The 55,393-nt window shown below is 74.4% G+C and carries 54 protein-coding genes and 1 pseudogene (1 of these 55 cut by a window edge); 21 read left to right on the top strand and 34 right to left on the bottom strand.

Annotation, left to right across the window (positions count from 1 at the left end):
- The 14 genes from AB0H57_RS15835 to AB0H57_RS15770 all read right to left on the bottom strand — a co-directional run.
- On the bottom strand, positions 1–662 hold the 5' end (the start) of the coding sequence (locus tag AB0H57_RS15835) for a transketolase (RefSeq protein WP_357506964.1). The gene continues 1,192 nt to the left of window position 1, outside the view; the window shows 662 of its 1,854 coding nt (coding positions 1–662); the start codon lies at positions 660–662; the stop codon falls past the left edge of the window.
- Between the two features lie 247 nt (positions 663–909).
- Positions 910–2,199 (bottom strand): MFS transporter, encoded by a 1,290-nt coding sequence (locus AB0H57_RS15830; protein ID WP_357506883.1) that lies wholly within the window; start codon positions 2,197–2,199, stop codon positions 910–912.
- Positions 2,200–2,431: 232 nt separating this feature from the next.
- Positions 2,432–3,412, bottom strand: a complete 981-nt coding sequence (locus AB0H57_RS15825) for a hypothetical protein (RefSeq protein ID WP_357506882.1) — start codon at positions 3,410–3,412, stop codon at positions 2,432–2,434.
- A gap of 86 nt (positions 3,413–3,498) precedes the next feature.
- On the bottom strand, positions 3,499–4,008 hold the full coding sequence (locus AB0H57_RS15820; RefSeq protein ID WP_357506880.1) for a hypothetical protein: 510 nt from the start codon (positions 4,006–4,008) through the stop codon (positions 3,499–3,501).
- Positions 4,009–4,022: 14 nt separating this feature from the next.
- A complete protein-coding gene (locus tag AB0H57_RS15815) occupies positions 4,023–4,973 on the bottom strand; it encodes a hypothetical protein (protein ID WP_357506878.1) in 951 nt (316 codons plus the stop codon).
- A gap of 23 nt (positions 4,974–4,996) precedes the next feature.
- Positions 4,997–6,244, bottom strand: a complete 1,248-nt coding sequence (locus AB0H57_RS15810) for an MCE family protein (RefSeq protein WP_357506876.1) — start codon at positions 6,242–6,244, stop codon at positions 4,997–4,999.
- Positions 6,241–7,686: an MCE family protein gene (locus AB0H57_RS15805; protein ID WP_357506874.1), complete on the bottom strand. Its 1,446-nt coding sequence runs from the start codon at positions 7,684–7,686 to the stop codon at positions 6,241–6,243. The genes AB0H57_RS15810 and AB0H57_RS15805 overlap by 4 nt, the downstream gene beginning before the upstream one ends.
- Positions 7,683–8,930, bottom strand: a complete 1,248-nt coding sequence (locus AB0H57_RS15800; RefSeq protein WP_357506872.1) for an MCE family protein — start codon at positions 8,928–8,930, stop codon at positions 7,683–7,685. Before AB0H57_RS15800 ends, AB0H57_RS15805 begins: the two co-directional genes overlap by 4 nt.
- On the bottom strand, positions 8,930–9,913 hold the full coding sequence (locus tag AB0H57_RS15795; RefSeq protein ID WP_357506870.1) for an MlaD family protein: 984 nt from the start codon (positions 9,911–9,913) through the stop codon (positions 8,930–8,932). The genes AB0H57_RS15800 and AB0H57_RS15795 overlap by 1 nt, the downstream gene beginning before the upstream one ends.
- Positions 9,910–10,944, bottom strand: coding sequence for an MlaD family protein (locus tag AB0H57_RS15790; RefSeq protein WP_357506868.1), 1,035 nt, complete (start codon positions 10,942–10,944; stop codon positions 9,910–9,912). Before AB0H57_RS15790 ends, AB0H57_RS15795 begins: the two co-directional genes overlap by 4 nt.
- Positions 10,941–12,242, bottom strand: coding sequence for an MCE family protein (locus tag AB0H57_RS15785; protein ID WP_357506866.1), 1,302 nt, complete (start codon positions 12,240–12,242; stop codon positions 10,941–10,943). Before AB0H57_RS15785 ends, AB0H57_RS15790 begins: the two co-directional genes overlap by 4 nt.
- Positions 12,243–12,244: 2 nt before the next feature.
- Positions 12,245–13,048 (bottom strand): ABC transporter permease, encoded by an 804-nt coding sequence (locus tag AB0H57_RS15780; protein WP_357506864.1) that lies wholly within the window; start codon positions 13,046–13,048, stop codon positions 12,245–12,247.
- Between the two features lies 1 nt (position 13,049).
- Positions 13,050–13,820: an ABC transporter permease gene (locus AB0H57_RS15775; protein ID WP_357506862.1), complete on the bottom strand. Its 771-nt coding sequence runs from the start codon at positions 13,818–13,820 to the stop codon at positions 13,050–13,052.
- Positions 13,817–14,830, bottom strand: coding sequence for an ABC transporter ATP-binding protein (locus AB0H57_RS15770; protein WP_357506860.1), 1,014 nt, complete (start codon positions 14,828–14,830; stop codon positions 13,817–13,819). The genes AB0H57_RS15775 and AB0H57_RS15770 overlap by 4 nt, the downstream gene beginning before the upstream one ends.
- A 164-nt stretch (positions 14,831–14,994) precedes the next feature.
- On the opposite strand from AB0H57_RS15770, the gene shbA reads away from it, so the two are divergent.
- Together shbA and AB0H57_RS15760 are read left to right on the top strand one after the other, a co-directional pair.
- A complete protein-coding gene (shbA, locus tag AB0H57_RS15765) occupies positions 14,995–15,573 on the top strand; it encodes an RNA polymerase sigma factor ShbA (RefSeq protein WP_357506858.1) in 579 nt (192 codons plus the stop codon).
- A complete protein-coding gene (locus tag AB0H57_RS15760; RefSeq protein WP_357506856.1) occupies positions 15,570–16,478 on the top strand; it encodes an anti-sigma-D factor RsdA in 909 nt (302 codons plus the stop codon). Before shbA ends, AB0H57_RS15760 begins: the two co-directional genes overlap by 4 nt.
- A gap of 72 nt (positions 16,479–16,550) precedes the next feature.
- Here AB0H57_RS15760 and AB0H57_RS15755 read toward each other — a convergent pair whose 3' ends face one another.
- Genes AB0H57_RS15755 through AB0H57_RS15745 form a run of 3 tightly spaced genes read right to left on the bottom strand, consistent with a single transcriptional unit; the run spans position 16,551 to position 18,909 of the window.
- A complete protein-coding gene (locus AB0H57_RS15755) occupies positions 16,551–17,624 on the bottom strand; it encodes a hypothetical protein (RefSeq protein ID WP_357506854.1) in 1,074 nt (357 codons plus the stop codon).
- Positions 17,621–17,968: a PadR family transcriptional regulator gene (locus AB0H57_RS15750; protein WP_357506852.1), complete on the bottom strand. Its 348-nt coding sequence runs from the start codon at positions 17,966–17,968 to the stop codon at positions 17,621–17,623. Before AB0H57_RS15750 ends, AB0H57_RS15755 begins: the two co-directional genes overlap by 4 nt.
- Positions 17,969–18,009: 41 nt before the next feature.
- Complete coding sequence (locus AB0H57_RS15745; protein ID WP_357506850.1) at positions 18,010–18,909, bottom strand: SPFH domain-containing protein; 900 nt, start codon at positions 18,907–18,909, stop codon at positions 18,010–18,012.
- Positions 18,910–19,137: 228 nt separating this feature from the next.
- Here AB0H57_RS15745 and AB0H57_RS15740 point away from each other — a divergent pair, with 228 nt between their 5' ends.
- Together AB0H57_RS15740 and AB0H57_RS15735 are read left to right on the top strand one after the other, a co-directional pair.
- A complete protein-coding gene (locus AB0H57_RS15740; protein ID WP_357506848.1) occupies positions 19,138–20,271 on the top strand; it encodes an N-acetylmuramoyl-L-alanine amidase in 1,134 nt (377 codons plus the stop codon).
- Positions 20,272–20,443: 172 nt separating this feature from the next.
- Positions 20,444–20,941 carry a DUF2231 domain-containing protein gene (locus tag AB0H57_RS15735; protein ID WP_357506846.1) on the top strand — a complete coding sequence of 166 codons (498 nt, stop codon included), beginning with the start codon at positions 20,444–20,446 and terminating at the stop codon, positions 20,939–20,941.
- Between the two features lie 90 nt (positions 20,942–21,031).
- On the opposite strand, the gene AB0H57_RS15730 is transcribed toward AB0H57_RS15735, so the two are convergent.
- The 3 genes from AB0H57_RS15730 to AB0H57_RS15720 form a co-directional block, all read right to left on the bottom strand.
- Complete coding sequence (locus AB0H57_RS15730; protein ID WP_357506844.1) at positions 21,032–21,241, bottom strand: hypothetical protein; 210 nt, start codon at positions 21,239–21,241, stop codon at positions 21,032–21,034.
- 246 nt (positions 21,242–21,487) lie between these two features.
- Positions 21,488–21,997, bottom strand: coding sequence for a hypothetical protein (locus AB0H57_RS15725; protein WP_357506842.1), 510 nt, complete (start codon positions 21,995–21,997; stop codon positions 21,488–21,490).
- Between the two features lie 792 nt (positions 21,998–22,789).
- Positions 22,790–23,728, bottom strand: coding sequence for a diacylglycerol kinase family protein (locus AB0H57_RS15720; protein WP_357506840.1), 939 nt, complete (start codon positions 23,726–23,728; stop codon positions 22,790–22,792).
- Between the two features lie 88 nt (positions 23,729–23,816).
- Between AB0H57_RS15720 and AB0H57_RS15715 the strand changes: the two genes are divergently transcribed.
- The 3 genes from AB0H57_RS15715 to AB0H57_RS15705 all read left to right on the top strand — a co-directional run bounded on the left by AB0H57_RS15715 (position 23,817) and on the right by AB0H57_RS15705 (position 28,271).
- Positions 23,817–25,391: an FMN-binding glutamate synthase family protein gene (locus AB0H57_RS15715; RefSeq protein WP_357506838.1), complete on the top strand. Its 1,575-nt coding sequence runs from the start codon at positions 23,817–23,819 to the stop codon at positions 25,389–25,391.
- Between the two features lie 12 nt (positions 25,392–25,403).
- The gene (locus AB0H57_RS15710; RefSeq protein WP_357506836.1) at positions 25,404–26,240 is read left to right on the top strand and encodes an alpha/beta fold hydrolase; all 837 of its coding nucleotides are present in this window, start codon (positions 25,404–25,406) and stop codon (positions 26,238–26,240) included.
- A gap of 261 nt (positions 26,241–26,501) precedes the next feature.
- Positions 26,502–28,271, top strand: a complete 1,770-nt coding sequence (locus AB0H57_RS15705; protein ID WP_357506834.1) for a hypothetical protein — start codon at positions 26,502–26,504, stop codon at positions 28,269–28,271.
- A gap of 76 nt (positions 28,272–28,347) precedes the next feature.
- Here the strand turns inward: AB0H57_RS15705 and AB0H57_RS15700 are convergent, their stop codons facing one another.
- From AB0H57_RS15700 to AB0H57_RS15685, 4 genes are all read right to left on the bottom strand, one after another.
- The gene (locus AB0H57_RS15700) at positions 28,348–29,022 is read right to left on the bottom strand and encodes a DUF305 domain-containing protein (RefSeq protein ID WP_357506832.1); all 675 of its coding nucleotides are present in this window, start codon (positions 29,020–29,022) and stop codon (positions 28,348–28,350) included.
- 169 nt (positions 29,023–29,191) lie between these two features.
- Positions 29,192–30,241 carry an aldo/keto reductase gene (locus AB0H57_RS15695; RefSeq protein ID WP_357506830.1) on the bottom strand — a complete coding sequence of 350 codons (1,050 nt, stop codon included), beginning with the start codon at positions 30,239–30,241 and terminating at the stop codon, positions 29,192–29,194.
- Between the two features lie 111 nt (positions 30,242–30,352).
- On the bottom strand, positions 30,353–30,697 hold the full coding sequence (locus tag AB0H57_RS15690) for a hypothetical protein (RefSeq protein WP_357506828.1): 345 nt from the start codon (positions 30,695–30,697) through the stop codon (positions 30,353–30,355).
- 51 nt (positions 30,698–30,748) lie between these two features.
- Positions 30,749–31,810 (bottom strand): NYN domain-containing protein, encoded by a 1,062-nt coding sequence (locus tag AB0H57_RS15685; RefSeq protein WP_357506826.1) that lies wholly within the window; start codon positions 31,808–31,810, stop codon positions 30,749–30,751.
- A 156-nt stretch (positions 31,811–31,966) separates the two neighbouring features.
- On the opposite strand from AB0H57_RS15685, the gene AB0H57_RS15680 reads away from it, so the two are divergent.
- Both AB0H57_RS15680 and AB0H57_RS15675 read left to right on the top strand, forming a co-directional pair.
- Positions 31,967–32,662: a response regulator transcription factor gene (locus AB0H57_RS15680; protein WP_357506824.1), complete on the top strand. Its 696-nt coding sequence runs from the start codon at positions 31,967–31,969 to the stop codon at positions 32,660–32,662.
- Positions 32,655–33,680, top strand: a complete 1,026-nt coding sequence (locus AB0H57_RS15675) for an ATP-binding protein (protein WP_357506822.1) — start codon at positions 32,655–32,657, stop codon at positions 33,678–33,680. Before AB0H57_RS15680 ends, AB0H57_RS15675 begins: the two co-directional genes overlap by 8 nt.
- 29 nt (positions 33,681–33,709) lie before the next feature.
- Here AB0H57_RS15675 and AB0H57_RS15670 read toward each other — a convergent pair whose 3' ends face one another.
- Genes AB0H57_RS15670 through AB0H57_RS15660 form a run of 3 tightly spaced genes read right to left on the bottom strand, consistent with a single transcriptional unit; the run spans position 33,710 to position 35,705 of the window.
- Positions 33,710–34,339, bottom strand: a complete 630-nt coding sequence (locus tag AB0H57_RS15670) for a methyltransferase domain-containing protein (protein WP_357506819.1) — start codon at positions 34,337–34,339, stop codon at positions 33,710–33,712.
- Complete coding sequence (locus AB0H57_RS15665) at positions 34,336–35,034, bottom strand: DUF2064 domain-containing protein (protein ID WP_357506817.1); 699 nt, start codon at positions 35,032–35,034, stop codon at positions 34,336–34,338. Before AB0H57_RS15665 ends, AB0H57_RS15670 begins: the two co-directional genes overlap by 4 nt.
- Positions 35,031–35,705 (bottom strand): glycosyltransferase family 2 protein, encoded by a 675-nt coding sequence (locus tag AB0H57_RS15660; protein WP_357506815.1) that lies wholly within the window; start codon positions 35,703–35,705, stop codon positions 35,031–35,033. The genes AB0H57_RS15665 and AB0H57_RS15660 overlap by 4 nt, the downstream gene beginning before the upstream one ends.
- A gap of 145 nt (positions 35,706–35,850) precedes the next feature.
- On the opposite strand from AB0H57_RS15660, the gene AB0H57_RS15655 reads away from it, so the two are divergent.
- A complete protein-coding gene (locus AB0H57_RS15655) occupies positions 35,851–37,275 on the top strand; it encodes a hypothetical protein (RefSeq protein ID WP_357506813.1) in 1,425 nt (474 codons plus the stop codon).
- A gap of 56 nt (positions 37,276–37,331) precedes the next feature.
- Here AB0H57_RS15655 and AB0H57_RS15650 read toward each other — a convergent pair whose 3' ends face one another.
- Positions 37,332–38,393 (bottom strand): NAD-dependent epimerase/dehydratase family protein, encoded by a 1,062-nt coding sequence (locus AB0H57_RS15650; RefSeq protein WP_357506812.1) that lies wholly within the window; start codon positions 38,391–38,393, stop codon positions 37,332–37,334.
- A 260-nt stretch (positions 38,394–38,653) separates the two neighbouring features.
- Here AB0H57_RS15650 and AB0H57_RS15645 point away from each other — a divergent pair, with 260 nt between their 5' ends.
- A complete protein-coding gene (locus AB0H57_RS15645) occupies positions 38,654–39,931 on the top strand; it encodes a molybdopterin-dependent oxidoreductase (RefSeq protein ID WP_357506962.1) in 1,278 nt (425 codons plus the stop codon).
- Positions 39,921–40,367, top strand: a complete 447-nt coding sequence (locus tag AB0H57_RS15640) for a hypothetical protein (protein WP_357506810.1) — start codon at positions 39,921–39,923, stop codon at positions 40,365–40,367. Before AB0H57_RS15645 ends, AB0H57_RS15640 begins: the two co-directional genes overlap by 11 nt.
- A gap of 43 nt (positions 40,368–40,410) precedes the next feature.
- Here the strand turns inward: AB0H57_RS15640 and AB0H57_RS15635 are convergent, their stop codons facing one another.
- A complete protein-coding gene (locus tag AB0H57_RS15635; RefSeq protein ID WP_357506808.1) occupies positions 40,411–41,994 on the bottom strand; it encodes a DHA2 family efflux MFS transporter permease subunit in 1,584 nt (527 codons plus the stop codon).
- Positions 41,995–42,202: 208 nt separating this feature from the next.
- Between AB0H57_RS15635 and AB0H57_RS15630 the strand changes: the two genes are divergently transcribed.
- The 4 genes from AB0H57_RS15630 (at position 42,203) to AB0H57_RS15615 (ending at position 44,808) form a co-directional block, all read left to right on the top strand.
- Positions 42,203–42,583: a YccF domain-containing protein gene (locus AB0H57_RS15630; RefSeq protein WP_357506806.1), complete on the top strand. Its 381-nt coding sequence runs from the start codon at positions 42,203–42,205 to the stop codon at positions 42,581–42,583.
- Positions 42,584–42,778: 195 nt separating this feature from the next.
- Positions 42,779–43,051 (top strand): GlsB/YeaQ/YmgE family stress response membrane protein, encoded by a 273-nt coding sequence (locus tag AB0H57_RS15625; protein ID WP_357506804.1) that lies wholly within the window; start codon positions 42,779–42,781, stop codon positions 43,049–43,051.
- Positions 43,052–43,089: 38 nt separating this feature from the next.
- On the top strand, positions 43,090–43,380 hold the full coding sequence (locus tag AB0H57_RS15620; protein ID WP_357506960.1) for a BON domain-containing protein: 291 nt from the start codon (positions 43,090–43,092) through the stop codon (positions 43,378–43,380).
- An 81-nt stretch (positions 43,381–43,461) separates the two neighbouring features.
- Positions 43,462–44,808, top strand: coding sequence for an MFS transporter (locus AB0H57_RS15615; protein WP_357506802.1), 1,347 nt, complete (start codon positions 43,462–43,464; stop codon positions 44,806–44,808).
- A gap of 15 nt (positions 44,809–44,823) precedes the next feature.
- Here the strand turns inward: AB0H57_RS15615 and AB0H57_RS15610 are convergent, their stop codons facing one another.
- Together AB0H57_RS15610 and AB0H57_RS15605 are read right to left on the bottom strand one after the other, a co-directional pair.
- Complete coding sequence (locus AB0H57_RS15610; RefSeq protein ID WP_357506800.1) at positions 44,824–45,450, bottom strand: hypothetical protein; 627 nt, start codon at positions 45,448–45,450, stop codon at positions 44,824–44,826.
- A 142-nt stretch (positions 45,451–45,592) separates the two neighbouring features.
- Positions 45,593–47,170 carry a Na+/H+ antiporter gene (locus AB0H57_RS15605; RefSeq protein WP_357506798.1) on the bottom strand — a complete coding sequence of 526 codons (1,578 nt, stop codon included), beginning with the start codon at positions 47,168–47,170 and terminating at the stop codon, positions 45,593–45,595.
- 263 nt (positions 47,171–47,433) lie between these two features.
- Between AB0H57_RS15605 and AB0H57_RS15600 the strand changes: the two genes are divergently transcribed.
- From AB0H57_RS15600 to AB0H57_RS15590, 3 genes are all read left to right on the top strand, one after another.
- Positions 47,434–47,853, top strand: coding sequence for a hypothetical protein (locus AB0H57_RS15600; protein WP_357506796.1), 420 nt, complete (start codon positions 47,434–47,436; stop codon positions 47,851–47,853).
- Between the two features lie 125 nt (positions 47,854–47,978).
- On the top strand, positions 47,979–48,677 hold the full coding sequence (locus AB0H57_RS15595; RefSeq protein ID WP_357506794.1) for a hypothetical protein: 699 nt from the start codon (positions 47,979–47,981) through the stop codon (positions 48,675–48,677).
- Positions 48,678–48,855: 178 nt separating this feature from the next.
- Positions 48,856–49,872, top strand: a complete 1,017-nt coding sequence (locus AB0H57_RS15590; RefSeq protein WP_357506792.1) for an alpha/beta hydrolase family protein — start codon at positions 48,856–48,858, stop codon at positions 49,870–49,872.
- 87 nt (positions 49,873–49,959) lie between these two features.
- On the opposite strand, the gene AB0H57_RS15585 is transcribed toward AB0H57_RS15590, so the two are convergent.
- From AB0H57_RS15585 to AB0H57_RS15575, 3 genes are read right to left on the bottom strand one after another with little or no spacing between them, the layout of a single operon-like run.
- Positions 49,960–51,072 (bottom strand): MAB_1171c family putative transporter, encoded by a 1,113-nt coding sequence (locus AB0H57_RS15585; RefSeq protein ID WP_357506790.1) that lies wholly within the window; start codon positions 51,070–51,072, stop codon positions 49,960–49,962.
- Positions 51,069–51,590, bottom strand: coding sequence for a hypothetical protein (locus tag AB0H57_RS15580; RefSeq protein ID WP_357506788.1), 522 nt, complete (start codon positions 51,588–51,590; stop codon positions 51,069–51,071). Before AB0H57_RS15580 ends, AB0H57_RS15585 begins: the two co-directional genes overlap by 4 nt.
- The gene (locus AB0H57_RS15575; protein WP_357506786.1) at positions 51,583–52,017 is read right to left on the bottom strand and encodes an XRE family transcriptional regulator; all 435 of its coding nucleotides are present in this window, start codon (positions 52,015–52,017) and stop codon (positions 51,583–51,585) included. Before AB0H57_RS15575 ends, AB0H57_RS15580 begins: the two co-directional genes overlap by 8 nt.
- A gap of 177 nt (positions 52,018–52,194) precedes the next feature.
- Between AB0H57_RS15575 and AB0H57_RS15570 the strand changes: the two genes are divergently transcribed.
- Positions 52,195–54,462, top strand: a complete 2,268-nt coding sequence (locus AB0H57_RS15570) for a BTAD domain-containing putative transcriptional regulator (RefSeq protein ID WP_357506784.1) — start codon at positions 52,195–52,197, stop codon at positions 54,460–54,462.
- A gap of 204 nt (positions 54,463–54,666) precedes the next feature.
- Positions 54,667–55,393 (top strand): annotated as a pseudogene (locus AB0H57_RS15565) (hypothetical protein); the annotation flags it as partial.

Below are 55,393 nucleotides of genomic sequence, written 5' to 3'. Positions count from 1 at the left end.
TCGTGGCCGTCGACGACGATCCCCTGGCAGCCGAACGCCTCGACCCGCCGCCGGTAGGTGTCCAGGTCCCATTCCAGCTCGGTCGGCCCGCGCTGCCCCAGCCGGTTGACGTCGACGATGGCGGTGAGGTTGCCCAGCCCGTAGTGGCCGGCCTTGTCCAGCGCCTCCCAGACGGAGCCCTCGGCCATCTCGCTGTCGCCGCACAGCGCCCAGACGTGGAACGGCAGGCGGTCGAGGTACCGGCCGGCGAGCGCGATCCCGACGCCGACGGGCAGTCCCTGGCCGAGCGAGCCGGTGGCGACGTCCACCCAGGGCAGCACCGGGGTGGGGTGGCCCTGCAGACGCGACCCCGACTGGCGGTAGGTCTCCATCAGCTCCTGCTCGCTGATCGCGCCCACGGCCCGGAAGACCGCGTACAGCAGGGGTGAGGCGTGGCCCTTGGAGAAGATCAGATGGTCGTTGGCCCGGTTGCCGGGGTGGCTCCAGTCGTAGCGCAGGTGCCGGGAGATCAGCACCGCGAGCAGGTCGGCAGCGGAGAGGCTGGAGGTCGGGTGACCAGACCCGGCCCGGGTGCTGCACCGGATCGCATCCACCCGCAGCTGGGCGGCGAGCTCGCTGATCCGGGCGAGTTCCTCCCGGGGCAGGGTTCGTTCCGCTTCCATCGTCACCGGCATCGCCTCCGTCGTCGGCTCCGCTCGGCCAGCTCTTCGGCAAGGCCCGGCGGGCCGCCTGGCCCGGACCGCTCCCGCTGACCGCCCTGCGCCCCACCGTAATGAGACACGGGCGGTTCTGTCCGGTAACTAGCGGTTTACGATCCGGGCCGAGCGGGTCAGCCGTGCCGGCCGGTGGATCTTGCGGCCTACGCCGGCGTGAAACTGGGCGGTCGCGCCGCCCGTCGAGGTCGGCGCGTCACTGCCTGCTGACCCGCCCGGTGGGGCCTCCCGGCCGCCCGGATCGCGCCCGGCCGAGCGGGTCGGCGCGGCGGCGCCGGACGGCGATCGGCACACCGGCCATCGCCAGGTACGGGATCGCGGCGACCACGAACGCCCAGCGGTGCCCGCCCGCCGTGGCGACCACGGCGTAGCCGCCGTAGACCGCCATGATGGTCAGGTCGGTGGCCATCCCGGCCAGCGAGGTGACGGTGGCCCGGCTCGGCCCGGTGATCCGCGCCTGCAGGCGCGCGTCGGCCAGCACGGTGGCCAACTGGAAGCCGCCGAGCGCCGCCGCGACCAGCACCAGCCCGGCCGGGTGGCCGGAGCCGGCGCCCAGCGCGAGGGCCACCGCCGAGGCGGCCAGCAGGCCGGCGTTTCCGGTGGCGCCGAGTCGCTCCCCCAGCGGGGCGAGCAGCCCGCCCACGGTGACCCCGGCCAGGACCAGCGCGACCAGGGCCGGCACCGCCGCCGCCGGGACGCCGGTCTCCCGGATCAGCAGCGGCGTGTACTCGTCGAGCGCGCCCCAGACCGCGGCGACCACGGCGACGAGCAGCACGGCCGCCCGTACGGAGCGGTCGGCGCGGGCCTCGGTGAGGCCGGCCCGCAGGCTGGCCACCCAGCCCAGTTCCGCCTCCTCCTCGGCCGGGTCGCCGCCTCCCGGGTCGCTGGCGGTCGGCGGCCGGCGGTGCTCCGGGAAACGCCCGGCGGCCAGGGCGGCGAGCAGGCAGACCAGCACGCTGGCCCCGCCGACGGCCGGGTAGCCGCCGACGGCCAGCACCGGCCCGGCCAGCGCCGCGGCGGCCAGCGCGCCGACCACCCCGGCCGTCCTCGCCCGGCCCATGGTGCGGGCGTAGCGGCCGGCCGCGCCGAGCCGGTCGAGTTCGGTGTAGACCAGTGCCTCCAGCGAGCCCGAGTTCAGCGCGCCGCCGATGCCCCAGAGCACGAAGCCGACGGCGAACGTCGGGTACGACGGCAGGACCACCCAGATGGCGAAGGCGGCCCCGGGCAGCAGCGGGGCGAGCCGGAGCAGCAACCGGCCGGAGACCGCGTCGGCCAACGCCCCGGAGGGCACCTCCATCGCGATGCTGGTGGCCGACCAGAGCACGAAGAGCGAGGAGATCTGCCCGACGGAGAGCCCGGTGTCGGTGAACAGCAGGGAATAGAGCGGGTAGAGCAGGACGACGTCGGTGAGGAACGTGTAGCCGTAGAGAGTGGTCGCCAGGCGGCGCACGCGGGTGTCGGGCACCCGCGCGGAGACGACGGTCATGAGGCCTTCCAGAGGACGGGAGCGGACGCCGACAGGGTGCGGCGACCGCGGCGGCCCGCGGTTACGGCCTCTGGCTACGGATCAACATCGCCAGGTCATGGTGGCGATGGTAGTCGCCGGACCCGGCCGGCGGGGCCCCGGCAAACACCGCCGGACCCGGCCGGCGGGGCCCCCGGAAACGTCGCTGGCGGGGAGGGGACCGTCCGGTCCCCTCCCCGCCGACGGCGGGTGGTCAGCGGCGGGACTCGTCGGTGTCCTGCCGCTGCGGGATGATCATCGTGGCCTCGGCGTCGTCGCCGGACGGCTGCCGCGGCGCCGTCGGCTGGGCCGGCTCGGTGGCCACGGTGGTGGGCTGGGTCCGGTCCGGGTCGTACGGGGCGACCGGCTGGGTCAGCTCCGCCTCGTCCGGGCGGGACACCACCTGGGTGCGCTCGGCGGCATCGTAGTCAGCCACCGGCTGGGTCGCCGCCGCCTCGTCAGTGGCCGGCGGGGCGGGCCGGGACGCGGCATCCCGCCGCCCGGCCTGGTACGCGCGGGCATGCGTGGCGATCGCCCGCGACTCCTGCTCGGCGCGGCCGAGCCAGGACTCCCAACGGCTCTGCATCGGCCGGACCAGCCCGCCGCCGACCCCGACGACGAGGATGCCGCCCACGGTGGCCAGCACCGCGATCAGCACCGGCGTGGTCACCGCGGTGGCGACCCCGATCTGGTTGAGGGCGGCGATGACGCCCAGACCGAGGATGAACACCGAGGCGATGGTGGCCAGCACCCGGCCGTACGACAGGCCGCCGAGGGCGCTGCCGATGATGTCCTTGACGGCCGTGGCGATCGCCGCGGCGACCACGACGATGACGATCGCGACGAAGGCGCGCGGCAGCCAGGCGATGACCCCCGCGATCAGGTCGGAGACCGGGTTGGGTCCCCAGATGCCGAAGGCGAGCTGCAGGGTGACCAGCAGCACCGCGTAGCAGGCGAGCTGGGCGACCAGGTCGCTGGCGTCGTACCGGGAGCGGGCCAGGGCGGCCTTGATCCCGCCGCGCTCCACCGCCCGGTCGAAGTGGACCCGCTCCAGGAGCTTGTCCACGATCTTCCGGATCGCCTTGGCGACGAACCAGCCGACCACCAGGATCGCCACGAAGGCGAGCGCCTTGGGCAGGAAGAGCATCACCGCACGGAACGCGTCACCCACCGCGTCGCCGAATCTGTCATTCATATGGGTCCTCCACAACAGCGTCGTCAGCGTGAACCGCCCCGAGCTACCCGGACGGGTCGAGCCGGAAACGCCGGACGGCCGGCGGCTCAGATGGCCGTGGCGCCGGCCACCTTCCAGTCCCCGCCGTCCGGCACCAGCACCAGCACCACCCGGTTCTGGTCGACCTTCTCCCCCGCCGTGCTGACGTTGCGCCGGTACTGGTTGAGGTACACCAGCAGTTCCACCCGGTCGGCGGCGGCGGTGACCACCCCGGTCGAGGAGACCTCCGCCAGCACCACGGCCTGCTGCTTCGTGGCGGTCTGCCGCAACGCCCCGGTGGTCTGCGCGTACTCGGCGGCGAAGTCGCCCGTGGTGAAGGTCCGCCCGTTGGCGACGCTGTCGTCGAAGGTGCGGTAGTCGTACGAGAAGATGGCCTTGGCCGCGGCGGGAGCGGTGGCCAGGGCCTGGCGTACGGCCCTGTCCCGCTGCGTGGCGCGGTGGTCGCCCCACCAGGCGAGACCGGCGACGGTCGCCGCGACAACGATCGCGATGACGAGGGACGGGACGAGCCCGGGCCGTGAAGGCCGCCGGCGGGCGAGTGCGGCGAGGGTACGCATCGATCCTCCTGGTGTCATCCGACGAACTGCAGCCGGGAGACGAGCCACTGGCCGGAGTCCTGGTCCCGCACCATGTCGACCTGGATCCGGTAGTGCGACGGCCGCCCCTCGGGCGCCTTGACGTTCTTCACGGTGGCGTCGACCGCCACCAGCACGACGGCCCGGTCCCGGTCACCCGAGACCAGGCCGGCCCGTAACACCGACCCCCGCGACTCGACCTTGTTCTCCACCACCGCCGTGCGGACCTGGGACCGGCCCCGGGTGAACTCCTCCTTGAAGTCGCCCGTGGCACCGGTGGAAATGCGCTGCAGGTCCCGGTCGACGCTGGCGGAGCTGACCGAGACGAAGTTGACGCTGGCCTGCTTGGCGGCGGCCACCGCCTGCTGACGGGCCTGCTCCACCGCCCGGTCGGTGTACCACCGGTGGCCGAGGACGCCGGCCGCGGCGAGGGCGGCGGCGAGCAGCGCCACGAGCAGCCCGACAAGGATCCGCCGCCGGCCCCGGGCCGCCGGCTCGGCCCCGTCCGCCAGCTCCGCCGGTAGCGCCGGCTCGGCGGTGCCCACCCGCTTGCCCGCCGACGAGCCGGCGGCCGCGTCCGGCCCGTTCACGGCCGGGTCGGCGGTGGTGCCCTCCGTCGGCCCGGGTTCGACGGCGTCGGTCGGGCCCTCCACCGCCGCCGGATCGTCGACGGGTGACGGCTCGTCGGCCGACACCGGCTCGTCCACCGGGTCGTCGGCCGCCCGGCGAAGGTCCGCCCAGCCACGCTGCGCGGTCCCGGTCGTGTCCCGGGCGACGGCCCCGTCCGGGTCGTGGGTGGGGTCGACGGCCGGTTCCTCGTCCAGCCGTTCCAGCAGGTTCTCGATGTCCCCGGGTGGGGCCGGCCGGGCCGCGTCCCGGCGCGGCGCTGGGATGCCGGCCTTGGCTCCCTTGATCACCCTCAACGCCCGGTCCTTGCGCGCCTGCACAGGTCCTCCCTCTCCGTCGCCGGTCACGGGGTCACCCCGGCCAGCAGCAGTTGCTTCCACGACTGCTCTCCCGCCATGGCGTACTGGCCGCCGGTGCCGCCGAACTGCAACGGCCGGCCGTCGGAGCCGACCACCAGGCCGGTCGCCGGGTCGTACCCGCCGTCGGCGGTCCCGGCGGGCGGCGCGGGGGCCGGGGGCGGGGCGGGGTCGCGACCGCCCGGCCGGGGCGCGTTGGCTTCGCCACGTACGCTGGCGCCGGCCGCCCGGTCCCCGGCACCGCACCGGGTGCTCCCGCCCTGGTAGACGCAGGACGGCGGGTCGTCGACGTTGACCACGAGGCCGAGGTGGGCGGTGCCGTCGCCCGGGGTGACGGTGAACCCGCCGGCCACCGCGATCGGGTAGACGACGAGGGCCTGCTCGATGCCGGGCAGCCGCCGGGCGGCGATGCCGTTGACCGTCACCAGGTTGCCCAGCAGGGTGCCGATCGTCGGTTCCAGCCCGCGCAGCAGCGCGACCAGTTCCCGCCCGGCCGGCGGGCCGGCGGCGAGCAGCCGGCGCAGGTCCGGGTCGGCCTCGCGCACGGTGGCGGCGAGCGCGGCCAGGCCGGCCGCCCATCGGCGCAGCGCCTGCGCCGACTCGGCCTGGGTGGTGAGCACGGTACGGCCGTCGCGGATCAGCGCGAGCGTCTCCGGCAGCCGGGCGTCGGCCTCGGTCAGCAGCGCGTCGCCCGAGTCCAGGATCCGGGCCAGGGCCGCCTCGTTGCCCTCGAACGCCGTGCCCAGCTCGGTGATCAGCACGTTGAGGTCGTCCGCGTCGAGGGAGCGGACCAACGCGTCGAGGTGGGTCAGCAACGCCTCCGGGGCGAGCGGGACGCCGGTGCGGTCGGCCGGGATCACCGCGCCGTCACCGAGGTACGGCCCACCGTCGCGCTCGGGACGCAGGTCCACGTACTGCTCGCCGACCGCGGACCGCTGGGCCACCACCGCCCGCAGGTCCCGCGGCACCGCCACGCCACGGCGCAGCCGCAGGTCGGCGCGGACCCCGGTCGCACGCAGGTGGACCGCGGTGACCCGGCCGATCGGCACACCCCGATAGGTGACCGGGGCGTTGGCGAAGATCCCGCCGGCGCGGACGAGATCGAGGTGCACCACGTAGACCCCGCCGAGCAGCCGTTCACCGAGGCCCACGTAGCGGATCCCGACGTAGCCGATGCCAAGGACGCTGACCAGCACGAACGCCAGCACCTGAAGTTTCACCACCCGACTGGTCACGGCTGGCCTCCCCCCAGCAGGTCGGTCAGGCCGCCGACCTGGCCGGTGACGGCGCCGGTCACCGGCAGGATGCACGGGGCGGTGAGGACCGTGTTGCGCGGCAGTTCGGTGCCGGCCGGGAACGCGGTGCCCGCCGGCACCACGCCGGTGGGCAGGATCAGCCCGCCGACGGGCACCGGGGAGCCGGGCTTGAGCAGCGCGCAGCCCTCCGGGAGCTGACACTCCTGCGGCGGGGTCCACGTCGCCGGTAGGTTCGCCGGGTCGGGCAGACAGTCCAGGCCGGGCAGGTCCGGCAGCTTCGGCAGTTGCGGCAGCGACGGCAGTCGCGGCGTGGGGCCCGCGCCCGGCTCGGAGGCCGGCCGGCCACTCGCCGGCGGCGAGGGACCGGGCGCCGTCGGGATGGTGGGGCCCTTCGGCGGGATCGCCGGCCGGGCCGGTGCGGGTGCCGCGGCGACCAGGTTGGCCAGGATGCGGGCCGCATCCAGGTCGGCGGTGACGGACAGATTGACGAAGTCGCCGACGATCGCGCCGGTCACGTTGGGCGGGAACGGGTACGACAGCATGAAGTCCAGCGACTTCGGCAGGTCGTCGCCGGCCCGGACCAGCTGGGTCAGGATCGGTTGCAGCGCCTTGACGCTGGCCAGGGTGTCGTCCCGGCTGCGCTCGACCACCCGGGTGCCGACCCGCCCCAGGTCGCCGAGGGCGGTCAGCGCGGCGGTGAGCTGCTCGCGCTGACCGGCGAGCACGGTCAGGCCCGGGGCGAGGGCGTCCACCGCGTCGCCGAGCACCTGCCGCTGCCGGGCCAGCCGCTCGGTGAGCCGGTCCAGCGCCTCGATCGCCCGGACCAGGTCGGCCTTCTGCCGGTCGAGACCGCCGATGAACGTGTCGAGCTGGCGCAGCGCGTCCCGGACACCGGCCTCCCGGCCCGCCAGCGCCGCGCCGAGTTCCCGGTTGATCGTCCGCAGCTGGGCCAGCCCGCCGCCGTTGAGCAGCAGCGCGAGCGCGGCCAGCACCTCCTCCACCTCGGCGCCCCGGTCGGTGCGCGACAGCGGGATGACGTCGCCGTCGGCGAGCCGGCCGGTCGCCCCGGCCGGGGGCGGTGCCACGGTCACGTACTTCTCGCCGAGCAGGCTGCTCTGCCGCACGGCGGCGGTCGCGTTGGCCGGCAGCCGCACGTCGCGGCCGAGGCGCAGGGTGACCCGGGCGGTCCAGCCGGCCAGGGAGATCCGCTGCACGCTGCCCACGGTCACGTCGTCGACCTTGACGGCGGCCTGCGGGACCAGGTCGAGCACGTCGGAGAACTCGACGGTCACCAGGTACCCGTCCCCCTTCGGCGCGCCGCCGGGCAGCGGCAGCTCGGCCAGGTCCGGCAGGCCGCAGCCGGCGGGCAACAGCGCCAGGACGACCGCGGCGGCCAACGCCCGCAGGCGTCCGGCGGTCACGAGACACCCCGCAGGATGCCACCCAGGGTGGGGTCGGGGTTGGTGGTGGGGCCGCCCGGCACCACGTCGGGGACCGGCCCACCGGGAGAGCTGATTGGAGGATTACCCGGTGGTGCCGTGCCGGTCGCCGGGGTGCCGGGCGGCAGCTTGAGCAGCTTGCGCAGCTGGTCGGTCAGGGGCAGGCCACGCTGACGCAGGGTCTGCGCCAGCGCGGTGCAGGTGGCGGGCACCTGGGCGGGCGCCTGGTCGACCAGCAGCGAGCAGACGAAGCTCGCCGGGTCGTACGGGCCCAGCGCGTTGTCCCGGGTGTCCAGGGTGCCGGAGCGTGGGTTGTAGGACAGGGCGAGGTTGTTCAGCGCCAGCGGCGCCACGTCCAGGATGTCGATGATCGCCTGCTGCTGCCGGACCAGGACGCCGGTGACGTCGGCCAGCGCGGCGACGTTCGAGGTCAGCGCCGCGCGGTTCTGCTTGACGAAGGTGGTGACGTCGGCCAGCGCGGTGGCGAGGTGGCGCAGCGCGGCGGCCAGCTCGTCGCGTTCGGCGGCGAGCTGCTCGGCGACGTCGGCGAGGCGCTGGTTGAAGGCGCGTACCTGCTGGTCGCTGCGGGCCAGCGCGGTGGTGAACTGCTGCAGGTTGGCGACCGAGCCGAACAGGTCCTGCCGGCCGTCGGCGAGGGTGGTGAGCGCCCGGGAGAGCCCGTCGAGGGTGTCGTGCAGGGCCTGCCCATTGCCCTCCAGGTTGGCCCGACCGGTGGCGACCAGGTCGGACAGGGCACCGTCGCGGTTGGCGCCCTCGGGGCCGAGCATCCGGTTGAACTCGTCGAGCGCCTGGTAGATGTCGTCGATCTCCATCGGCGTCGCGGTCCGCTCCACCGGGATCTCGGCGCCGTCGGTCAGGGTGGCGCCGCCGGCGTACGCGGGTGCGAGCTGCACGTACCGGTCGCTGACCACACTCGGCGGAATGATCAACGCCTGCGCGCCGGCGGGGATGTCGAGGCCGGGGTCGTAGCTCATGGCCACCCGGACGGTGCGGCCCTGCGGGGTCACCTCGACCACCTCACCGACCCGGACGCCGAGCACCCGCACGTCCGAGCCGGGGTACACCCCGACGGCGCGGGTGAAGTAGGCGACCACCCGCCGGGGCGGGGTGCCGTCGCGCAGCACGATCACGCCGACGACGACGGCGAGCAGCAGGACGGTGGCGGCGGCGACCGGTCGACGCCAGCGCCGGAACGGATCGGGCATCAGCGGCCTCCCGTGGTGGGCACGTAGGGCTGGAGCAGCCCCTGCACGTACGAGTCGAACCAGCGGCCGTTGCCGACCACGTTGGCGAAGGCGGTCACGAACGGCGCCATCCGCTGCACCGTCCGCTCCAGGTCGTCGCGGTTGCGTTGCAGGATGGCGACGACCTCCCGTAGCTGCCGCAGCGCCGGTTCGAGCTGGGCACGGTTGTCGGCGACCAGCCCGGACAGCTGGGTGGACAACTCGGCGGTGCCGACCAGCAGGCGGTGGATGGCGTCCCGGCGGCGGATCACCTCGGCCAGCAGCTTCTCGCCGTCGGCGACCAGCTTGCGGAACTCCTCGTCGCGGTCGGCGAGGACCTTGGTGACGTCGCGGGCGCGGGCGAGCAGGGCCCGCAGCTCCGCGTCCCGGTCGGCGACGGTGCGGGACAGCCGGGACAGCCCGACCAGCGAGGTGTTGACGCTGCCGGGGGTGTCGGCGAACGTCTCGGACAGGGTGTCGAACGCGGCGGCGAGCTGCGCGGTGTCGACCTTGTCGAGGGTGCCGGCGAGTCCGCTGACCGCCTGGACCACGTCGAACGGCGCGGCGGTGCGGGACAGCGGAATCTGCCCGCCCTCCGGCAGCCGGCCGGGCCCGTCGGGGGCCAGCGCCAGGTACTTCTGCCCCAGCACCGTCTTGATCCGGATCGTCGCGCCGGTGTCCTGGCCGAGGCGTACGCCGTCGTCGTCGACCAGGAACCGGACCCGCACGTACGGCCGGGCGTCGCGGGCCAGTTCCACGGCGGTCACCTTCCCCACCCGCACGCCGGCCACCCGTACCTCGTTGCCAACGGCCAGGCCGCTGGCGTCGGAGAAGGCCGCCTGGTACGACCGGCTGGTCAAGGCGGCCAGCCGGTCGAGCTGGAACGCGCCGAGCAGGGCGGCGACGAGCACCGTCAGGCTGATCGCGCCGACGGCAACGGGGTTGCGTTCCCGGAACGGTTTCACTGGACGCCTCCGGTGGCGCAGCGGGCGGCCGGCGCGCTGAAGCCGGCCGGTTGCAGGGGTGCCCGACCGGCGACCGCGACCCGGCCGTCGAAGTCGCAGAGGTAGAAGTTGAACCAGGAGCCGTACGAGGCGACCCGGGTGAGCTGCTGGTAGCGGTCGGGCAGCCGGCCGAGGGTGCCGTCGATGACCGCCGCGTTGCGGTTCAGGTTGCCGGCCAGCTCGCCCAGTTCGCGTACGTCCGCTGCCAGCGGTGGCCGGACGTCGGCGAGCAGCGAGGAGGTGGCGTCGGTGAGCTCGCCGATGCTGACCAGGGACTCGCCGATGGCGGTGCGGTCGGCGGCCAGGCCGGAGACGAGCTGTTGCAGCTGGGCGATGCTCTGGTCCAGGTTGCTGTCCCGCTCGGCAAGGGTGCCCAGGACCTGGTTGAGGTTGGTGATGACCCGGCCGATCACCGCGTCCCGGTCAGCGAGGGTGTTGGTCAGCGAGGCGGTGTGCCGCAGCAGGCCGGCCACGGTCCCGCCCTCTCCCTGCAGCACCTGGATGATCTCGTAGGCGAGCTTGTTGACGTCGTCGGGGCTGAGCGCGGTGAACAGCGGCCGGAAGCCGTTGAACAGCACGGTCAGGTCCAGCGCGGGCGCGGTCTGGGCCAGCGGGATGACAGCGTCGGGGCGCAGCGGCCGGCCGTCGCCGGGGCCTTCGCTCAACGCCACGTACCGCTGGCCGACCAGGTTGCGGTAGCGGATCTTCGCGCGGACGCTGGTGGCGACCGGCACGCCGTCGGTGACCGTGAAGGCCACCTCGGCGACGTGGTCGTCGACCACACTGATCCGGCTGACCCGGCCCACCTTCACGCCGGCAACCCGCACGTCGTCGCCGGGGAGCAGGCCGGTGACGTCGGCGAACCGGGCGCGGTAGGTGACCCCGCCGGGCGGGAACGCGCCCAGGGTCTGGGCGAGCAGCGCGGTCAGCAGCAGGGTCACCGCGCCGAAGAGCGCCAGTTTCACCAGCGGGCCGGTCGTCCTCACGGTCATCGGGTGTTCACCACCCCGCCGCGCAGCAGCGGCCCCCAGAGCAGGACCGCAATGTCGGGCACCTCGGCCGGCGGTGTCCCGGTCACCGCGCCGACGAGCGGCTTGACCAGGGCGCGTTCCTCGCCGGTGCCGGCCTGGCCCATCGCTGGCGAGCCGGCCGGCGGTCCCGCCGGGCGGGCGGCGGACGCTCCCGGCACGCCGACCGGCAGCAGCGATCGCGGCCGGTCGCCGCCGTAGTCGTAGCCGTCGTTCACGGGCACCTCGGGGGCCGGCTGGTGCGGGTCGGGCAGGCCGCGACAGTTGGGGCCGTTGTGCGCCCCGTAGACCGGTTCGTCGCGTCCCCGCTCGTACCTGCCGCCGTCGCGGGTGACCTCCAGGGTGATGTGCATCCGGCCCCCGGCGAAGACCTCCTCGACGCGGGGTTGCAGGTCGACCAGGCCGCTCATCAGGCACGGGTATTCGGGGGCGTAGGTGGCGAGCAGTTCCAGCACCGGGCGGCTGACCGCGCCGAGCCGGATCAGCTGGTCGTCGTGCCGGTCGAGGAACTCCCGGGTGACGTCGGCGGTGTCGGTGGTCTCGGCGAGGAACGCTGCGAGCTGCCCCCGCTGGTCGGTGACGGTGCGGGCGGTGACGGTGACGTCGCGCAGCAGGGCCAGCAGGTCGGGCAGGGCGGCGTGGTAACTGTCCAGCACCACGGCGAGCTTGCGGACGTCCTCGGCGATCGTGGGCATCTCCGGGTTGACCTGCTTGAGGTACTCGTCGAGGCGGACGACGTTCGCCCCGATCCGCTCGCCCCGGCCCTCAAGGGCGGTGGACAGCGCGCCCAGGGTGGTGGCGAGTTGGTCGGGGTGGATCGACTGGAGCAGCGGCAGCGCTCGGTCGAGCACCCGTTCCAGCTCGATCGCGGTGCGGCTGCGATCCTGGTCGATGGCCGCGCCGTCGCGGATCGGCCCGGTGCCGCCGCCGGCGGGCGGGACGAGTTCGACGTACCGCTCGCCGAAGAGCGTCTTGGGCAGCAGGCGGGCGGTCACGTCGGCCGGGATCAGGGCGGTGGTCTCCGGGTTCAGGGCCAGCCGCAGGGTTGCCCCGGCCCCCGCGCTGGCGACCGAGCGCACCTCGCCGACGACGACGCCGCGTACCTTGACGTCGGCGCCCGGGCTGAGCTGCGACCCGGCGCGGGTCGCGTGCAGGGTGACCCAGGTGACCGGGGTGAACGCCTTGCGGTACTGCAGCACCGAGCCGGTCAGCGCGGCGGCCAGCACGGCGATGAAGACGATGCCCAGGATGCGATGTCTCATGTTCACCCCGCGATCCGGACGGTGGTGGTGGCGCCCCAGATGGCCAGTGACAGGAAGAAGTCGACGATGTTGACCGCCACGATGGCCAGCCGCACGGCCCGGCCGACCGCGACGCCGACCCCGGCCGGCCCGCCGCTGGCGGTGTAGCCGTACCAGCAGTGCACCAGCACCACGATCACGCTGAACACCAGCACCTTGCCGAAGGACCAGAGCACGTCGCCGGGGGGCAGGAAGAGGTGGAAGTAGTAGTCGTAGGTGCCGGCGGACTGTCCGAAGTAGTGCACGGCGATGGTGCGGGTGGCGAGGTAGCTGGTGAGCAGGCCGATGACGTACAGCGGGATCACCGCGATGAACCCGGCGATCATGCGGGTGGTGACCAGGAACGGCAGGGACGGCACCGCCATCACCTCGAGGGCGTCGACCTCCTCGGAGATCCGCATCGCGCCGAGCTGGGCGGTGAATCCGCAACCCACCGTGGCGGACAGCGCCAGCGCCGCGACCAGCGGCGAGATCTCCCGGGTGTTGAAGTACGCCGACACGAAGCCGGTGAATGCGCTGCTGCCGATCTGGTTGAGCGCCTGGTAGCCCTGCAGGCCGACCTCGGTGCCGGTGAAGAAGGTGAGGAAGCAGATGACGCCGACGGTGCCGCCGAGCACGGCCAGGGCGCCGGAGCCGAAGCTGACCTCGGCCAGCAGCCGCAGCACCTCCCGCCGGTAGCGGCGTACCGTGCGCGGCGCCCAGGCGAAGGCGCGCAGATAGAAGGCGAGCTGGCCGCCCAGGTCGTCGAGGATCCGCAGCGCCGGCACGTCAGCTTCCCTTCTGTGGTACGAGCTGGAAGTACACGGCCGTGACGACGAAGTTCAGCGCGAACAACAGCATGAACGTGATCACCACGCTCTGGTTCACCGCGTCCCCGACACCCTTCGGGCCCCCCTTGGCGGTCATCCCCTTGTAGGAGGCGACCAGTGCCGCGGTGGCCCCGAACAGCAGTGCCTTGACCTCGCCGACCAGCAGGTCGGGCAGCTGGCCCAGGGCCTGGAAGCTGGCCACGTACGCCCCGGGCGTGCCGCCCTGCAGGATCACGTTGAACAGGTAGCCGCCGCTGACGCCGACCACGCTGACCAGTCCGTTGAGCAGGACGGCGACGAGCATGGCGGCGAGCACCCGGGGCACCACCAGGCGGTGGATCGGGTCGATGCCCAACACCTGCATCGCGTCCAGTTCCTCGCGGATCTTCCGCGAACCGAGGTCGGCGCAGATCGCCGAGCCACCCGCACCGGCGATGATCAGCGCGGTGACGATCGGCCCCGCCTCCCGCACCACGGCGAGCACCGACGCGGCGCCGGTAAACGACTGCGCGCCGAGTTGCCGGACCAGCGAGCCGAGTTGCAGCGCGATGACCGCGCCGAAGGGGATGGAGACCAGCGCGGCGGGCAGGATCGACACCGAGCTGATGAACCAGGCCTGCTGGACGAACTCGCGGACCTGCACCGGCCGGCGGCCGAGGCCCCGCAGGGTGTCCAGGCAGAACGCGAAGAACTCGCCGGTGCGGCGGACCGCGGTGACGGGGCCGTTCATCCGGTCACCTCCCGATGCCGACCTTCGGCGATGAGCTGCCCGTCCAGCTCAACGGTGAGTCGCTCGGCGACGGGCACGCCGTCGAACGAGCCGGCGGGCGGGGTGACGCCGTTGGCCCGGCACCACTGCCCCGGTGGGCGTTGCGCCTTCCGGGGCCGGCCGTCCGACGGCGGCAGTTGCAACGGGATCGGTGGCAGCGGCGGCAGTTCGACCCCGGCGTCCGCCTCGGCCTGCAACTCGTCGGCGTCCTTCTCCTCGGCCATGCCGATCGGGCCGACCCGCTGGGCGTTGAGGAACTGCCGGACCACCGGCTCGGTGCTGGACAGCAGCATCTCCCGCGGCCCGAACATGGCCAGGTGGCCGTGGTAGATCAGGCCGATGTTGTCCGGCACGGTCCGGGCCGTGTTGATGTCGTGGGTGACGATCAGGAACGTCGCCTCGGTCCGCTGGTTGAGGTCGATGATGAGCTGGTTGAGGTAGGCCGTGCGGACCGGGTCGAGCCCGGAGTCCGGCTCGTCGAAGAGGACGATCCGCGGGTCGAGCACCAGCGCGCGGGCCAGCCCGGCGCGTTTGCGCATCCCGCCGGAGATCTCCCCCGGCAGCTTCCGCTCGGCGCCGACCAGGCCGACCATCTCCAGCTTCTCGGTCACCACGGACCGAATCTGCGACTCGGACCTGCGGGTGTGCTCCCGCAGTGGAAAGGCCACGTTGTCGTAGATCGTCATCGAGCCGAACAGCGCGCCGTCCTGGAACAGCACGCCGAACAGCTTGCGCACCTCGTAAAGGTCGCGTTCGGAGAGTCGGGGCAGGTCCTTGCCCTCGATGACGATCGAGCCGGCGTCGGGTCGCAGCAGCCCGACGAGGGTCTTGAGGAAGACCGACTTGCCGGTGCCGGACGGGCCGAGCAGCACCGAGATCTCACCTGCCGGCAGGGTCAGGCTGATGTCCGACCAGACCGGCCGGCCACCGAAGGACTTGCTCAGGCCCCGTACGGCCACCTCGATGCCCATCAGCCCTCCTCTCGCCGCGCCCACTGGGTCATCGGCGGAAGGCGCCCAGACGCAACAAACTACTTTTCGCCAGAAGAAGGTGACGCAAGGTGAGCTAGGCAAAGTGGCGCGGTTGTCGATAACGTGCGGCGAACCACCCGGTAACGAAGGTGCCTCGCATCCCCATGACCACAGCGATCGATCCCGAGCTCGTGCGTCGGGCCGCCGAAGGCGACCGGGCGGCGACGGCGGCCCTGCTCACCGACGCCCGGCCGCGGGTGGTCCGCTACTGCCGGGCCCGCCTCGGGCGCATCGGCGGGGCGTACACCACGGCCGACGACGTGGCCCAGGAGGTCTGCCTCGCCGTGCTGCGGGCCCTGCCCGGCTACCGGGAGCAGGGCAGGCCCTTCTCCGCGTTCGTCTTCGCCATCGCCGCGCACAAGGTGGCCGACGCCCAGCGCGCGGCGGTACGCGACGCCACGGTCGCGGTCACCGACAGCCCGCTGGAGCAGCCGGACAGCGCCCCCGGGCCGGAGCAGCAGGCCCTCGCCACCGACCTGGCCCGCCGCTTGTCGGTGCTGCTGGACCGCCTGCCGGACGTGCAACGGGAGATCGTCACCCTCCGCGTCGCGGTGGGGCTGCCCGCCGAGGATGTCGGCGCCATCGTCGGTATGACGGCCGCCGCCGTCCGGGTGGCCCAGTCCCGCGCCCTGGCCCGGCTCCGTACCCTGGCCGCGGACGGACTCGACGAGGTGGCGGCATGAGCGGGCGCGGTGACGACGGCGGCGCGGAGCGGGAACTGTCCCCGCTGGTCGGCGACGACCTGCTGCTCGACGCCCTCGGCCGGGGCGAGCCGGCACCCGACGGGGACGACCTCGCGGCGCTGCTGGCCGCCTGGCGTACCGACCTCGACACGGACCCGCCGGAGCTGACCGGCGACGCGGTCCCGCCGGCCGGAGCGGTCCGGCCCGGGGCGCCGCCCGCGCCCCGGCGGGCCGTGGTCACGCCGCTGCCGCCGCGGCGGCGGGCGGTCCGGCTGGCCGCCGCGGCGGTGACCGGGGTGCTGCTGCTGACCGGACTCGCGATCGGCAGCCGGTCGGCCGGCCCGGCCAGCCCGCTGTGGTCGCTGACCAAGGTGCTCTATCCGCAGCAGGCCGAGGTGCGCGGCGTCGAGCGGATGGTCGAGCAGGCCCGCGCCGCCGTGGCCGCCGGCCGGTACGACGAGGCCCGGCAGCTCCTCACCCGGGCCCGGGCGGCCCTGGCCGGGATCGACGACCCGAACGAGGTGGCCCGGCTGCGCGCCGAGATCGACGCCGTGCAGCGGGACCTCGCGGCCCGGATGTCGCCGCCCCCGCCCGCCACCGCCGCGCCACCGGCGTCGCCCGCGCCACCGGCGTCGCCCGGCCCAGCGGCGTCGCCCGGGTCAGCGGCGTCGCCGGCGGCCGGCCCGTCCGGTGCCGCCCGCCCGCCCGCCGGCCGGACCACCCCGGCGGCTCCGGCCGGGGCGGGTAGCGCACCAGCGCCCGCGGGCTCACCCACGGCCACCCCGACCCGGTCCCCCGACGGCCGGCCGCTGCCACTGCCCGAGTTGTCGCTGCCGCTGCCCACCGGGTCGCTGCTCTCGCCGCTGCCCGGCCTGCCGCTGCCCAGCGTGGACCTGCTGGACTGAGCGCCGGCACGACCCATGGGCGGTGAGCGGGACCGGTGGTCCCGGTCGGCACCGCGACCACCGGGTGCCGGCTCAGGTGGCCGGGCGCTCCCGGTCCGCCGCCCGGCCGAGGGCGACCATCCGCAGGGTCTCCTCCCGGCGGCGCACCAGCAGCACCCCGGCCAGGAAGGTAACCGGCGGCACCAGCACCAGCACCGCCCACTGGGCCGGCACCAGCGGGATCATGTGTCCCATGTGGGCGGTGGAGGTCACCCAGCCGGCGAGGGTGCTGTCGATGACCAGCGCGAGCGTGGCGACGGGCGCCAGCAGGACCGCGATCCGCCGGCGGATCGCCGGGGCCAGGGAGAGCACGGCGACCAGGGCCGCGACGGCGGCGACCGCCAGGCCGGCGACGTAGAGCCAGATCACCAGCTCGCTGCTGGCCTCAAGGCCGTAGAGGACGTACGAGGTGTACGGCCGGTTGGGGTCGGCCGGGTTGAAGCCGGGTGCCGTCAGCCGGCTGGTCTCCAGCACCGCCACCACCGCCAGCGACGCCAGCACCAGGGCCAGCAGGCGGCGTACGCCGAGCACGGCGAGCCCTCGGCGGGGCGCGGCGACGCTCAACGCGACGGCCATGACCACGGCGAGGGCGAGTTGGGGCAGGGTGTCCACCACGTACGTCGGGTTGGCGCCGGTCTGCGGCCCGACCAGCACCGCCCAGCCGACGACGGCCGCCCAGGCGAGGCCGGCGGCGAACCGGCACAGCCCGGCCAGGGCCGCGACGGCGACGCCCGCCCAGCCGGCCACCCGCAGCCAGTCGACCAGGTCGGGGCCGGCCGGTCGCCAGGCCGGCGGCAGGGCCGGGTCGACGACCGCCTGGTCGAGCAGGCCCTTGGCCGCGGCGGCGAAGAGCAGCAGGGCGGCCAGCACGCCGGTCACCGTCGACGCGTCGCCCCAGGCCGGCTCGGTGAGCCCCCGTGCGCCCACCCGCAGCCGGGCCCGCAGGCCGGCGCCGATCAGGTTCGCCGCCTCGGCGGCGGTGGGGTGGCGCTGCCCCGCCCGGGCGCCGTCGAGCAGGACGGCGAGCATCTCGTCCTCGTACACCCGGCGGTGTTCCCAGGGGTAGACGGCGAGCAGGCGGCGGTAGCGCCGCTCCAGGTCCGTCACGCCGCGCCTCCTTCCAGCAGCAGGCCGGCGCGGCGCAGCCGATCGCCCGCGGCGTCGGCGTGCCGGCGCAACCGGGTCGCCTCGTCGGCGAGCCGGGTCGCCCCGAGGGCGGTGAGCCGGTAGTAGCGGCGCAGCCGGGACTGCACCACCTCCTCCCGGTCCACCTCGATCAGGCCGTCGGCGCGCAGCCGGTCGAGCACGGCGTAGAGGGTGCCGGCGCGCAGCCGGACCCGGCCGTCGGAGATGCGCTGGACGTCCTCGATGACGGCGTATCCGTGCTGGGGTGTCTCGGCCAGCGCGGTGAGGATCAGGAACGTGGGTTCCCGCAGGGGGCTTTCTGCCATGCAGACAGCATATACAACTAGCCGGTATATACACAGCCCCGTCAGCTCGGCGGGCCCCGGTGGCCGTCGCCCTCGGCGCCGATCGCGCTGCCGGCCACCGGGCCGCGGCCCGCGCCGAGCGGCACGCCCTGCTCGCCGGGCCGTTCCGCGCCCGGCTCCTGGCGCGGGTGGGCGCCCTTGACGAACTCGTCGAAGAACCGCAGCAGCTCGACCGGGAACGGCATCACCAGGGTGCTGTTCTTCTCCGCCGCCACGTCCACCATGGTCTGCAGCAACCGCAGCTGGTACGCGCCTGGCGTGTCGGCCATCGCGCGGGAGGCGTCGGCCAGCCGGCGGGAGGCCTGGAACTCGCCGTCGGCGGCGATCACCCGGGCCCGGCGCTCGCGCTCCGCCTCCGCCTGGCGGGACATCGACCGCTTCATCTCCTCCGGCAGCGCGACGTCCTTGACCTCCACCCGCTCGATCAGCAGGCCCCACGGCTTCTCGGTCGGCGCGTCGATCACCGCCTTCAGTTCCGCGTTGATCGAGTCCCGGTCACGCAACAGGGTGTCCAGGTCGGCCTTGCCGATCACCGAACGCAGGGCGGTCTGCGCGACCTGGAGCACCGCCGACTGGTAGTCGCGCACGTTGACCAGGACCTTCACCGGGTCGACGACACGGTAGTAGACGACGGCGTCGACCGTGAGGGTCACGTTGTCCCGGGTGATCACCCCCTGCGCGGGCACCCCGATCACCGTGGTCTGCATGCTGACCCGGACCATCCGGTCGGCGACCGGAACGATCAGGTGGAAACCGGGCTGGCGGATGCGCTCCTGCACCCGGCCGAAGCGGAAGACGACGCCGCGCTGGTACTGCTGCACCAGGCGGACGCTCAGCGCGGCGAGCAGCGCCAGCACGACGATGACGACGACCAGCCCGACGAAGACGGCGGCGGCTGCCATGACCCCCTCGATCCCGGAGGCCCCCGCCTCCCGGCGCCGCGCATACCCACTCCGGCGCCGGCCAGTCCCACCCGGCGAGGGGCGTCGCAGCGGCGCCCGCCGATGAATTCCCGCCAGACCCCTGGCGCCGCGGTGACCGATGGCAATATCCTCCACTCCACGCGCGGTACTTGGAGCTCCTTTTCACACCCCCGACGCGCCCCGCGTGGGCCACCGAGGAGACCCGCCATGCACTTCGACCATCCCGAACTCGACCGCCGGACCCTGCTGCGGGCCGGTCTGGGCGCCGCCGCGGTCGCGGTCGTCGGCAGCGAGCTCGCCCTCCCGGGCGCCGCACGGGCCGCCGCCGGCGCCGACCTCGACTGGATCATCAGCTGTGCCGAGTGGGGCGCCCGCCCACCGGCGGACCCGCTGTCGATCAGCGCCATCGCCACCAACAAGATCATCGTCCACCACATGGCGTTCCCCAACGTCACCGACTACTCCGAGGAGCACGCCAAGCAGCTCGCCCGGGACTGCCAGGACCTGCACCTGGACGGCAACAAGTGGTCGGACACCGGGCAGCACTTCACCGTCAGCCGCGGCGGGTACGTCCTCGAGGGACGGCACGGCAGCCTGGAACGGCTCGCCGCCGGCGACCGGCAGATGATCTCCGCGCACTGCCCCGGGGAGAACGGCCGGGCGATCGGCATCGAGAACGAGGGCACGTACGTCAGCGACACCCCACCGCAGCAGCTGCTCGACTCGCTGGTCAAGCTCTGCACCACCATCTGCACGCAGTACGGGCTGCACGCCCACGACATCTTCGGCCACTGGGACTTCCGCGCCACGCTCTGCCCGGGCGCGACGTTCTACCGGGAGTTCCCCGCCCTGCGCCGCCGGGTGTTCGCCGCCCTCGGCACCGACCTGGCCGACGTGCCGGCCCGGCGCTGGCCGGACATCTGGCGCTTCGTCGGCGGCCCGGTGGTGCGGGTGGCGCAGTACCTGCTGGCGTACCGGGGCTACCCCGTCCCGGTGACCGGGGTCTTCGACGCGAACACCGTGGCGGCCGTGCAGGACTGGCAGTACCGCAACGGCATCCCGGTCGACGTGGACGCCACGCTGACCGCGCCGACCTGGGAGACCCTCGCGCCGGAGCTGGGCAAGGACGCCACCGGCGTCCCGGTCAGCGCGGTGCAGTTCATGTTGAACTCCAAGGGCTACGCCGAGGTGGCCGTCACCGGCGAGTACGACCACGTGACCAAGAAGGCCCTGCAGGACCTGCAAGGCCTGCACGGGCTCGATCCCAACGGCAAGGTCGGCACCACCACCTGGTGCGCCCTGGTCGGCGGCGTGGTGCGTCAGTCGTTCCGGGAAGGCTGACCGGCCGCGCGGACTGCGGTGGGGGTGGCAACGGCGCCGCCCCCACCGCGTACGCCCATCGGCGTGCCGCGCCGTCCCGTACCCGGACACCCGCCGCCGGCCGCGCACTGTCAGGTGTAGCGGCGCGAATACCGGGAATTCGGCCCCGCCTGGGGACGAGACGGGAGGGGTCATGGAGAGTCGCGCCAAGGCGGCGGGACACGCCGTCCACCCGGTGCTGATCGTGTTCCCGCTGGGGTTGCTCGTCACGGCGGTGATCTTCGACATCCTGTATCTGATCACCGATCGGACCGGGTTTCAGATCTCGGCGGCGTACACGATGGGCGTCGGAATCCTCGGCGGCCTGCTCGCCGCGGTCTTCGGGTTGATCGACTGGCTGGCCATACCGGCCGGTACCCGGGCCAAGCGGATCGGGGCGGTGCACGGCGCCGGCAACGTCGTCGTCGTACTGCTGTTCGCGCTGAGCTGGCTGGTGCGCCGCGCCGCGGACAACTGGGACCCGAGCGCGTTCGCGCTGATCCTCAGCTTCGTGGGCGTCGTCCTGATCGGGGTGACCGGCTGGCTCGGCGGCGAGCTGGTGGAGCGGCTGGGCGTGAGCGTGAGTGACAACGCCGGGGTCGACGCGCCCAGTTCGCTGTCGCACCGCTCCTCCGGTCGCGCCCGCGCCTGACGGCTGCCGGCTCGCCCGGCCGGCGCCGTACCGGACCGGTCCGGCCGGGGCCGGGCTCCCGCCCGGATCCCCCGACAGCACCGGTCGCGGCTACCTGTCTCGTCGTGGCGCGCGGTCCTCCGCGTCCGTCCGATCGAGCCGCAGGTATGCGCCGATCCGCCGCAGGGCGAGCGTGCGGGGCCGGCACATCGGCACGTGACAGATCACGCAGACCCCGTGGCGGTGCTCATGGGCCGCGACCGTGCGCTGGTCCGCGGCGACGGCGCGGACCTCAGCGATGCTGGTTTCCCGTTCGATCATGTGTGAACCTCCTCCCGGGCGCACCGGGAAGGCGTCTGACGGCGACCGGCGGGGCGTTCGCCGAACGGGTGGATGAGGGAGGGACGCGACGGAGGTCGCCGCCGGCGCGCCGGAACCGGCGCGCCCCCACGCACGGCCGACTTCCTCACCGCGGGGGCGGCCCGGGCGGCGCCGGTCACTGGTGGACTGCCGGCGCGGGCTGGCGTGCGGTTCAGCGGCCGAGGACGTACGGCGGCGGTGGTCCGCTCAGTCCGGTCGCACTCCCGGCTCCGCCGAGCATCCGGTGACGGCCGGCGGCGAGGCCGCGGGGGCGACCGTCGAGGTGAACTCGGGCAGCCACGGGCCGGAGCCGGTGTCGCCCTGGCCGCCCGGCCCGTCCACCGAGCCGCGGTGGGTGTCGCCACCGACGCCGACGGCATCCGCCGGGCCGGCGATGCCGGTCGGGTCGGAATGCCCGGGAGGCGCCGACCGGCCACCCGCGGCGAACCGGGCCGGCCCGGCCGTGGATGTCCGGTCGACGGTGGACCGTGGCGACTCGTCGGCGCGGCAGGAGACGAAGCGGTGTCGACCGGCGGTGAACACGAAGCCCTGGGCCGGTGCGGCCGGCCCGGCGCTCCGGGGCGCGACCGGGTCGCGCCCGACCGAATCGGCGGTCACCTCGCTGGTCTCCGGTCCGTCGGGCGTGACCGCCGGGTCGGGCGCCGTGGGCGTCACCTGCGGCTCGGGCACGGTGGGCGCCGCACCCGGCCCGGGCACGGCGGGTGTCACCTGGCCGGGCGCGGTGGGCGTCGGGTCAGGGGTGGGATGCGTCGGCCTCGGACCAGGCACGACGGGCCCGCCCCCCGGACCGGGCGCGGCGGGGCCGTCGACGGGAGCGTGGCCCCGGCTCGGCCCGGGCGCGGGTGGGGCCGGCCGGTGGGTGAGTCCAGGCGGCTTCGGCCGCGGGGTCGGCGACGACGGCTTTCCACGGGCGGGCGGGTCGGGCCGGGCGGCACGACCCGGTCCCGGTTGTTGCCCCCGCTGCGGGGTGACGGCCTTCGGCGGCGCCACCGGGGGTCCACCGTGGTCGCGGGCGTGCGGCGCGGGGCCGGGCCGGGGTGCCGCCGGCCGCGCTCCGTCCGCACGAGCCGGCGACGGAACTCCGGGCTGCCGGCGTGGGGTGTCGCCACGGTGCGGCGCCGGGCGGGCGACGTGCTCCGCTCGGGCACCTGGCGTCGGGCGGCCCGGTTCGGCCCGCGCGCCCGCCGTGGGGCGGCCCGGTTCGGCCTGCGCGGCGTCCGGGGAGAGGGCGTCGACGGCGATCCAGGCGCCGAACGCGCCACAGATCAGCAGCAGCCCGCGCAGCGTCAGCCTGGCCAACCATTGGCGGCGCTGTCGCGGCACGTGACCCCCCTGGTAATTGCCGACAGGTTGATCCTCGGTGTCGCGGGCCGCTGCGTGAAGCCGCCGCCCGGGATTGTCGTCATCTGCAACAACAGGAGGTCGTCGGCACCGAAGGTACCGGTCCGACGACGTCGGTTCCGACCCACGCTACCGACGAACCGGCAGTCAACCGTCAACCGTCGGGGCAGCTTCGGGGCAGCAGACGGTCAGGGCACGGGGGACGACGCGCACCTTCAACCGGTCGGTCTCGCCCCGGGCGCCGCCGTCCAGCTCGTAGGTCAGTGGCGTGTCCAGCCGTACCTTGATCTTCCGGCCCCGGGTCATCCGCACGTACGGCGAGTCCGCCGACCGGCCGGCGGCCATCCGGCCCAGCGTGCGGGCCCACTGCACGGCGCCGGCCGCGGTGCTCACGCCGACGTCCAGGCAGCCGTCGTCCGGGCGGGCGTCGTCGAACGCCGGGATGCCGCCGGTGATCGTGCCGACGTTGCCGAACAGCACGCAACTGGCCTCGCCGTCGAACCAGTCGGCGCCGTCCACCCGGATCCGGGTGCGCACCGGGCGGCCACCGACGTGCCGCAGCCCGGTCCAGACGTACGCGAGGCGACCCAGCCGGCCCTTGAGTTCCCGGTCCGCCTCGGCGATCATCTCGCCGTCGAAGCCGGCGCCGGCCATCACCGCGAAGTGTTCGCCGTTGACCCTGCCGAGGTCGAGGGCGCGCCGCCGGCCGTGCAGGCCGATCCGCACCGCCTCGGCCAGGTCGGCCGGGACGTCCAGGTTGGTGGCGAACAGGTTGGCGGTGCCGGCGGGCAGGATCGCCATCGCCGTGCCGGAGCCGGCCAGCGCGTCGGCCCAGCGTTGCACCATGCCGTCCCCGCCCCAGACGAAGACCAGATCGGCGCCCGCACGCAACGCCCGGCGAACCTTCTTCGGCGCCTTGCGGCTCTTGGGCACCTCGTACCAGAGGGGCTTGTCGACGCCGGCGGCGGCGAGGGTGGCGCGCAGCTCGGCCAGGCCGCCGCCGAGAACCTTGCGGCGGTGCGCGACGACCGCCACCCGGCCGGCCGGTGGTACGGCGCGGGGGTCCGCGCCGGTGCTCGTGTTCACGGTCGGTCCTGGTACCCGCAGCGCCGGTTGGTTATGCACCGCGCCGGCCAGCCGTGCGGACCCGGGCGATCACGGGGAGACTGACGGCATGACCTGGGCTCGCCGTGCCGTACCACTCGCCGCCGCCGCGCTCGCCGCCCTCGCCGCACGCGACCTGACCCAACGCGACCACGCGCTGCGACGCAACTTCCCGGTGCTGGGCCGGGCCCGCTACCTGCTGGAGTCGATCGGGCCGGAGCTGCGGCAGTACATCGTGGCGGCCAACGACGAGGAACGGCCCTTCACCCGGGACCAGCGCCGCTGGGTGTACGCCTCGGCGAAGCAGGAGAACAACTACTTCGGCTTCGGCACGGACAACGACATCGAGTACAGCGCCGGCTATCCGATCATCAAGCACCGCACGTTCGGCCGGGCCGTGCCGCCGTCCGCCCCGACCGCCGGGCAGGAGGTGCGGCTGCCCTGCGCCAAGGTGCTCGGCGGGGCCCGTGGCCGGGCCCGGGCGTTCCGTCCCGAGTCGGTGGTCAACATCTCGGGGATGAGTTTCGGCTCGCTGTCCGGTCGGGCGGTCGAGGCGCTCAACCGCGGCGCCGCCCTGGCCGGGTGCCTGCAGAACACCGGTGAGGGTGGGCTGTCGCCGTACCACCGCAACGGCGGCGATCTGGTGTTCCAGCTCGGCACCGCGTACTTCGGCTGTCGCGACGAACGGGGCCGGTTCAGCCTGGCCCGGTTGAAGGAGCTGGTGGCCGGCGCGCCCGTGCGGGCCCTGGAGATCAAGCTCAGCCAGGGCGCCAAGCCCAGCCTCGGCGGCCTGCTGCCCGGGGCGAAGGTGTCCGCGGAGATCGCCGCCACCCGGGGCATACCGCGCGGGCGGGACTGCGTGAGCCCGTCCCGGCACGCCGAGTTCGACGACTGCGACAGCCTGCTCGACTTCGTGGAGCTGCTCGCCGCCGAGACCCGGCTGCCGGTGGGCATCAAGTCCGCCGTCGGCGACCTGGGCTTCTGGTCCGAACTGGCCGACCTGATGCGGGACACCGACCGCGGGGTCGACTTCGTGACGATCGACGGCGGCGAGGGCGGCACCGGGGCCGCCCCGCTGATCTTCACCGACTCGGTGTCGTTCCCCTTCCAGCAGGGCTTCGCCCGGGTCTACCGGACGTTCGCCGAGCGGGACCTGCACGAGCGGGTGGTCTTCGCCGGCGGCGGCAAGCTCGGCCTGCCGGACAACGCGATCGTGGCGTTCGCGCTCGGTTGCGACCTGGTCAACGTGGGCCGCGAGGCGATGCTGGCGATCGGCTGCATCCAGGCCCAGAAGTGCCACACCGACACCTGTCCGACCGGGGTGGCGACGCAGCGCGCCTGGCTGGCCCGGGGGCTGGACCCGGCGCTGAAGTCGGTCCGCGCGGCCAACTACCTGAAGACCCTGCGCCGCGATCTGGTCAAGGTCGCGGAGGCCTGCGGGGTCGAGCATCCCGGGTTGATCGACACCTCCGCCGTGGAGATCCTCCAGGGCCGCACCGGCTCCGCCCCGCTGCGCGACGTGTACGGGTACCGGCCGGAGTGGGGACTGCCCTCCCCGGCCGACCGGGCGGAGATCGTGCGGCTGATGACGGCCGAGGCGCCGCAGGGCGGCAGCGCCCCGCCCTCACCGACGGCGCAGCGGTAATACGCTGCACCGATGACCACCGAGTCCGACCTGCGGCTGCCCGACGGCTCCACCCTGCACGTGTACGACACCGGCGGCGCCGACCGGCTCGCCGTGTTCTGGCACCACGGCACGCCGAACATCGGCGCCCCGCCGGAGCCGCTGTTCGCCGCGGCCGACCGGCTCGGCCTGCGCTGGGTCTCCTACGACCGGCCCGGCTACGGCGGCTCCAACCGGCGGCCTGGGCGGGACGTGGCCTCCGCCGCCGGATACCTCACCGCGGTCGCCGACGCGCTCGGCATCGACCGGTTCGCGACGGTGGGGCACTCCGGTGGCGGCCCGCACGCGCTGGCCGCCGGGGCGCTGCTGCCGCACCGGGTGGTGGCCGTGGTCAGCGGCGCCGGCCTGGCGCCGTACGGGGTGGACGGGCTGGACTGGTTCGCCGGCATGATCCCGTCGGGGCAGGCGTCGCTGCGCGCCGCGCTGGCCGGTCGCGCGGCCAAGGAACGGTTCGAGCACGCGGGTCACGAGTACGACCCGGAGTTCACCGAGGCCGACCTGGCCGCCCTGGGTGGGGCGTGGGCGTGGCTGGGCGGGGTGGTCGGCCCGGCCGTCGAGAACGGCCCGGGCGGGCTGGTCGACGACGACCTGGCGTACGTGGGGCGGTGGGGTTTCGACCCGGCCCGGGTCCGGGTGCCGGCGCTGCTGATGCACGGCGGCCGGGACGGGATGGTGCCGGCAGCGCACGGCCGTTGGCTCGCCGATCACATCCCGGGGGCGACGTGGTGGCTGCGCCCGGCCGACGGCCACCTGTCGATCCTCAACTCGGCCGAGGCGGCCCTGGAGTGGCTGCGCGAGCGGGCCGGCTGACCGCCACCGACGATGTGTCGGGGTGTGTTGGGCCGCGTCATGCGACTGTCAGATGGGAAAAGCCCGGAAGTTCACAAGGGACGCCATCCGAGATTGATGTGCCGGTATCCATGGGTTAGGGATGGTCTCACCCGGCCATTCGCTGTGATCATCATCCGGTTGACCGATGACGGGCCACCGGTCGGTCGTTACCCGAGTGGCGCTCATCACCGCAGAATATGAGCACGTCAATGCCGGTGCCTCGGATGAAAGGCGCACTACATGATAAAACGACCGAACCGCAGGTCAGGCAAGGGATCACGAGCCCTCGGCCTGGCAGCCGCCGGCGTCCTGGTGGCTGCACTGCTGCCCGGCGCGACGGCGTCCGCCGACACCGACCCCCGGGTCGGCCTCGGCGGGGGTTGGCTCGACGCCCAGAGCGCGAGCAGCAACCTGGATCTGTTGGCTCACCGCGACAAGCCGGCCGGTTTCGTCGACCCGACCAACCCCGGAAACGGTAGCTACTACTCGTCGGACTTCGCGTTCGGCGGCAAGTACGCCATCCTGGGCAACTACAACGGTTTCAACATCGTCGACGTCTCCCAGCCCGACAACCCGCAGCTCGTCACCAGCGTGGTGTGCCCGGGTGGGCAGGGCGACGTCTCGGTCTACGGCAACCTGCTCTTCATGTCCGTGGAAGAGACCCGGGGACGCCTCGACTGCGGCACGAACTCCAGCGTGGGCACGCGGTTCCAGGGCGTGCGGGTGTTCGACATCTCCGACGTGCACAACCCGGTGCAGGTCTCGGCGGTCCAGCTCTGCCGCGGCTCGCACACGCACACGGTGGTGGCCGACCCGAAGGACTCGGCCAACGTCTACGTCTACGTGTCGGGCACCGCGTCCGTGCGGCCGGCGACCACGATGGAGGGCTGCAACAACGATGCGGCGACCGCGGAAAACCCGTCGCGGTGGCGGATCGACGTGATCAAGGTGCCGCTCGCGGCACCGCAGCAGGCGGCCGTGGTGAACCAGCCGCGGCTGTTCCAGGACCCGGCGACCGGCCGGGTCGACGGCCTGCAGAACGGGCCGGTGAACTCCCGGCACCCGTCCGGTGCGACGTGGTCGCCCTCGCCGAACACCAACGCCTGCCACGACATCACCGCGTACCCCGAGATCGGCCTGGCCGCCGGCGCCTGCCAGGGCAACGGCATCCTGATCGACATCTCGGACCCCGCGAACCCGGTGCGGATCGACGAGGTCGCCGACCCGAACTTCGCCTACTGGCACTCGGCGACGTTCAACAACGACGGCACCAAGGTGATCTTCACCGACGAGTGGGGTGGCGGTAGCGGGGCCCGCTGCCGCGACACCGACGCGCCGGAGTGGGGCGCCAACGCGATCTTCGACATCGCCGACCGGAAGATGAAGTTCGCCAGCTACTACAAGCTGCCGGTGCCCCAGTCGCTGCAGGAGAACTGCGTCGCGCACAACGGCTCGCTGATCCCGGTCCCCGGCCGCGACATCATGGTCCAGGCCTGGTACCAGGGCGGGCTGTCGGTGTTCGACTTCACCGACTCGACCAACCCGCACGAGATCGCGTACTTCGACCGGGGCCCGGTCGACCCGACGCGGCTGGTGCTCGGTGGGTTCTGGTCGGCGTACTGGTACAACGGCAAGATCTACGGCAACGAGATCGTCCGCGGTCTCGACGTGTTCGGGCTGAAGCCCAGCGCGAACCTGTCGGCGGCGGAGATCACGGCCGCCTCGCAGGTCCAGCTGAGCGAGTTCAACGCCCAGCACCAGCCGAAGGTCACCTGGACGCCGAGCTTCGCGGTGGCGCGTGCCCACTACGACCAGCTCGTCCGGGCCAACGCCATCGGTCACCCGCTGAAGTCGCAGGTTGACCAGTTCCTGCAGCGGGCCGAGCGCTTCAAGGCCAACGGCCAGCGCGACGCCGCGGTGTCGCAGCTGCAGGAGGTCGCCGGCAAGCTGACCGCTCCCGAGCACCAGAAGCTGAAGCAGGCGATCAGCGACCTGGCGGCATCCCTGTGATCCGCTGAGTCACCCCGTCACAGGAGGGCGCCCCGGCTCGTACCCGAGCCGGGGCGCTCTTTCGTCGTCGGGAGGGTCAGCGCATCTTCGCCAGCATGCCGCGCATCCGCTGGATCTCGATGCTCTGGTCGGCGTCCACGTCCCGGGCGAACCGGTCGCTCGCCGACTCGACCCCGCCGCCGGAGGCGTACAGCTCCCGCACCATGGTCAACGCACCCTCGTGGTGGCGGATCATCGACTCCAGGAACAGCCGGTCGAAGGCGGCCCCGCGCGCCGCCTTGAGCTGCGCGAACTGCTCGTCGGTGAGCATCCCCGGCATGGGCCGGTCGTGTCCGGCGTGGGCGGCCGGCGTCGGCTCGCCGCGCTCGGTCAGCCACTGCTCCATCAGCTTGATCTCCTCGGTCTGGGAGGCGTCGATCCGCTTGGCGAGCATGGTCACGTCCGGGTTGGTGGTCCGGCCGGCCAGCAGCGCGGTCATCTCCAGCGCCTGGGCGTGGTGCGGGATCATCTGCTGGAAGAACCGCCGGTCGGCGGCCTTGTGCTCCGGCGGCGCGATGCTCGCCAGTTCCTCGGGCGACAGCGAGCGGCCGGACTGACCGGGGGCGCCCGGCTGGACGATCCGGTCCGCCGCAGCCGGCCGGGGCGGCTGATCGGGCTCGCCGCCGGTGAGCTGGACGGCGGCGAACGAGCCCACCCCGACGGCGACTGCGGCGGCGCCGGCGGCGAGGACGAGGCGACGGGACAAGACCATGGTCAGACTACCTATCCGGGTGGGAGCTGCGGGGCCAGTGGAAGCCCATGGTGCATCACCCGCGGCCCCGGCCACCACCTCTGTCGGACGGGTTGTTCCTGCTCGTTGGGCCGGTTGACCTCGACCGTCACGGCCGGCACCCTGGACGATCCGGCCGGCCGGCAGGGACTCAGGCCGCCGCGCGGTCGGCCGGCGGGCGGCGTCGGCGGGTGGCGTCGGCGAGCGCCGGGGGCCGCCAGGCGCCGTCCGGCGGGTACAGGTCGGTGCCCGGCGGGACGATCTCGTCGATCCGGTCCAGCGTCGCGTCGTCCAGCGCGACGGTGGTGGCCTTGAGCAGCCCGTCGAGCTGGTCCATGGTGCGCGGCCCGATGATGGTGGAGGTCACCGCCGGATGCGCGGTGGTGAAGGCGAGGGCCAGCTCGGGCAGGGTGAGGCCGACCTCGTCGGCGAGGGCGATCAACTGTTCCACCGCGTCGAGCTTGGCCGCGTTGCCGGGCAGCGCCGGGTCGAAGCGGCCCGGGGTGAGCGCCGGCCGGCCGGTGGTCAGGTCCACCGGGCGGTCCCGCCGGTACCGGCCGGTGAGGAACCCCGAGGCCAGCGGGCTCCACACCAGCACGCCCATCCGGTACCGCTCGCAGACCGGCAGCACCGACGCCTCGATCCCCCGGGCCAGCAGCGAGTACGGCGGCTGCTCGGTGCGGAACCGGCCGAGTCCGCGCCGCTCGGCCACGTGGTGCGCCTCGACGATTTCCGCGGCCGGGAAGGTCGAGCAGCCGAACGCCCGGATCTTGCCGGCCCGGACCAGGTCGGTCAGCGCCGAGAGGGTCTCCTCGACGTCGGTACGCTCGTCCGGCCGGTGCACCTGGTACAGGTCGATCCACTCGGTGTCGAGCCGGCGCAGGCTCTCCTCCACCGCCCGGACGATCCACCGCCGGGAGTTGCCGCCCCGGTTGGGCCCCTCCCCCATCGGGAAGTGCACCTTGGTGGCCAGCACGACGTCGTCCCGGCGCCCGCGCAGGGCCTTGCCGACGATGGTCTCGGACTCGCCCGCCGAGTACATGTCCGCGGTGTCGACAAAGTTCACCCCCTGGTCCAGCGCGGCGTGGATGATCCGGCCGCACTCGTCGTGCTCGGGGTTGCCGACGAAGCCGAACATCATGGTGCCGAGGCAGTACGTACTGACCTCGATGCCGGTGCCGCCCAGCGTGCGGTAGCGCATACGTGTCCCCTCGATCCGGGCCGCGACCGTCGTGCCGCGTCCGTCGGGGCCGACGTTAGGGGTTCCAGCGCGCTCGAAGTCAACGGCGGACGGGCGGAGACCGGCGGCCGATCAACCCGGCTGGTCGACCAGCACGGCGTGCAGGTTCCGTGGCCCGTGCAGCAGCCCCCGGCCGCGGCGGCCGGCGAGCCGGGACAGCCGCGCGGCGCGCTGCGCGGCTGCGTACAGCGCCGGGTGGTCCATGGTGTACGCGGCGGCGGCCAGCGCGGCCCGCTCGGCGCGCGGGTGCGGCGCCTCGGCCCGCAGGTGTACCAGCAGTTCCGGGATGTTGGTCTTCACCGGGCAGGCGTCGTAGCAGGCCTGCGGGAACAGCGTGTCGGCCAGGCACGTCACGAACAGCGCGATCCGCATCCTCACCCACCCGTCCGGGCCCCCGGCGGCCCGTCCGGCGGCCACCACCCGGCACGGTAACCCGCCCGGGCCGCGCCGCCGCCCGCGGCCGCCGACTCAGCCCGGCACGGACAGCAGGTAGTCGTCGGCCTCGTCGCTCCACCGCAGGTCGACCGCGCCGGCGGCGGCGGCGCCCCGGCAGAACTGGAGGAAACCGCGGTAGCCGAGCTTCTTCTCACTGAAGTCCGGCCGGGCCCGCCGCAGCTGGTTCTTCAGGCCGGACAGCGCCGCCGTGCCCCCGGCGCCGGCCAGGTCCTGCACCACCACCGAACGCAGCAGGGCGAAGGCGGCCTCCCGGTCACCGTGCTCGGGCAGGGTGACCTCCGGGTCGCCCTTGGCCGGGCCCTCCCCCAGCTCGACCACGTTGCGCCCGGCGAGGTGGCGCAGCAACTCGCCGAAGGTCCGGAAGCCGTAGTCGGACTCGCTGAACGTCGGATCCTTGCGGCGCAGCGTGCGCTTGAGGGTGGAGGCGGTGACCTCCCCACCGGAGCTGCCCTGCAGGCCGGCCACAGTCTGGGCGACCAGCACGGCGAGGCTGTCGACGTCGCGCGCCGGCTCCTCGGCGGCCGGCGCCTCGGGCTCCCGCTCCAGCTGCTGCGCGCCACGGGCCGGACGGGCGCGCCGTTCCCGGGCGGGCGGGATCTCGACGCCTTCCAGCCGGTCGTAGTAGAGGAACTCGTCGCAGGCCGGCGGCAGCAGCGCCGAGGTGGACTTCTCCACCCCCACGCCGATCACCCGCTTGTTCAGCTCGCGCAGCTTGTGCACCAGCGGGGTGAAGTCGCTGTCGCCGGTGCCGATCACGAAGGTGGAGATGTAGTCCCGCTCGAAGGCCAGCTCGATGGCGTCGACGGCCATCTTGATGTCGGCGGCGTTCTTGCGCGAGGCGCCCATCCGCTGCGGTATCTCGATCAGCTCGACGTGCGAGCGGGTGAGCATCCGCCGGTCCTCGTCGAAGTACGACCAGTCGGCGTACGCGCGGCGGACCACCACCCGCCCCCGCTCGGCGAGGGCGTCGGCGATCGGGCGCAGGTCGAAGGCCGCGCCACCGAGGTGGTCGCGGGCGCCGAGGGCGAGGTTCTCGTAGTCGAGGAAAAGGGCGATGCGGTCCTCTTGATCCACCGGGTCAGCCTACGCCGCAGGCCGGCGCGACCGTCGGCGGCACGGCGGCGGCACGGCGGCGGCACGGCGGCGGCACGGCGGTAAGGAGATCGCAAGATTTCCGGGCGCGGCCGTCGGCCCGGCCGCGACTACCCTGGCGGCACGAGGGAGGTACGCGTGGCGCAACGGGTGCTGGTCGTCGATGACGACCGGACGGTCAGCGATGTGGTCTGCCGCTACCTGGAACACGCCGGCTACCGGGTCGAGCACGTCGGCGACGGGGCCGCCGCGCTGGCCGCGGTGGCGGCGGCGCCCCCGCAGCTGGTGGTGCTGGACGTGATGCTGCCGGTCCTCGACGGCTTGGAGGTGTGCCGCCGGTTGCGGCAGCGGCCGGACGCCGTACCCATCGTGATGTTGACCGCGCGGGGTGACGAGGCCGACCGGATCCTCGGCCTGCAACTGGGCGCGGACGACTACCTCAGCAAGCCGTTCTCGCCGCGGGAACTGGTGCTGCGGGTCCGGTCGGTGCTGCGCCGGGCCGGCGGGGAGCCGGCCCCGGCGGCGCCGGCGGTACTGGCCGACGGCGGCCTGGTGGTGGAGACCGGCGCCCGGGTGGCCCGGCTGCACGGCCGGGAGCTGGCGCTGACCCTGCGCGAGTTCGACCTGCTGGCCTTCCTGCTGCGCCACCCGGGGCGCGCGTTCCACCGGGCGGAACTGCTGGACCGGGTCTGGGGGTGGCGGTTCGGCGACCAGTCCACGGTGACGGTGCACGTGCGACGGCTGCGGGAGAAGGTCGAGGCGGACCCGGCCGACCCGCGGCGGATCGTGACGGTGTGGGGCGTCGGCTACCGGTACGAGCCGACCGGTGGCTGACCTCGCGCTGATCTTCACGGTGGCGCTGGGCGCGGCCTGCTGCGTCGGGGTGCTCGCCGCGGCGGCGTTGCGGCTGCTGCGCGGGCGGTCGATCACCGTGCACATCGCGGTGCTGCTGGCCGCCACCGTGGCCGCGGTCGCCGCCGGGGTGGTGGTGGTCGCCGAGGCGATGTTCCTGTCCGCGCACGACCTGGAGGTCGTGCTGATCACCGTGGCCGCCGCGGCGGTGGTCAGCCTCGGCGTGGGTTGGCTGTTCGGCCGCCGGCTCGCCGCGGCGGCGGTGTGGGCGGCGCAGGCCCGGGAACGGGAACGGCGGATCGAGAAGGGTCGCCGCGACCTGGTCGCCTGGGTGTCGCACGACCTGCGTACGCCGCTGGCCGGGCTGCGTGCGATGGCGGAGGCGCTGGAGGACGGCGTGGTCGCCGACCGGAGGACCGTCGAGGAGTACCACCGGCGGATCCGGGTGGAGACCGACAGGATGACCCGGCTGGTCGACGACCTGTTCGAGCTGTCCCGGATCAACGCGGGCGCGCTGCGGCTGTCGCTGGCGCCGGTGCCGCTGGGCGACGTGGTCTCCGACGCGCTCGCCGGCACCGCGCCGCTGGCCGCGGCCCGCCGGATCCGGCTGGTCGCCGCCGAGTCGGGCTGGCCGACGGTGACCGCCAGCGAGCGGGAACTGGCCCGGGTGGTGGGTAACCTGCTGCTCAACGCCGTCCGCTACACGCCGGACGACGGCACGGTCCGGATCGAGGTGGGCCGCGACGGCGCCGACGCCTGGTTCGCGGTGGTGGACACCTGTGGCGGCATCCCCGACGCCGACCTGCCCCGGCTCTTCGACGTGGCGTTCCGCGGCGAGCCGGCGCGTACCCCAGCGCCCGGCAACGGCGGGGTCGAGGGGTCCGGCGGGCTGGGGCTGGCCATCGTGCGCGGGCTGGTCGAGGCGCACGGCGGGCGGGTGGAGGTGGCCAACGTCGGCGACGGTTGCCGGTTCCTGGTGCGGCTGCCGGTCGCCGCCTGAGCCGCCGTCGGACGACCGCGGGCGGCGGGTCAGTCGCGGGCCAGCTCGGCGAACCAGCGGTGGCCGACCGGGAACACGTCCCGGACGTCGAGGCCGGCGGCCGCCGCCGGCCGGTGCACGCTGCGGGTGTCCAGCCCGGCCCAGCGGAAGTCCGGTCCCCGGCGCGGCCCCGAACGCACGTGCACCACGCCCTGCCAGGCGCCCGCGCCGGGCGGGTCGAGTTCGACCAGGACGGTGCCCCCGGCCCGCAGCAGCGCCCGGCAACGACGCAGCAACGCGATCGGATCGCCGCCGATGCCGATGTTGCCGTCCAGCAGCACGGCGTGCGCCCACCGGCCCGCCGCGGGCAGCGGGTCGTGCAGGTCGGCGCGGATCGCGACCGCGCCGCGGGCCCGGGTCAGCGCGACCGCGCGGGCCGAGATGTCGACGCCGAGCGCGGTCACCCCGGCCCGGGTGAGCGCGCCGGCGAACCGGCCCGGGCCGCAGCCCAGGTCCAGGGTGGGACCGGCACACCGGGCGACCACGGCCGCGACGGCGGCCTCGGCCGGCCCGTGCCACCGCTCCACCGGCAGCCGGTGGCGGTGTCCGTCCGGGCGCACCAGCCAGCACGGGCCGGGCCGGCGGTCGCGCAGTGCGGCGCCGAAGCCCGCGCCGGTCATCGCCGTCCTCCGGTGAGACAGCGGCGGCCGGCCCCGGTGCCGGGGCGTACCGCGGCGACCGCCCGGGCGAACCGGCCGCCCGGCACGGTGCCGGCCACCGCCAGGGCGTCGGCCCAGACATCCACGTCGCGCAGCACCGGCAGCGGCGCCACCCGCAGTCCGCGCCCGCGCAGCGCGGCCCAGGTGAGTTGGCAGGTCCGCGGGGTGGAGGTGGGCACGGTACGCAACGCGGCGGCGTGCCCCGGGTCGCGCAGCCCCAGCCCCCACCAGCCGCCGTCGGCGGCCCGGCCCAGCACCGCGTCGGTGCCGGCGAGGCGGTGCACCGCGGCGGCCAGCCGGGCGGGGGTCAGCTGCGGGGTGTCCATGCCGATCTGGAACACCGGCGTGCCCGGGAACCCGGCCGCCGCGTCGGCGTGCGCGTGGGCCAGCCGCGCGGCCAGATCCGGGCCGCGCTGCGGCAGGACCGACCAGCCGGCCGTGGCGGCGGTCAGGGCGGCCCCGTCGACGGCGTCGTCGAACCGGCCGGCGAGGGCGAGCACCGGGGTCACCCCGGGGGTGGCGCGGACCGCGTCCAGGGTGTCGCGCAGCGCGGCGGCGGCGATCCGGGCCGCCCCCTCGGGGCTGGCGGGCGGGCAGAGGCGCGTCTTCACCCGCCCGGGCACGGGCGCCTTGGCGAGCACCAGCAGCACGGTCACCGGGGGCCGTCCACGGTGCGCAGCACGGCGGCGAAGTCGCGGGTGGCGCGCAGGGTGCCGCGTACCGAGCCGGAGACCTTGGACCGGGTGCCCGCGGCGCGGGGGGCGTAGCGGACGTCGGTCTCGTGGATCCGCCAGCCCGCCGCGGCGGCGCGGATGAGCAGCTCGAGGGGGTAGCCGAAGGCGCGGTCGGTGACGCCGAGGGCGAGCAGCGCCTCGCGGCGGGCGACCCGGATCGGGCTGAGGTCGCGCAGGGGCACGCCGCGGTGCCGCAACAGCGCGGCGACCAGCGCCGTACCGGCCCGGGCGTGCCAGGGCCAGGCGCCGGGGCGTACCGGCCGGCGGCGGCCGACGGACAGGTCGGCGGCGCCCCCGGCGACCGGGGCGACCAGGGCGGGCAACTGCCGGGGGTCGAACGAGCCGTCGGCGTCGAGGACACAGACCAGTTCGGCGTCGGCCGCCTCGATCCCGGTGTGCACGGCGGCGCCGTACCCCCGGCGGGGCTCGCGCACCACCCGGGCGCCGTACCGGGCGGCCACCTCGGGTGAGCCGTCGCGGGACCCGTTGTCCACCACGATCGCCCGATAGCCGGGCGGCAGCGCGGTCAGCACGCCGGGCAGGGCGGCGGCCTCGTCCAGGCACGGCAGCACCACGTCGATTCGGGTCGGCATGTGCCCGACGCTAGGGCGCGGCGGGGCCGGCGGGGCGGCGTTCGGCCTTACGGAACGCTTACCGGCCCGGGATTTCTTACCGACCGGTGACGGTCCGGTGATTCCGCTGACGAGGGGGCCGGTCGGGCCGTACCGTCCGGCTGTCATGAGACCCGGCGTCGTCCTGCCCCGCTCCCCCGCCGCCGCGGCCCGGCCGCGACGCGACCGGGGCGATCTCGTCGTGCTGGGCGTCGAGGCGGCGCTGCTGGCCGCCGCCGTGGTGGTCGGGGCGGTGCTGAACCACCGCGGGGTGGGCCTGCACGCCGACGCCGCGCCGCTGTACGCCACCTGGTGGCCGCACCTGGGCTGGGGCACCCCGGCCGCGATCGTGGTGGCGCTGCTGGTGCTCGGGCCGGGCCTGCGTTGGGCCGGCACCGCCCGCTGGGGTGCGCTGCTGGGCGCCGGCTGGCTGGCCGCGGTGGCCTGGACCCTCGCGCTGGCCCTGGTCGACGGCTGGTCGCGGGGCCTGACCCGGCGGCTCACCGCCCAGGCGGAGTACCTGCACGAGGTGCCGGGCGTGGTCGACGTCCGGGCCACCCTGGCCGGGTTCACCGACCGGATCCTCGACTTCCGACCCGACTCGTGGTCGACGCACACCGCCGGGCATCCGCCGGGCGCGCTGCTGATCTTCGTCGGGCTGGACCGGGTCGGCCTGGGCGGAGCCACCGCCGCCGCGCTGGCCTGCGTACTGATCGGGGCGACGGTCACCGTGTCCGTGCCGGTGGCGTTGCGGGCGCTGGGTGCCGCTGCCGCCGCCCGGGCGGTGCTGCCGTTCCTGGTGCTGCTGCCCGGCGCGGTGTGGGTGGGCGCCTCCGGGGACGGGATCTTCGCCGCCGTGGTCGCCGCCGGGCTGGCCCTGCTGGCGGTACGCGGCCCGTGGGTGGCGCTGGCCGGCGGCCTGCTGCTCGGCTTCGCCCTCTACCTGTCGTACGGGTTCGTGCTGGTCGCGCCGCTGGCGCTGGCGGTGCTGGCGCTGCGCCCGGCCCGCCGGCCGGCGGCGCTGCTGGCCGCCACCGCGGCGGTGGCGGCCGTGGTGGCCGCGTTCACCCTCGCCGGGTTCCACTGGTGGGCCGGGTACGACCGGGTGGTGGTCCGCTACTACCAGGGCTGGGCGGCCGACCGCCCGTACGGCTACTGGGTGTGGGCGAACCTGGCGGCGCTGCTGCTCGCCGCCGGGCCGGTGGCGGGGCCGGCGCTGCGCCGGGCGGTGGCGGCGGGGCGCGCGCGGTGGCGGGCGGCCGGCCGGCCGGCTTCCGGCGGGGCCGCCGACCGGGCGCGGCGGTGGCCCGCGGCCGGGCGGGTGGGTGCGCTCGGGCCGACGGTGCTGCTGCCCGCGGCGGCGGCGCTGGCGGTGGTGGCCGCGGACCTGTCCGGGATGAGCAAGGCCGAGGTGGAGCGGATCTGGCTGCCGTTCGTGGTCTGGCTGCTGGTCGCCGCCGCGCACCTGCCCGGGCCGGCCCGGCGGTGGTGGCTGCTCGGCCAGGCGCTCACCGCCCTCGCGGTCAACCACCTGCTGCTCACCGTCTCCTGACCCGCCGCCGGTGCGGCGACGGCCGGCCGTGGGTGCCCCGGCCCGGCGACCGGGGTTCAGCCGGCGACGGTGGCGGGATCGCGCAGCGGGTCGGTGGCGAACCGGGTCACCCCGTCGAGGAAGCCCACCCGGGCCCGGTAGCCGAGCAGGTGGTGCGCGCGGCGCGGGTCGGCGGTGACGTGCCGGACGTCCGCCGCCCGGGCGCCGCCGACCACCTCCGGCGCGGGACCGCCCATCGCCCGGGCCAGCGCCTCGGCCAGCTCGCCGACGGTGTGCGGCTCGCCGGAGCAGACGTTCACCGGCACCAGGCCGGCCGGGGCCGGTGCGGTCAGCGCCAGCAGGTTCGCCCGGGCCACGTCGGTGACGTGGACGAAGTCGCGGCGCTGCCGGCCGTCCTCGTAGACCCGGGGTGGCCGCCCGTCGGCCAGGGCCGAACGGAAGATCGAGGCGACCCCGGCGTACGGCGTGTCCCGGGGCATCCGCGGGCCGTAGACGTTGTGGTAGCGCAGCGCCCACACCCCGCCGCCGGTCTGCCGGGCCCACGCGGCGGCCAGGTGCTCCTGGGCCAGCTTGCTGGCCGCGTACGTGCTGCGCGGCTCCAGCGGGGCGTCCTCGGGCACCCGGGCCGGGGTGAGCGGGCCAGCGCAGTCGGGGCAGGTCGGGTCGTACCGCCCGGCGGCCAGGTCGGCGGGACGGCGGGACGCGGGCCGCACCACCCCGTGCCGGGCGCAGCGGTAGCGGCCCTCGCCGTAGACCACCATCGAACTGGCCAGCACCAGCCGGGTCACCTCGGCGCGGTGCATCGCGGCGAGCAGCACCGCCGTGCCGTAGTCGTTGTGGCTGGCGTAGTCGGGGGCGTCCGACGGGTCGAGCCCGTGCCCCACCATGGCCGCCTGGTGACAGACCACGTCCACCCCGGGCAGCAGCCGATCCAGCTGGTCGGGGTCGCGGACGTCGCCGACGACCGGGCGGTGCCGGCGCGCCCAGTCGGGCGGGGCGCCGCCGTGTGCCTGGGGCAGCAGGGCGTCGAGGCCGACCACCTCGTGTCCCCCGTCGACCAGCAGGTCGACGACGTGCGATCCGATGAAGCCGGCCGCGCCGGTGACCAGTACCCGCATGCCGGTCACGGTAGGCCGCCCGGCCGGGCGGCGGGCCGGTTCGCCGGTGGCCGTCAGCACTCGGTAATGCTTCGGTAATGCCGCATCCGGGCCCGGGCGGCCGGGCCGGCGGCTACCGTCCGGGCAGGAGGACCGGTCCGGTCCCCGCCGTACCGGCCGACCAGGAGGATCGTGTGTCCGCGCAGCCGCCCACCGACGACCCGGGGCCGCCGGGGACCGGCCGCACCGGCGCCGAGCCGGGATACGCCGTCCCGGCCGGGCTGTGGCGGGGCCTGGACCGGCGCCGCCCGCCGGGCGTGGACACGGTCGACGGCGCCTGGCGCAGCCCGGTCCGGGGCCCGTGGCTGACCTCGGTGCTCGGCGCCGTGCTGCTGGTGACGCTGCCCCTGGTGGTGGTCACCGGGCTGCTCGACTGGGTAGCCTACGGCCCACGGTTCGGGCAGGCCCTCCCGCGGGACGTGGGCTGGCTGCACCCGCCGGTGTTCGACTGGCCCACCCGGCCGGCGTGGCTGTTCCGGCTCACCCAGGGGCTGCACGTGACGCTGGGCATCGTGCTGGTGCCGGTGGTGCTGGTCAAGCTCTGGTCGGTGGTGCCGAAGCTGTTCGCCTGGCCGCCGGCCCGCTCGGCCGCGCACCTGCTGGAGCGGCTGTCGCTGGTGCTGCTGGTGGGCGGGATCCTCTTCCAGACCGCCACCGGGTTGCTCAACGTGCAGTACGCGTACCTGTTCGGCTTCGACTTCTACACCGCCCACTGGTACGGCGCCTGGGTCTTCACCCTCGCGCTGGTCACCCACGTCGCGATCAAGCTGCCCCGGCTGGTGACCGCGCTGCGCGGGCCGGGCTTCGCCGGTACGCCGGTGGGCCGGACCCGTCCGGAGCCGCCCGACCCGGACGGCCTGGTCGCCCGGCGGCCCGGGCCGGCGACGATGAGCCGGCGGGGGGTGCTCGCGCTGACCGGGGGCGGGGCGCTGCTGCTGGTGGCGTTGACCGTCGGGCAGAACTTCGACGCGCTGCGCCGCACCGCGCTGCTGCTGCCCCGGGGTCGCCGCTCGGGCGCGGGGCCGACCGGCTTCCCGGTCAACCGCACCGCCGCCGCGGCCGGCGTCACCCCGGCTCAGACCGGATCCGGCTGGCGGTTGACCGTGCGCGGCGCCGGCCGGACGGTCGACCTGGACCGGGGCGCGCTGCTGGCGATGGCGCAGCACACCGCGCGGTTGCCGATCGCCTGTGTGGAGGGCTGGTCGACCACGCAGACCTGGACCGGGGTGCGGTTGCGGGACCTGGCCGCCGTGGTCGGCGCGGCCGACCCGGGGACGGCCCGGGTCCGCTCGCTGGAACGGTCGGGCCTGTTCCGCCAGGCGGTGCTGCACGCCGGGCAGGTCACCGACGACGACGCGCTGCTCGCCCTGCGGGTCAACGGCGTGGACCTCTCCCTCGACCACGGCTGGCCGGCCCGGGTCATCGTGCCGGCGCTGCCCGGGGTGCACTGCACCAAGTGGGTCCGCGAGATCAGCTTCGGGGCCGACGATGGCGGTTGACTTCCGGCGCGGCTACGGCGCCGCGCCGGGGCACCTGCTGCTCCTGCTCGGCCTGTTCGCGGTGACCGGCTGGATCGCGCTGCGGCTGGCCGGCGAGCCGGCGGCCGGGCGGATGCTGGCCTGGTTCCTCGGCGCGGTGGTCGCCCACGACCTGGTGCTCTTTCCGCTCTACGCGGCGGCGGACCGGGCGCTGCGGGCCACCGTCGGCGACCAGTCGGTCCGCAACCACCTGCGGGTGCCCGCCCTCGGCGCCGGCCTGCTCTTCCTGGTCTACCTGCCCGGCGTGCTCGGCCTCGGCGACGGCACGTACCTCGCGGCGGCGGGCCTGGCGCCCCGGCCGCTGGTCGGCGAGTGGCTGGCGGTCAGCGCCGGCCTGTTCGCGGTCAGCGCCGTGGGGTACGCGCTGCGCCGGGCAGCGGGCCGCCGGCGCCGCTGACCCCGGCGGACCGCCCGGGACGATCCCCGGGCGGCCCGGCGGCTCAGTGGATCGCGACCGGGGTGCGAGGCTCCTCCCCCTGCTCCCCGTCGAGCAGGTGCGACGGTTCCCGCCGGCGGGGCAGGAACGCGGCCGGGATGAAGGTAAGCAGCACCAGCACGAAGGCGACCCAGAAGGTCGTCGCGAAGGCGTCGGCGGCGAAGTCCAGGCCGCGCTCGACGAGCGCCGGTGGCACCGGGATCTGCTGGAGCAGTTCCGGCCGCTGCTGGCTGGCGATGGCGAGCCCGGCCTCGGTGACCGGCTTGCCGCTCGGGTCCGTCACCCCGGGGATCGGGCGGGAACCGTTGAGCTCGTTGGTGAGGATCACCGACATCACCGCGGCGCCCACCGAGCCGCCGATCTGCTGGAGGATGTTGACCAGCGTGGAACCGCGCGCCACGTCCTGCGCCTGCAGGGTCTTCAGCGCCGAGGTCATGATCGGCATCATGGTGCCGCCCATGCCCAGGCCCATCACGAACAGCGACCCGCGGAGCAGCCAGTACGAGGTGTCTGGGTCGACCTGGGTGAAGGTGAAGAACCCGGCGGCGATCAGCACCAGGGCGAACGGCACCGTCCGGCCGACCGGCACCCGGTCGGCCAGCGCCCCGGCGATCGGCATGGTGACCATCGCGCCGATGCCCTGCGGCGCCATCAGCAGGCCGGCGGAGAGCGCCGTCTCGCCGCGGATCTGCAGGAAGTAGCTGGGGAAGAGCAGCCCCGCGCCCATGAACGCGATGATGAAGACGAACATCGAGACCGAGGCGATGGTGAGGTTGCGGTTGGCGAACAGTCGCAGGTCGAGCAGTGGGTGCCGCGGCTTGAACGAGTAGCGCACGAAGCCCACCAGCAGCGCCGCGCCGGCCAGCATCGGCAGCCACACCGCCGGGTCGGCCATCGTGCCGGCCTCGGGCAGCGAGGAGACGCCGTAGAGGAAGAGGGCCAGGCCCGGCGAGAGCATCAGCATGCCGAGGAAGTCGAACGACTCCGACGGCTCAGGCCGGTCCTTCGGCAGGGCCCACTGGGCGTAGAGCAGCGAGACGACGCCGATCGGCAGGTTGATCAGGAAGATCCAGTGCCAGCTGGCGGTGTCGATCAGCCAGCCGCCGAGGATCGGACCGCCGATCGGGCCGAGCAGCATCGGGATGCCGAGCACCGCCATCAGCCGGCCGATCCGGTGCGGGCCGGCGGCCTTGGTCATGATCGTCATGCCCAGCGGCATGAGCATGCCGCCGCCGAGGCCCTGCAGGACCCGGTAGCCGATCAGCTCACCGATGCTGTCCGCGGTGGCGCAGAGGCCGGATCCGATGGTGAACAGCGCCAGCGCGACCATGTAGAGCCGCTTGGTGCCGAAGCGGTCCGCGGCCCACCCGCTGAGCGGGATCACCGTGGCCAGGGCAAGGGTGTAGCCGGTCATCGTCCAGGCGACGCGGGCGTACGAGGCGTCGAACTCGTTCTGGAACGTCGGCAGCGCCACGCTGACCACCGTCACGTCCAGGATCGACATGATCGCGCCGAGGACGACCACTCCCGCCACCTTGAGCACCGCGGCATCGAGTTTGTCCGATGTCGCGACGGGTTGCTGGGTCACAACTTCTCCTGAGGTCGAATGGGAACGAGCGGCGGCGGCACGAGCGGGTCGAGCGGATGCCCGACTGCGACGCCCGCAGGGCAGATTAGCGAGCGGCCCCGACAGTTGGCGTCCGGTTTAGCGCAGCGCGGGTGTGAGGGCGGTTACTTCCGCCGGCCCGTCGACGGCGGGCGGTCCGGCGGTGGCGGCGGCCGGTCACGATGGAAGGGTGATTCGCTTTCTGCTGAACCTCCTCTGGCTGATCTTCGGTGGCGGGCTCGTGCTCGCCGTCGGCTACGGTCTGGCCGCGCTGATCTGCTTCGTTCTGGTGGTCACCATCCCGTTCGGGGTGGCCTCGCTGCGGCTGGCCGGCTACGCTCTGTGGCCATTCGGCCGCACGCTGGTGCCCAAGCCCGGCGCCGGGGTGCCCTCCGGCCTCGCCAACGTCCTCTGGGTGCTGCTGGCCGGCTGGTGGTTGGCCCTGTCGCACATCCTCGCCGGGGTCGCGCTCTGCGTGACGATCATCGGGATCCCGTTCGGCGTCGCCAACTTCAAGCTCGTCCCGGCCGCGCTCTGGCCACTCGGCCAGGAGGTGGTGGCCCGGTCGTGACGCCCGGCCCGATCTGTCACACGACTGTCACCGTTCCGGGGAAGGACCGCCACGCCACTGCGGCAGCGTGAGGGGTGACCGCCGCACCGGCGCCCCGGCAGTCCCCCGTTCTGCCCGGGCCTGTTCCGCGCGGCCACACCGCGCCGCGGGTGCCCCCTTCACGGGCACCCGCGGTCGCTCGGGCAGGGAGAGAGCATGAGCGCCGTCCAGCTGATCAGCGCCGTCGTCGTCGGGCTCGTCGTGGGGGCGATCGGCCGGCTGGTCGTGCCCGGCCGCGAGCGGGTGCCGGTGTGGGTGGCGTTGACGGTCGGCGTCGCCGCGGCCGTGGCCGGCACGATCGCGGTCCGGGTGGCGGGTGGACGCAGCGACGGGATCGGCTTCCTGGAACTGCTCGCCCAGATCGGGGTCGCCGGCGCCGTGGTGGTGCTCGTGGCGGCCACCGCCGGCCGGCGCGGCTCGGACGCCTGACCGGCTGCCGACTTCACGAGGAGGATGTCGCCGTGGTCATGTCCTGGCCGTTCCCCGACGACCACATGTGGTCCTGGCGGGCCCCGGGCCCGACCGGATCCGACCGGGACGAGCGGATCGCCGCCGCGGTCGCCCGGCGGCTGGCCGGCGACGCCGCGGTCCGTGGGCGGGGGATCACGGTGACCGCCCAGAACGCGGTGGTGATCCTCACCGGTGTCGTGGCGGACGCGGACACCCGCCGGCTCGCCAGCAGCCTCGCCTGGCAGGTCGACGGCGTGGCCGACGTGTGCAACTCGCTGCGACCACCGCGACCGCGCCGGCTGCGTTGACCGCTCGCGCGTCCGGGTCGGGACGCCCGGGCGGGTGGCCGCCGCGACAGGACCGGTGGCCGGCCGTACGCTGAGGGGATCATGGCAAATCGCCGCACTCACAACCTTCGTGCCGTTCTCGCCGGGTCCGCCTTCCGCCGGCTGCTGGGCGTTCGGCTGGGTGGGCAGTTCACCGACGGGGTGTTCCAGGCCGCGCTGGCCGGCAGCGTGCTGTTCAATCCGGACCGGCAGGCCACCCCGACCGCGATCGCCCTGGCCGCGGCGGTGCTGGTGCTGCCGTACTCGCTGGTGGGGCCGTTCGCCGGGGTCCTGCTGGACCGGTGGAGCCGCCGCTCGGTGATCTGGTGGACGAACCTGGCGCGGGCGGTGCTGGCGCTGCCGATCGCCGCCCTGGTGCTGGTCGGCGACGAGGGTGGGCTGTTCCTCACGGGCACGCTGGTGGTGATCGGGCTGGGCCGGTTGCTGCTGTCGGGCCTGTCGGCGGCCACCCCGCACGTGGTGGCCGCCGACCGGCTGGTGACCGCGAACGCGGTGGCCGGCACCGCCGGGTCGGTGGCGTACTCGCTGGGCATGGGGGTCGCGCTGGCGCTGCTCGGCCGGGTCTTCCCCGCCGGTGACCACGGGTACGGGGCCCTGGCGTTGCTGGCCCCGGTCGGGTACGTGGCGTGCGCCGTGCTGGCCCGCGCCTTCTTCGCCCGGGACCAGTTGGGACCGGACGAGGTGGTGCCGCACCGGCCGGGGGTGTCCGGCGAGACGGCGGCGGTGCTGCGCGGCATGGTGGACGGGATTCGCCACCTGGGGGCGGCCCGCGGCGCGGCGTACGCGATGGGGGCGCAGGCCGGGTTCCGGGTGCTGTTCGGCGCGCTGGCCCTGGCGCTGCTGCTGCTCTACCGCAGCGTCTTCGGCGCGGACAACCTGACCGGCGTCTCCACCCAGCTGGGGCTGGTCTTCGCCGCCGGGGCGCTGGGCGTGCTGGTCGCCGCGACGGCGACCCCGTGGGCGTCCCGGCGGGTCGGTGGGTGGCGGTGGGTGGCCGGCCTGCTGGCGGCGGTCGCGGTCGCGGTGCCGGTGTTCGGGCTGCCGTTCTCGCCGCCGCTGCTGGTGCTGCTGGTGCTCGTGGTCAACGTCGCCGGTCACGGCGTGAAGATCGTGGTGGACACGATGGTGCAGCACGAGTGCGCGGACGTGTTCCGCGGCCGGGTGTTCGCGGTCAACGACACCGTGTTCAACCTGGCGTACGTGGTCGGCATGGTGGGCGCGTCGCGGTTCCTGCCGGTGGACGGGCGCTCGGCGGGGCTGCTGTTCGCCGCCGCCGTCGGCTACGCCCTGCTCGCCGGCGGGTACGCGATGGCCGCCGGCCGGTGGGCCCGCCGGGTCGGCGACGACATCGCCGACCCGGGCCGGGCGGTGGCGCTCACCGGCCGCTGACCGCGGCGCGCCGGATCAGCGCGGGACGGCGTACGCCAGCGGCAGCGGGTGCGGCTGGCCGTCCCAGCCGCCGGTCAGCCGGGCGCCCGGCAGGGCCGGGTCGGCGCCGAGGCGGCGCAGCACGCTCAGCTCCCCGAGGTCGGTGCCGATGCGGGCCGGGTCGCCGTCCTCGACCCGGGTCACCGAGGTCACGTCGGTGGTGCTGGTGGTGGCCTCGCCGGCGATCACCATGCTGGGCGCGCGGCGTTCCCGCCGGCCGTCGACCTCGAACCACTCCTCGGCCTGGCCGGTGCCGGTCAGGATCGCCCGGGCCAGGGCGGCGGCGTAGACCGGGTCGCCGCAGCCGTCGTACACCCAGCGTCGGCCCAGCACCGAGTGCTCGCAGGTGCCGATCAGCCACCGGTCGGCGCCGTCGAGGGGGGCACCGCGGTAGGTCAGCGGCACCTGGTGGACCGGGCCGTCGCCGGCCCGGACCAGCAGCGTCTCGATCCCCACCTCGCCGGCCGGGTCGTCGAACCGGTACGCCGCCACCCGTTCGACGCCCGCCCCCGCCTCGCCCTGGAACCACGGACGGCCGGGCAGCCACGTGGTGAGCAGTTCGAGCTTGGTGGGGCGCAGTTCCGCGCGGTGCAACAGGGCCATACCGCGAATCGTAGATCCACCGCCCGCACGCCGGTTCCCCCCGACCCGCCCCGACCGGTACGCGAATCTTGGCAAGTTGTCGTTCGCAGCGAGCGGTAGGTTGCCAGGTTCGCCGAGCCGCACCCGGCGACGGCGACGACCGCTACTCCTCGGTGGTCGGCCCCAGCAGCCGGAGTTCCTCGATGTCGAGGGCGGCCTGGACGTCGCGCAGCACGGCGTCGTCGATGGCCCTGGTGTCGCGCAGCCGGGTCACCTCGCGCCGCTTGTGGTCGAGGACGGCGAGGCGGAGCTGGCGGCCGATCTCGCGCTCCTCCGCGGTGCCGCCCCCCTGGTCGTCGGCGCGTACGTCGGCGAGGGTCTCCTCGTAGTCGGCGCGGAGGCGGTCGACGGTGTCCGACGGCGCGCCGAGTTCGGCGGCGAGCTGGGGCAGGGCGGCCAGCCCGGCCTGGGTGGCGCGGATCCGGGCCGAGCGCAGCTCCTCGTCCCGGGCCCGGTCGCCGGTCAGCCTCGCCCAGGTGACCAGGGCCGGCAGGGTGGTGCCCTGGATGAGCATGGTCAGCACGATGACCGTCACGGTGACGAAGATGATCAGATCCCGCTCGTGCACCGGGGTGCCCGCCGTGGTGGTCGCCGGCACCGCGAGGGCGGCGGCCAGCGAGACCGCGCCGCGGAACCCGGCCCAGCCCATCGCGGTGCGGACCCGGGCGTTGAACCGGCGCTCCCGCCGGGACTCGCGCCGGTCGACGCCCTGGAGGGCGGCGATGGCCAGGTGCACCCAACCCATCCGGACGACCACCACCACCGCCGCCACCGCGGCGGCGATGCCCAGTGACTCCATCGGCGAGTGGCTGGTGATGGCGCGCAGCGACCGGGGCACCTGCGTACCGAGCAGGACGAACAGGCCACCGTTGATCATGAAGGTGGAGACGTCCCAGACCGCGAGGGTGGTGACCCGGGTGCGGGCCCGGATGAGCCAGGGCGCGGCGTACGACAGCAGCAGGCCGGCGACCACCACGGCGAGGACGCCGCTGGCGTGCACGCTCTCCGCGAGCAGGAAGGCGGCGAACGGGGTGAGCAGGCTCAGCCCGGTCTCGCGCAGCGGGTCGTCGAGTCGGCGGCGGATCACCACGACCACGCCGGCCACCAGCAGGCCGGCGACGATCCCGCCGCCGGCCGAGCCCAGGAACCGGCCGGCCAAGCCGGCGGGGCCTGGGAAGTGGCCACCGGCGATCACCGCGACGGCGACGGCGAAGAGTGCCAGGGCCGTGCCGTCGTTGATCAGGCTCTCGGCGCGCAGGGTGGTGAGGATGTTGCGGGGCATCCGCTTGGCCAGGCCCGCCACGGCGGCGGCGTCGGTCGGGGCGAGGACCGCGCCGAGCACCCAGGCCGCCGCCGGGTCCACCCCGAGCAACCGGGCGGCGTACGCCACGGCGACCATGGTCAGCACCACCAGCGCCACCGCGAGCAACGCGATCACCAGGAAGTTCGCCCGGATCTCGCGCAGGCTGACGACCAGGCTCTCCCGGTAGAGGATGGCCGGCAGGAACAGCAGCAGGACCACCTGGGGTTCGAGCACGACGTGGTCGAACGGCGGCACCAGTCCGATCAGGGCGCCCAGGGTGATCAGCAGGACCGGCGGCGCGACGCTGTACCGGCCGCCGAGCGTGGTGCCGATCAGCACCGTCACGCCGAGCACCACGATCAGCTCGAGGCCGCCCACGCCGTTCCCTCCCGTCCGCAGCCGGGCGTCCCGTCACCCGCATCCACATGGTCGTACCGGCCCGGGCCGAGCGGTGGGCGAAACGACCGAATTGCCCGCGCGGCAGCGCGCCGGGCGTCGCCGGTCCGGCACGTGAGGCCGGTCATACCGCAGGTGACCTGCGGCGTCGGCCCGGGGCGGATGGTGAAACATTCTCCGTCCAGGTGGTTTCGGCGCCGTGTCGTCTGGAAACAGGGGGCCCGCAGGAAAAGGGGGGACCAGACGTGTCCAGTGCCAACTTGGAGCAGCACCACCTCGGCGACGATCGTCCCGCCGAGGTGACCGACCCGCTGCTGTGGAAGCTCGCCCTCGAGGTCGCCGACGCCCACGCGCCGGACGACGAGGGCGGATGCCGCAACCTCGGCTGCGCCGGCCAGGCCTGGCCGTGCGCCGCGTGGAACAACGCGCAGCACGCGCTGCAGGTGGCGCAGGCCCCGGCGGACCGCGCCCCGTCCGCCGGGCGAGCCGTCCAGCGCGAGGCCGTCCGACCGGAGACCGCCCAGTCCGAGGCCGACCAGTCCGAGACCGTTCAGCACGCCGCCGACCGGTCCGGCGGGCCGGCCGACCCGATCGTCGCGTGGTCGGCGGACCTGACCACGCAGGCCGGCGACCAGCGCCGACTGGCCGTCGGCTCGGCCGCCTAGGGCCAGGCCGCCGGGCCGCGCCGCAGCCCGGCGCGGCGTGCGGTAGTCGACGCACCGGCCGGGAGCGGCTCGCCGCGTCCGGCCGGTACGTGCCGCCGCCCCAGGGCGGGGATACGGTCCGTGGGATGAACACGACGGCCGTCATGCGACCTGCGAGCGCCTCCGCGCTGGACTACTACCTGCTGCGCTCCGACGGGGCGCACGGCCAGCCGGCGGGGCTGCTGGTCGAGGAGTTCGTCCTGACCGACGACCTGCGCGCCGACCGGCTGCGCGGCGCCGGTTGGACGCCGGCCGACGGCGGCTGGTGGAGTTCGGCCGGCTTCGCCCGCGCGATCCGCGCGGATCCGCGGGTACGCGCCCGGCTGACCGCCACCGACCGGGCCACCGCCCGGGAGACCTACCGTCGCCTCGGTGGCGGCACGCTGCCCGACGAACCCGCCCTGCGGGGCCGGTTCCACGACGACCTGCCGCTCGCCGCGGCGGCGCCGCCGTTGTCGCTGAACGGCGGCCCGCCCGTGCACCGGGTGCTGTTCGCCGGTGACCTGGACGACCGGCAGGCCGCCCGGCTGGGCGGGCTGCTGCGGATGAACCGGGCCGCCGGGCCGGACGGCGCGGATCCCGGGGTGGTCAGCACCGGCCGGCTGCGGGTCAACGACAGCACCTTCGGCTGGCAGCTCAGGCGGGTCGCCGGCGGGCTCGCCTGGTGCATCGACGTGACGTCCGAGCCGGGCGACCAGGAGGCGCTGCGCTGGCTGCTCCGCCAGCTCGTGGGCGTGGCGCGCGGCCACGGCCTCGTCCCCGCCACCATCGACCGGCTCTCCTGACCGGTCCGGGGGGTCGCAACGGCGGCCACTCGTCGCACCGGGCGCGCCGGTCACCGCTCGCCACCCCCCGCTGACCGCGTGCCGGCTGTGGACAGGTTGCCTCATTCGATCGACACGGGACGATCGGAAGGCCCCGTCGATCACCGACGGCCACCACCGCAGTCAGGAGGAACCTGCCATGAGGAGATCAACGGCCCTGGCCGTCGCCGTCGCGGTCGGACTCGCGCTGGCCGGCGTCGGCGCGCCGGCCACCGCCGCCCCGACCACCGGCGTCACCGCCGCGCCCGTCCGCGCCTCCGACGGGGCGTACGTGAGCCGGGAGACGGTGGTCGCCCCGCGGCAGGTCGACCTGACCATCGAGTCGCCGGCGCTCGGCCGGGCCGCCAACGTACGCCTGCTGACGCCGGACGGGTGGGAGCAGCGCCGGCCCGGTGACCGGTGGCCGGTGCTGTACCTGCTGCACGGCTGCTGCGACTCGTACGTCAGCTGGACCCGGTCCACCGACGTGGCCAGCATCCCCGAGCTGCGCAAGGTGCTGGTCGTCATGCCGGAGGCCGGCGCCGCCGGCTGGTACAGCAACTGGTGGAACGGCGGCGCCGGTGCCACCCCGGCCTGGGAGACGTTCCACCTGGGCGAGGTCCGCCAGATCACCGAGCGGGGCTACGGGGCCGGCCCGAGGCGGGCGGTGGCCGGCCTGTCGATGGGCGGCTTCGGCGCGATGTCGTACGCGGCCCGCAACCCGGGCATGTTCCGGGCCGCGGCGTCGTTCAGTGGCGTGGTGCACCCGCTGCGCGACGCCTCGTTCTGGCTGCCGTTCTTCGGCTTCTCCGGTCAGGACCCGGACGACCTGTGGGGCGACCCGGTGGCGCAGCGGGACATCTGGGCCGCGCACGACCCGGTCGCCCTGGCGAAGCGGCTGCGGCACACCGCGCTCTTCGTGGCCACCGGTGACGGCACGGCCGGCGGCCCGTTCGACGCGCCGGACCGGACCGACGCGCTGGAGGCGCTCATTCACGCTGAGAACGTCGTGTTCGTCGACCGGCTGCGCGAGCTGGGGATCCGGGTCACCACCGACCTCTACGGACCCGGCACGCACAGCTGGCCGTACTGGCAGCGGGAACTGCACCGGGCGCTACCGATGCTGCTCGACGCGCTCGGCACCGGGCGCGGCGTGGCCAGCCAGGCGGCGCGGTGACACCGGCCAGACGGTGACGGCCCGCACGGCCCGCCACGGGTGGGCCGTGCGGGCCGCGGCGCGACGGCCGAAACTCGGGGCGCGGCGTCATGGCCGACGGGCGTCGCCGTACGTCGCCGCCAGCCGCTCAAGCCGGCGGACCTCGGCCAGCAGCTCGGTCCCGTCCGCCGAGGTGGCCGGCGTCGGCTCGTCCACCGCTCCGTTCCGCAGCACGGTGAGCAGCCGGATCACCTCGTTCGAATCGGCGCCGGCGGCCGGCGGCGGCCGGCGGCGCAGCGCGAGCTGACCGTCGCGGATCTCGATCACCCTGCGGTAGAGAAGGAAGCGCAGGTCCCGCACCGTCAGCCAGTTGCGCAGCCGGGTGGTACGGGGATCGAGAGCGATCGTCGGTGCCAGCCGGTAGCAGGCGAGCCAGAGCGGGTACAGGCGCTGGTACGAGCGGTACCGCTCGCTCCATCGCCGCAGGTTGCCCGCTGTCGCCCGGCCGACCGGGATCGCCGCGCACAGGGTCAGCAGCCCGATGCTGAGCAGGTACATGGGGGTGGCGGTGTCCACCTCGCGGCCCGGCACCGGGACGTCGAAGTCGTGTCCGACCAGGTAGCCGGCCTTGAAGAGGACGTAGGCCAGGCCCGTCCACACGCCACACTCACCGAGGCGCATCGTCAGGCGCAGAACCGCGTCGGACACCAGTGGCAGACATCGCCGCAGCTCGCGCAGCATTCGGGCCAGGGTGTACCCGAGGTAGCCCAGGTAGAGGTAGACGTAAGGGGACGAGTAGACGGTGGCCGTGTGCCGCGGGTCGCCGCGGGACGAGGCCGGATCGGGCGGCGCGAGCGCGAAGAGGACCACGATCACGGCGAGCAGTAGCACCAGCCGGGCCCACTCCGCCCGCGCCCGGGCGGCCACCGTGGCACCGGGATGCCAGAGATGCAGCAGGTAGACCCGGCCCGCGCCGCAGGCCACCATGACCGCGCAGTTGCTCGCCACCCGCCCGACGTTGGGGGCGCCGACGATGGTGTCGACCGCCGCGGCCCCGAACTGGATGGTGATGCCGGCCGCCAGCGCGGCGATCGCCACCGACAGGGCCCGCCCGGCCAGGTCGTCCGGCCTGCGTCGGCTGTACCAGATCCGGTACCCGACCACGCCCCAACCCAGGACGAGCAGGACGAGTTGACTGCGGACGGCGTCCGACGAGCTCATCGGTGCGGCGGGCTCTCGTAGGCCAGCGTACGGCGGATGCGACGGCCGAGGTCACTGTCGACGGCGGGAGACGGCCGGCGGATCAGGTCGAAGCGGCTGTGGATGAGGGAGGCGGTGAGCTCCGCCTCCTGCTCCTGCAGGGTCGAGTAGTTGGTCCGCCCGCGCACGCCGCGCAGGACCGTCGGGTCCAGTTCCCGGAACAGCGTGGGGTCGGCGTCGGCGACGCCGTCGTGGCCGCACAGCAGGTGACCGAGTTCGTGCAGCACGATGTGCTCCTGGTGCAGATCGGAGGTGTCCCGCTCGTACACCAGGTAGTCCGCCGATCCGGTGGCGATCCACAGTCCACACAGGTCGGGATCCGGAAAGGCCATGGGGAGCAGTTCGATGGGGCGTTCGCGGAGCCGGGCGATGCCGGCGCAGAGTTCCCGTACGTCGGTGACGGCGGGCAGGTGCAGCTCTCTCAGGAGTTGCTCGCAGCGGCGACGCGTCCTTCTCAGCTGTCGTCGCGCCTCAGCCACCGGCGGCTCCGTCACCCGTGGGCGGCAGCCCCTCCAGTTGGCGGACCCGGTCGATGACGTCCCGGATGGTCTCGAGGCTCTCCGCCGAAAGGCCGTTGGCGCGCAGCGCGACGGTGCGTACCCCGACGTCACGCATCGCCGTCGCGACCGCCAACTCGGCGTCCACTCGCCTGGCCGCCTCGTCGTCGACGAAGTACGCGGTCGGCACGCCGAAGAACGCCGCCAGCGCGTTGAGGTGGCGGACCGTCGGGTTGTCCCGTTGGCCGGTGCGGAGATACCACAGGTAGGAGGCGGAGACGGTCACCCCCTGCCGCTGGAGGATCGCACTGGCGACCTCCTCGTTGCTGTACTCCCGGCGGTCCGGCCGCCGCACGGTGGCGAAGAGTTGATTCAGGCGATCGGCCAGGTTGCCTGGTTTGCCTGCCACGACGCTCCCCGTTCCGGCACCAGCCCGGCGTCACCGCCGGCTGTCGGTCGCCCGATCATCGCCTTGACAACGATCAGCCTGGCGAGTGTACCTTGGCTCGACTCACATGAATAAATGGTCTTCTTTCTTCACGTGAGTCAAACAGAGCGGCGCGGCCGACCACACGGGGGAGATCGAATGGAGTTCAGGCTTTTAGGCACAGTGGAGATCCGGGTAGCTGGTGATTCGCTGCCCATCGGTGGGGCGAAACCGCGCACGCTGCTGGCGGCGCTCCTGGTTCAGCATGGCCGGGTCATCCCGGCCGAACGCTTGCTGGAGGTGATCTGGGGCAGCAGCCCGCCCGAGCGGGCGAGAGCCATCCTGCAGACGTACGTGTCCAGCGTGCGCCAACTGATCCGGATCGGCCCGGACGGCGCCAGCCTCACCACCCGCGCACCCGGCTACGTCCTCGACATTCCCGCCGACCGACTGGACCGGGACATCTTCGAACGGCTCGTCGGCGAGGGCCGACAGGCAGCCGGCGAGGGACGGCACGAGGAGGCCGCGGAGATCCTGCGCGGGGCGCTGGCCCAGTGGCGCGGCCCCGCCCTCGGCGGAGTGCGCAGCGACGTCCTGGCCGGCGAGGCCGCACGGCTGGACGAAATGCGACTCGCCGCGGTGGAGGAGCGGATCGCCGCCGAACTGGCCCTCGGCCGGTTGGCGGAGGCGGCCGCGGAACTGGCCGATCTCGTACGCCGACATCCCTTCCGGGAACGGATGCGCGGACAGCTGATGGTCGCCCTGTACGGGCTCGGGCGGCAGTCGGAGGCCCTGCTGGTCTACCGGGAGGCGCGCACCAGCCTGGTCGAGGAGTTGGGCGTGGAGCCCGGTCCCGAGTTGCAGGCGGTACACCGGCAGATCCTCAGCGGAGCTCTGCGCGCCGTCACGCCGTCCCGCCCACCCGGCAGGTCGACACCGGCCGTCGACCACGCGCCGGCCGGATCGACGCACACCGGCGGCGGTCCCGCTCAACTTCCCGCGGATCCCGCGGACTTCACCGGCCGCAGCAGAGAGGTGGCAGCGCTCACCGCGGCACTGTCACCGGTGCCACCGGCCGGGTCGGTGCCGGTGCAGCTGATCCTCGGTCCCGGCGGCGTCGGTAAATCGGTGCTCGCCGCCCACGTGGCGCACCAGGTGGCCACGGAGTATCCGGACGGCCAGCTCTACGCCGACCTTCGCGGCACCGCCGACCAACCGGCCGCGGCCCACGAGATCCTCGGCCGCTTCCTGCGCGCCCTCGACCAGGCATCGACCGTCAGGCTCCCCAGCTCCGGCGTGGAACGTGCCGAGCGGTACCGGACGCTGCTGGCGGGGCGACGGGTCCTCGTCGTGCTCGACAACGCCCGCGACGAGCGTCAGATCCGGCCACTGCTGCCCGGTTCCGCGACCTGTGGCGTGCTCGTCACGTCCCGCCGGCGGCTGGCCGGCCTCGCCGGTTCCCGCACCGTCGAACTGGAGGTCATGCCCCCGCAGCAGGCCGAGACGCTGCTGTCCGCCGTCATCGGATCCGACCGGGCCACCGCCGAGCCGGATGCCGTCCACCGGGTCGTCCAGTTCTGCGGCGGTCTCCCCCTCGCCGTACGGGTGGCCGGCGCCCGCCTGGCCAACCGCCGCTCGTGGCCGGTGCACCTGCTCGCCGACCGCCTCGCCGACGAACGTCACCGCCTCGACGAGCTCAGCGCCGGGGACCAGGACGTCCGGATGTGCATCGCGACGAGCTACCAGCAGCTCGACCCGAGCGCACGGGTCGCCCTACGGGTCTGCGGGATGCTGGGCATGAACGACTTCCCCTCGTGGATTCTCGCCGCCGCGCTCGACCTGCCGCCGACCGAGGCCGAGCGGGTGCTCGAACGACTGGTCGACGTCCACCTCGTGGACGCTGTCGCGGTCGATCAGCTCGGTCAGGTCCGCTACGGCCTGCACGATCTGGTGCGGCTCTACGCCTGGGAACAGGCCCGCGTCGAGGATCCGGACAGGGTGATCCACGGCCGGGTGCTCCGCGTCGTGGCGGCCTGGCACCAGATCGCCCGGTCGATCCGCACCGGCCTGACCGCACCCGGGACCGGTACGAGACCGCCGAGTTGGGTGCTGCCAGCGGATGGTCCCGCCATGGACCGGATCAGGGTCGACCCGGTGGCCTGGCTCATGGCGGAGCGACAGACGTGGGCAGCGACCGCCACGCTCGCCACCGCCTTCGGCTTGGAGATGCCGCCCCGGGAACTGATCCTGCGACCGGTCATCGCGGGCCGGTCGGCCGCCCCGGGCGGAACGGTTCCGCCGCCCCCGCCGGCGGACGCGGTGCCGTCGGTGGCGGCGCAGACCGCGCCACCGCGTCGACCCGCGACGGGCCGACCCGGCGCCGATCAGGGGCACCCACTGGACTCGCTGGCCTCCGCGATCGCCTGACGGCGGGGCGGGGTTCTGGAGCCCGGCGGGCCGCCCCGCACGCCGACCAGCCCGGGCGAACGCCACGACGGGCGCTTGAGCCGCTCTGGACGTTCGCTGAACCTCCGCTGCACCGCCATGCCGAATCCTGTCGACGCCGCAGCCCGACGGAGCGCCGGATCGCTGTGATCCGACGCCTGTCGGCCGCGGCCGACAGGAGGAAGCGTGCGAGGAACATCAGCCATCATCAGACGTGTCGGCGTCGTCGCGGCGCTGGCATCAGCCGTACTGTTGGGCAGCGCCCAGGCCGGCACCGCCGCGCCGGCCCCCGAGCCGGAGGCGGCGCCGGCCGTGTCGCTGCTGCTCGCCTACCAGACGGCTCCCTGCGACCCCAACGGCACCACCGGTGCGGATGCCGCGATCGCGGACACGCTCAACGAGACCCTGCAGTCCGACATGCGCGGCTACATGAACGCCTATCGCACCTCGTGTGCCCGCATGGTGGTCCAGGCGGTCAAGGCGCGCGGTCTGGCCTCCCGGGCCGCGGTCATCGCCATCGCGACGGTCATCGTCGAGACCCACCTGCAGAACATCAGTGAAGAGGTCGACCACGACAGCCTGGGCCTGTTCCAGCAGCGGGCCTCGTGGGGCAGCCGCGAGCAGCGGCTCAACCCCACCTGGGCCACCAACGCCTTTCTGGACAAGATGGTGCGGCTGTACCCCAACGACACGTGGAAGGACGCGCCCGTCGGCGAGGTGTGCCAGGCGGTGCAGGTGTCCGCGTACCCGGACCGCTACCAGAAGCAGGCCGCCGACGCCCAGACCATCGTGAACGCGCTGTGGTCCGGTTCGCTGGTCGGTTCGCCGGATGATGTGTCGCGGGATGGTGTGGTGGTGGGGTTGGATGGTCGGATTTCGTTGTATGTGGTGCGGTCGGGTGGTGATGTGTGGG

Source organism: Micromonospora sp. NPDC050686 (genome assembly GCF_040654475.1).
Classification (GTDB): Bacteria; Actinomycetota; Actinomycetes; order Mycobacteriales; family Micromonosporaceae; genus Micromonospora.
This window is presented reverse-complemented; position numbering and strand designations above follow the sequence as displayed.

Excerpts from the sequence above, each read along its gene's own strand:
- AB0H57_RS15830 (WP_357506883.1), bottom strand. The coding sequence starts at position 2,199 with ATGACCGTCGTCTCCGCGCGGGTGCCCGACACCCGCGTGCGCCGCCTG.
- AB0H57_RS15825 (WP_357506882.1), bottom strand. The coding sequence starts at position 3,412 with ATGAATGACAGATTCGGCGACGCGGTGGGTGACGCGTTCCGTGCGGTG.
- AB0H57_RS15820 (WP_357506880.1), bottom strand. The coding sequence starts at position 4,008 with ATGCGTACCCTCGCCGCACTCGCCCGCCGGCGGCCTTCACGGCCCGGG.
- AB0H57_RS15800 (WP_357506872.1), bottom strand. The coding sequence starts at position 8,930 with ATGCCCGATCCGTTCCGGCGCTGGCGTCGACCGGTCGCCGCCGCCACC.
- AB0H57_RS15790 (WP_357506868.1), bottom strand. The coding sequence starts at position 10,944 with ATGACCGTGAGGACGACCGGCCCGCTGGTGAAACTGGCGCTCTTCGGC.
- AB0H57_RS15785 (WP_357506866.1), bottom strand. The coding sequence starts at position 12,242 with ATGAGACATCGCATCCTGGGCATCGTCTTCATCGCCGTGCTGGCCGCC.
- AB0H57_RS15775 (WP_357506862.1), bottom strand. The coding sequence starts at position 13,820 with ATGAACGGCCCCGTCACCGCGGTCCGCCGCACCGGCGAGTTCTTCGCG.
- AB0H57_RS15770 (WP_357506860.1), bottom strand. The coding sequence starts at position 14,830 with ATGGGCATCGAGGTGGCCGTACGGGGCCTGAGCAAGTCCTTCGGTGGC.
- shbA (WP_357506858.1), top strand. The coding sequence starts at position 14,995 with ATGACCACAGCGATCGATCCCGAGCTCGTGCGTCGGGCCGCCGAAGGC.
- AB0H57_RS15760 (WP_357506856.1), top strand. The coding sequence starts at position 15,570 with ATGAGCGGGCGCGGTGACGACGGCGGCGCGGAGCGGGAACTGTCCCCG.
- AB0H57_RS15750 (WP_357506852.1), bottom strand. The coding sequence starts at position 17,968 with ATGGCAGAAAGCCCCCTGCGGGAACCCACGTTCCTGATCCTCACCGCG.
- AB0H57_RS15745 (WP_357506850.1), bottom strand. The coding sequence starts at position 18,909 with ATGGCAGCCGCCGCCGTCTTCGTCGGGCTGGTCGTCGTCATCGTCGTG.
- AB0H57_RS15740 (WP_357506848.1), top strand. The coding sequence starts at position 19,138 with ATGCACTTCGACCATCCCGAACTCGACCGCCGGACCCTGCTGCGGGCC.
- AB0H57_RS15735 (WP_357506846.1), top strand. The coding sequence starts at position 20,444 with ATGGAGAGTCGCGCCAAGGCGGCGGGACACGCCGTCCACCCGGTGCTG.
- AB0H57_RS15730 (WP_357506844.1), bottom strand. The coding sequence starts at position 21,241 with ATGATCGAACGGGAAACCAGCATCGCTGAGGTCCGCGCCGTCGCCGCG.
- AB0H57_RS15715 (WP_357506838.1), top strand. The coding sequence starts at position 23,817 with ATGACCTGGGCTCGCCGTGCCGTACCACTCGCCGCCGCCGCGCTCGCC.
- AB0H57_RS15710 (WP_357506836.1), top strand. The coding sequence starts at position 25,404 with ATGACCACCGAGTCCGACCTGCGGCTGCCCGACGGCTCCACCCTGCAC.
- AB0H57_RS15705 (WP_357506834.1), top strand. The coding sequence starts at position 26,502 with ATGATAAAACGACCGAACCGCAGGTCAGGCAAGGGATCACGAGCCCTC.
- AB0H57_RS15700 (WP_357506832.1), bottom strand. The coding sequence starts at position 29,022 with ATGGTCTTGTCCCGTCGCCTCGTCCTCGCCGCCGGCGCCGCCGCAGTC.
- AB0H57_RS15695 (WP_357506830.1), bottom strand. The coding sequence starts at position 30,241 with ATGCGCTACCGCACGCTGGGCGGCACCGGCATCGAGGTCAGTACGTAC.
- AB0H57_RS15670 (WP_357506819.1), bottom strand. The coding sequence starts at position 34,339 with ATGACCGGCGCGGGCTTCGGCGCCGCACTGCGCGACCGCCGGCCCGGC.
- AB0H57_RS15660 (WP_357506815.1), bottom strand. The coding sequence starts at position 35,705 with ATGCCGACCCGAATCGACGTGGTGCTGCCGTGCCTGGACGAGGCCGCC.
- AB0H57_RS15655 (WP_357506813.1), top strand. The coding sequence starts at position 35,851 with ATGAGACCCGGCGTCGTCCTGCCCCGCTCCCCCGCCGCCGCGGCCCGG.
- AB0H57_RS15650 (WP_357506812.1), bottom strand. The coding sequence starts at position 38,393 with ATGCGGGTACTGGTCACCGGCGCGGCCGGCTTCATCGGATCGCACGTC.
- AB0H57_RS15640 (WP_357506810.1), top strand. The coding sequence starts at position 39,921 with ATGGCGGTTGACTTCCGGCGCGGCTACGGCGCCGCGCCGGGGCACCTG.
- AB0H57_RS15625 (WP_357506804.1), top strand. The coding sequence starts at position 42,779 with ATGAGCGCCGTCCAGCTGATCAGCGCCGTCGTCGTCGGGCTCGTCGTG.
- AB0H57_RS15620 (WP_357506960.1), top strand. The coding sequence starts at position 43,090 with ATGTCCTGGCCGTTCCCCGACGACCACATGTGGTCCTGGCGGGCCCCG.
- AB0H57_RS15615 (WP_357506802.1), top strand. The coding sequence starts at position 43,462 with ATGGCAAATCGCCGCACTCACAACCTTCGTGCCGTTCTCGCCGGGTCC.
- AB0H57_RS15610 (WP_357506800.1), bottom strand. The coding sequence starts at position 45,450 with ATGGCCCTGTTGCACCGCGCGGAACTGCGCCCCACCAAGCTCGAACTG.
- AB0H57_RS15595 (WP_357506794.1), top strand. The coding sequence starts at position 47,979 with ATGAACACGACGGCCGTCATGCGACCTGCGAGCGCCTCCGCGCTGGAC.
- AB0H57_RS15590 (WP_357506792.1), top strand. The coding sequence starts at position 48,856 with ATGAGGAGATCAACGGCCCTGGCCGTCGCCGTCGCGGTCGGACTCGCG.
- AB0H57_RS15585 (WP_357506790.1), bottom strand. The coding sequence starts at position 51,072 with ATGAGCTCGTCGGACGCCGTCCGCAGTCAACTCGTCCTGCTCGTCCTG.
- AB0H57_RS15570 (WP_357506784.1), top strand. The coding sequence starts at position 52,195 with ATGGAGTTCAGGCTTTTAGGCACAGTGGAGATCCGGGTAGCTGGTGAT.